Source organism: Bacteroides sp. MSSM.1001136sp1_RTP21357st2_D2_RTP21359_211015 (assembly GCF_040913205.1).
Taxonomy (GTDB): domain Bacteria; phylum Bacteroidota; class Bacteroidia; order Bacteroidales; family Bacteroidaceae; genus Bacteroides; species Bacteroides ovatus.
The window spans coordinates 251819-309489 of record NZ_JBDFVF010000001.1 but is presented as its reverse complement, the minus strand read 5'-3'; the positions used below and the strand labels follow the sequence as shown (position 1 = coordinate 309489).

Below are 57671 nucleotides of genomic sequence, written 5' to 3'. Positions count from 1 at the left end.
TATCTACCATGTTTTTAGGAATCGGCATCGGCTATGTATTGCGTAACTGGAGTATTCTACAGAAGACAGAAAAGACAATTTCTCTTACAATATTCCTGTTGCTCTTTATTCTCGGTGTATCTATCGGTTCTAATAGCCTGATTGTGAACAATCTTGGTAAGTTCGGATGGCAAGCCATTGTTCTTGCTGTGTCCGGTGTATTGGGAAGCCTGATTGCTGCCCGTTTGGTACTACAATTATTTTTCAGGAAAGGAGGCGAACAATGAAAGGAAGTCTGATCGTTATAGTATTCTTTTGTGTAGGCTGTATCATGGGAGCTTTCAATAAGTTCGAGTTCGATACGCACACAGTTTCCATGTACATACTTTATGCATTAATGTTACAAGTAGGAATCAGCATCGGTTCCAATAAGAACCTGAAAGCCATTGTTTCACATTTGCACCCTAAAATGTTGCTGATTCCATTGGGAACAATTATCGGTACGCTGTTATTCTCCGCCCTGGCAAGTTTGCTATTGCGTCAATGGAGCGTGTTCGACTGTATGGCAGTGGGAAGTGGATTTGCCTACTATTCACTCTCTTCCATCCTTATCACCCAGTTCAAAGAACCCTCCATCGGACTGCAACTGGCTACGGAACTGGGAACCATTGCCCTACTGACTAATATTTTCCGTGAGATGATGACACTTCTTGGTACTCCAATCATCAAGAAGTACTTCGGGAAACTCGCTCCTATTTCAGCAGCAGGAGTCAACTCGATGGATGTACTGCTGCCTTCCATCACCAGATATTCAGGAAAAGAAATGATTCCCATCGCCATCCTGCACGGCATTCTGATTGACATCAGCGTTCCCGTTTTCGTTTCTTTCTTCTGTAATCTTTAACCCTGTCCGGGAATAATAACCTTATTTATTAATGCCCGGAAACAGCCAATACAAACTTGATATCAGCATAGGAGACAGCGTCTCCTAATGCTACCTTTATAGCGAATATTCCCATGTATTCATGTTCATCCAAATACTTGCGAATCTTCGCTATATTTTCAGCTTTCACCACCTGCTCCACTTTGATCTTTCCCGAACGGACATAATGCTCCAGATGTCCGGCAATGGTTCCGGATACCAAATCACGAGCCTTGGCTATTTCATCTATATTCATTCCCTGACGGAACATTTCATAGCTAACCAACTTCGTATCTTTCTTCGCCTCCTTCTTTTTCTCCTTCTCCGCCTCTTTCTCCTGTTTCTCTGCCTCTTTCTGCAGCTTCGTCTTTCGTTGCCTTACTGTATCATCGCTATTACCGGAGGAGATTAACATATCCGTTATCTCCGGCCTCTCCAATTGATTCTCCGCCATATACTTGCGGATAATACCCAGAATCTCAAGCCCGTATCTCTCTACTCCTTTCGCTCCAAAATAAGGTATCGCCTCCAAAGCTCTTGGACTATCCGGTAGCAGATTCACAATTCCCATCAATGCTTTCTGTTGCATAATCACATAAGCAGGAACATTCATCTCCCTTGTTTTGGCTGTTCTCCATTCAGACAGGGCACGATAAAGCTCCGGATGCAGAATATCCGTAGGAACTTCCACCTTTACCTTTTCAGCACTGCGTGTACGCTCTTTCCGTTCCTTACGTTCTTTCTTCTCCTTCAAAGCCTTCGAAGAACCGGAGGACGTAGAATCATCTTCAAGGCTCAACATTACTTTAGCCTTCAACTTCAAATAATCCGTGATAGCAAACTTCCCTCTTGTAGACACAGCTTCCAACAAAGACTCTTTAATCCACAACGCATCATCCAGCGCCTGCATACGCTCTGCCAACAGCTTTCTCAACTCTTTATTATCAAGAGGCATATTAGTCTTATCATACAAAGCCCGAACCGGTTCCAACTCCTTATGAAAATATCCGGCACCGGAACGAATCCGTTCCTGCAACTCCTCATTCGCCGCATAATCCTCACTCTCATGTATCAACCGGGTATACTGATTGCGGAAACGTTGAGACACCTCCACAATCTTCTCTTTAACATGGGGAGCCAACGCCTTATATTCAGCCAACTGCTTCGGAAAGAGCTTATACAAATCCTCATCCATAAGACGAAGCAACCGTTTATAAGCCTGATCGATCGAATAGAAATTAAACAAATCACTCAACAAATCAAAGAAATACGCCTTTTGCATATCATTCAACTGCTGGCTGCCCGGCTTATTCTGCTCCACCGCTTTGGTGAAATTATCCACCGTAGCATCACTTATTATGGCTTCCCTGCGCAAAGGAGACTCCAACACCATACCCTCCAGCGTCTTGCAACGACTCAAAGCCACGTAAGTTTGTCCATGTGCAAAGGAATTCCGTGCATCAATAATAGCACGTTCAAACGTCAAACCCTGACTCTTATGTATCGTAATAGCCCACGCCAAACGAATAGGATACTGGCGGAACGTCCCCTCTATCACTTCAGTGATCTCCTTCGTCTCCTCATTCAACACATACTTATAATTCCCCCACTCTTCCGGCAACAACTGAAATTCGGATCTATCCCCTTTACCACGCACCACAATACCCGTTTCATTAACCGCTACCACCTCACCAATCATACCGTTATAATACCGTTTCTCGGACGATGGATCATTCTTCAGGAACATTATCTGTGCTCCCTCCTTAATTGTCAGAAGTTTATCCGCAGGATACGAATATTCAGGAAAATCCCCCTCTATCTCGGCACTAAAATGATACGCCTTGCCGGGCAACGATGCCAGTTCGCAATCATTAACCCTCTGTGCCTGATTATTATGTGTCGTCAGACGAATATATCCCTCTTCTTTCTGCGGCTGAAAGCCGGGCTGATAACGACGGTTCAGTTCATTCAACACTTCATCATCCGCCTTATTCTCCCGAATTTTATTTAATAAAGAAAGGAAGAACGTATCACTCTGACGATATACTTTCTTGAGTTCAATCGTCATATATGCCGTTTCTTTCAATGCATGACTTGCAAAGAAATAAGGAGTCTCATAATGCTTTCTCAACAACTCCCACTCATTGTCTTTCACGACAGGCGCCAGCTGTTGCAAATCTCCAATCATCAACAGTTGCACCCCACCAAAAGGTTTCTCCCTATCGCGATACCTCCGCAGAGTTGCATCCACCGCATCCAACAAATCAGCACGCACCATACTGATCTCATCAATAACCAGCAAATCCATACTACGGATGATATTCCGCTTTTCTTTACTATAACGATAATGTGTCTGGGAAGAATTAAAGGTTGTTTCGGGCACAAAAGGAGCAAAAGACAACTGAAAGAAAGAATGAATCGTTACGCCTCCCGCATTGATAGCTGCAATCCCTGTCGGAGCCAATATGACCATGCGTTTGGGCGTATGTTCTTTCAATCGTCTAAGAAATGTCGTTTTCCCGGTTCCAGCTTTTCCGGTAAGAAATAAATGGGTGCCTGTATTTTCAATGAACTGCCAAGCAAGCTGCAGTTCCGGATTATTTTCCATGCTTTTCCAATTTTCGGTAAAGTTACTGAATATTCTTTTTCTTTCGTCTTGATACGAAAGAAAAAGAACCAAAAAGAAAGAATCAAGGCTGCGTTTTTCCGGCTACTCCGGTGCTTCCTCCGGCTAAAGGGCAGAAACTCGCTACGCTCAAACAGTCTGCCCTTTTTAACGCCGGAGAAACCACCTGCGCTTGACGCCGGAAAAACGAGGCCGGAAGACCTGCGGGTGGAAGCCTTACAATGTGGGAAGCTTTATTATTAAAAAACTCACCATATAAAAAGAGGACATAGAATAAAAGGCTAATAGAATGATAACCGATGTAGCCTATGTAGTATAAAGAGACTTATGAAAGGTTTATACCCCTTATAAAAAAGCTTTGCTATATAAAAGTCGCAGACGTTATACGACTCAATATAGCAAAGCAGAACAATATATAATAAAACTATTAACGATATAACTGCGACTCACCAAAGCAATATCAGACATATCGCACAGCTTCCCCACAAACCTACCCTAGAACATTCAAGCAGCAACACCCACCCCACCAGGTTCCCCGGCCTACTTTTTTCTCCATCAGGCGAGCGCCCGTAACGGAGCGTTAAGAAGGGCAGACTGTTTGAGCGTAGCGAGTTTCTGCCCTTTAGCGAAGTGAAGGAAGAGAGTAGGAGAAAAAAGTCAGCCTTGAATTTTTCTTTGCTTCTTTCTTTTGTTTCAAGACAAAAGAAAGAAGATTAATTACTTCATGGATCCCCCTACAATATCCAGCAATTCGTTTGTAATCGCCTGCTGACGACTCTTATTGTACTGCTTCGTCAAATCCTGGATCAGCTCGTTTGCGTTGTCCGTAGCCACTTGCATAGCCAACGTACGTGCAGCATGTTCCGAAGCATTGGAGTCAACAGCGGCAGTAAAAATCTTCTGGCTCAATACAGTGGGGATTAAGCTCGCGATTAATTCCTCTGCGTTCGGTTCGATGATATAATCATTGGCAATCTCGTTCTCCTGTACCTCCTCTTCATTCTCTCTGTCCTCTTCACTTACGACGTTCGTCAGATTAATGGGGAGATACGTCTCACGAAGAAGAATCTGTACCCCCATTGATTTGAAGTGATGATAGATTATTTCCACCCGGTCCACTTCGCCTGCTACATACAGATCCATCAGTCGGTGAGCCAGTTCGGCAGCCTCCTGATACGTTGGTTTGTCGGAGAGTGTTGGAGAAACCTCCTGCGGTTTGAAACCCATCCGTTTGGCCGCTTCATCCACCTTCTTGCCTACCGGGAATATCAAGATATTATCCTGTCCTAAAGTACGGAATTCCCCGATAGTCTGCATCATCATTTTGATGACATTGGCGTTGAAAGCACCACAAAGAGAAGTGTTCGAAGAAAAAACAACGATTGCTACACGCTTCACTTCACGCTCCTGCACATAAGGAGATTCGATAGGCAGGTCCGCACTTAGGAAGTTAGTCAGAATCTTGTTCAACTTCTTCTGATAAGGCAGCATATTCTCAATGGCTCCTTGTGCCTTGTGTAATTTGGCAGAAGCCACCATCTTCATTGCTGAAGTGATTTTTCGGGTACTCTTGACCGAATTTATTCTGGTTTTTACTTCTTTCAGTGAAGCCATAGTGATAATTAAAAATTAATAATTAAAAATTAAAGGGCGATCTGATTTATAAAAAAGCCAATTAGATAAATCAAAAACCATTCAGATTTATTTTAAAGGCCAATCAGATAAATCAATGACCGATTAGATAAATTGTTTAGTGACCATGGCGGCAGTCTCTTCGATAGCCTTAATCACATTATCATCAATCACACCCGTTTTCAATACATCCAATACATCCTCCTGATGATTCAGTTGCAGCGATTCGATGAAGCTACGTTCAAAGTCCTGCACCTTATCCAGAGGAACATCGTGGAGCAGTCCGTGTGTACCACAGTAGAGAATAGCAATCTGCTGTTCTACGGGCATCGGGCTGTATTGAGGCTGAATCAACAGCTGACCGTTCTTACGTCCCTTGTCAATCGTCAATGCGGTAATCGGGTCCATGTCGCTACTGAACTTGGAGAACGCTTCCAGTTCACGATACTGTGCCTGGTCGATCTTCAATGTTCCCGCCACTTTCTTCATAGCCTTAATCTGCGCGTTACCACCTACACGGGATACAGAGATACCGACGTTGATAGCCGGACGCGTACCCTGGTTGAACAAGTCAGTTTCAAGGAATATCTGTCCGTCGGTGATAGAAATCACGTTCGTCGGGATATAAGCCGATACGTCACCAGCCTGCGTTTCGATGATAGGCAATGCCGTGAGCGAACCACCGCCTTTGACAATTCCCTTCAGACTTTCCGGAAGATCGTTCATTTCGCGAGCCACTTCCTCCTGACTGATAATCTTGGCAGCACGTTCCAACAGACGGGAGTGCAGATAGAAGATATCACCCGGATAAGCCTCACGACCTGATGGACGGCGAAGAATCAGAGAAACCTCACGATAAGCTACCGCCTGCTTGGAAAGGTCATCATAAACCACCAACGCATGACGACCGGTATCACGGAAATACTCGCCAATGGCAGCACCCGCAAAAGGAGCGTAATACTGCAATGCAGCCGGATCACCAGCCGTAGCAGCCACCACAATCGTGTAGTCCAGTGCTCCGTACTCACGAAGCGTATTAACGATAGAAGCAACGGTAGAACCCTTCTGACCGATAGCCACATAAATACAATATACAGGATCACCTGCCAGGAAGTTACTGCGCTGGTTGATAATCGTATCAATAGCGATGGCAGTCTTTCCCGTCTGGCGGTCGCCGATAATCAACTCACGCTGTCCGCGACCGATAGGAATCATGGCGTCTACCGCCTTCAATCCCGTCTGCAACGGTTGGTTCACAGGCTGACGGTAGATTACCCCCGGAGCTTTCCGTTCCAATGGCATATCATACAGTTCGCCACCAACCAGCCCCTTGCCGTCGAGCGGTTCGCCCAGCGGGTCGATCACACGTCCCAGCATGCCCTCTCCTACACGGATGGAGGCGATACGTTTGGTACGCTTCACGACGAATCCCTCTTTGATCTTGTCCGTCGGACCCAACAGCACAGCACCCACGTTGTCCTCTTCGAGGTTCATCACGATTGCTTTGATACCATTGTCAAACTCCAGCAATTCATTGGCTTCGGCATTTCGCAATCCATAAATACGCACTACGCCGTCGCTCACCTGGAGCACCGTACCGATTTCGTCAAGTTGCACATTGGCGTTGATTCCTTCGAGCTGCTTGCGCAATATATCAGATACTTCGCTTACTTTTATATTTTCAGACATTATACAATTCTCCTATTCTTATCAATAAATTGTTGTTTCACTCGCTTCAACTGCGTGGCAACGCTTGCATCCAGTCGGTAGTCGTTGACATCGAAGATAAATCCGCCTTCGATCGAAGGATCTATCACCGTTTCGAGTTCCATCTGGGCGTGCAAGATATGCTCTGCTGCGGAACGAATCCGGTTTTCCGTTTCCTTATTGACGGGAACGGCTGTAATGAGCTTACCCACTCCGATATGCTTCAGCTTCCGGTAGAGATCCAGATACATCAGGCTGATAAATTGCAGATAGCCTTCACGCCTGTTTCGCAGTACCAAAGTGATAAAACGGACAAACTCTCTGGTCGATTTTCCGTCACCGTCGGCAGCCGTGCAGACTAACGCCAACTTTTCCTTCGTTGTGATGACCGGATTATCAAGTGCTTCGCGCAAACCGGGTTGTTCACAAAAACTGTGCGACAGCGTCAGGAACTCCTGATATAACCTGTCCTCCAGACCTTTTTCCTGTGCATATTCAATGATGGCTTTTGCATAACGCATTGAGAGTATTCCGACTTCCATCTTCCTTAGTTCTTATTCGGGGTTAGTACTTCATCCAGCATACGGTCGATCATGCCCATCTGTGCTTCCTTGTCCTCAAGACTCTTGCGGAGCACTTTCTCGGCGATGTCCACAGAAAGCACGGCTACCTGGCGACGGATGTCGCGGATGGCTTCGTCTTTCTCTATCTGGATTTGTTGTTTCACCGCATCCAGTTCTTTTTGTGCGGCAATTTCGGCTTGTTTACGGGCCTCGTGAACAATCTTGTCACGTTCTTCCATTGCTTCCCTCAAGATGCGTCCTTGTTCTTTGTTGGCGGCAGCCACCAATGCGTCGCCTTCCTCTTTCAGTTTAGACAACTGGGCATTAGCCTCTCTCGCCACCTCCAAAGACTGGTCGATATAGGTCTTACGACCCTCCACCATCTTGATGATGACGGGAAAGCCGTATTTCGCCAATATCACGAACACAATCCCGAATGAGAGAAACATCCAGAACAGCAGGCCACTATCAGGTAATAGTAATGACATAATCTTTATTTACGATTTTACGATTTACAATTTACGATTTCGCGGCTGATCATGATTTGAAACATGGTTCACGCCTGCGAAATTCGCTTGTTATATACCTGATTAGAGGAAGAACACCAACAGACAAACTACTACCGCCAACAGAGCCACACCTTCAATCAAGGCGGCGGCGATAATCATGTTCATACGGATGTCCCCTGATGCTTCCGGCTGGCGTGCGATAGCTTCCATTGCCGAACCACCAATCTTACCAATACCCAAACCAGCTCCGATTACTGCAAGACCTGCACCGATAGCTGCACCTAATTTACTAACTCCTACTGCTGCTGCAGTGGCTTGTAACAATACTGATAGTAACATAATTTTCAGTTTTAAAATGGTTTATATTTTCTCTTGTTTATTATTTAATCATTCATTCCGCGCGTTTATTCCGTATTCTTTTTATCAACGTTTTCACCGCGTTTCATTTCAATTTTCTTCAGCTTTCACTTTGGCACCTTCCTGTGCCAGACCGATAAACACTGCCGACAACATCGTAAATACGTAAGCCTGGATGAAAGCAACCAACAACTCAAGCGCATTCATAAAGATGTTGAACAATACAGAAGCCACCGTCAGCGTGCCGTTCAGTGCAGGCCCCATGCTTGCCGAGATAAAGATCAGGCAGGTAAGCACCAGCATCGCCATGTGTCCCGCCAGCATATTGGCAAAAAGACGGATCATCAAAGCAAACGGTTTCGTGAAGATTCCGAAGAACTCGATGAATGGCATCATCGGTATGGGCACTTTCAGCCACCAGGGTACATCAGGCCAGAAAATATCCTTCCAGTAATGTTTAGAACCGAAGATATTCACTGCCAGGAACGTGCAGACTGCAAGCACCATAGTGATAGCGATATTTCCCGTCACGTTCGCACCTCCGGGGAAGAACGGAATCAATCCCATCATGTTATTGATAAAGATGAAAAAGAACGCTGTCAGCAGATACGGTGCAAACTTCCGGTAGTTGGGTCCTACACAACTCTTGATAATGTCATCGTTCACCATCATGATGAACATCTCCATGAATCCGATAAATCCTCCCGGCGCTTTCGCTCCTTGCGGACGTTTTCTGTACCAGTGTGACACGCTCAATACGATGATGAGCAACAACACGCTGTTGAACAGCAAAGCAAATGTCACTTTCGTGATGGAAATATCCCACGGGCGGACCTGTTCGCCTGCCACATTATACTCTACCAGTTTGCCCTCGTACTTACTTCCTTCGGGAGCGATGGAAAGTCCTTCATAAGTCCCTCCATTCTCTTCGAGACGGGAAGAAAGGAACGTGTGCCAACCTGTAGTGCTACTATAAACAATAATAGGTAATGGTATAGTAATGTGCGTGTTACCCCACGTCGTAATATGCCATTCGTAGGAGTCGCCGATATGACCGAACACAATTTCTTTCACATCCACCGTGTTCTCCTGTTCCTCTTTCGGAGTAATCTCGTCCTGCGTCTGTTGTGACACCGCTTCCCCCTCCTGTTCCTGTGCAAGAACCGGCAAGCTGACTGCCGCCATGAGGCAGAACAGAATCAACGGAGCTACTATGTTATGCAACTGTTTCATTTTTCTTCTTATTTTTCTTTTTCCGTTTCTGATTCAACTCAAAAGAGAAGAAGAACCAGGTTTCGAATACCAGATATATCAAATAGAACAAGATAAACGTCAGCAGAAAGGCTCTGGCTTCTTCGCGAACGGCAAGACAATAAATCAATACCAGAATCAGCGAAAGAATCATTTTTATCATCTTCGTTGCCAGATACAACAGTAACATTCTCTGTGGAGCATGCCGACGGCAAGCGTCGAAAGCATAAATGCTAAACAGCCCGAAGAAGTAAAAATAGATCGGAATAAACGGATACCCTCCGAAATAATGCCCCGGCAAAGCGAAGTGTAGAATGACAGCTCCGAGTGCCCCGCTAATTACCGCAAATAAGGTATGCCACCAAATAAAATTCCGTTTAGTTTTACTAATATTCACCATGTTACTGTGTTTTTCTGTAAGATTATAACCTCGTTTTTCTCATTTTTTTAATGCTTAGTCTTTGTGCCGGTGAGGAGTTTCCGTCAGGAAACACAGGCAGAAACCGTACCGTCACTCATTTCGACAAAACCGCCCTGAATATCCATCGTGTGCTCTTCTCCGTCCATCGTCGTGTAACTCAACGTTCCCGCTTTCAACGACGAAACAATGGGCGCATGCCCGGGGAGAATAGAAAACGAACCGATCATTCCCGGCAATGTGACAATCTTCACATTTCCGTCGAATATGCTCTTTTCGGGCGATACTATACTCAAATGCAGTTCTTTCATCATGCTATCTTTTTATTTTTTTGCTGCCTGTTCCAGCAATTTCTTACCTTTCTCTATTGCCTCCTCAATGGTTCCGACATTCAAGAAAGCCTGTTCGGGAAGATAATCCACTTCTCCTTCCAGAATCATCTTGAATCCCTTGATGGTGTCTTCAATACCCACCATCACACCCGGAACGCCCGTAAACTGTTCAGCCACGGCAAACGGTTGTGAAAGGAAACGCTGCACACGGCGGGCGCGGTTCACTACCATCTTGTCTTCTTCCGAGAGTTCTTCCATACCGAGGATGGAGATAATATCTTGTAATTCCTTGTTACGTTGCAGAATTTGTTTCACTTGCTGCGCTACGTCGTAGTGTTCCTGGCCAACAATGTGCGGGTCGAGGATACGTGACGTAGAAGCCAACGGGTCTACCGCCGGATAAATACCCAGCTCCGTAATCTTACGGTCGAGCACGGTAGTTGCGTCCAAGTGGCTGAAAGTTGTTGCAGGAGCCGGATCGGTCAAGTCATCGGCAGGCACATACACCGCCTGTACGGAGGTGATAGAACCTTTGCGGGTAGACGTGATACGTTCCTGCATCGCACCCATTTCCGTAGCCAACGTGGGCTGGTAACCAACAGCGGAGGGCATACGTCCCAAAAGGGCGGACACTTCCGAACCTGCTTGCGTGAAACGGAAGATATTATCAATAAAGAACAGAATATCGCGTTTCTCACCTTCTTTTCCTGCGTCGCGGAAAGATTCCGCCACCGTCAGTCCGGACAATGCCACAGAGGCACGTGCGCCCGGAGGCTCGTTCATCTGACCGAAAATCAGAGACACTTGCGATTTCTCCAGTTCGTTATAATCCACTTTCGAAAGATCCCAGTGACCTTTCTCCATTCCTTCTTTGAATGCTTCGCCGTAACGGATTACACCGGATTCAATCATTTCGCGCAGCAAGTCGTTACCTTCACGGGTACGTTCACCTACTCCGGCAAATACAGAGAATCCATTATGTTTCTTGGCGATATTATTGATAAGTTCCTGAATCAATACAGTCTTTCCTACACCGGCACCGCCGAACAAACCGATTTTACCACCTTTGGCATACGGTTCGAGCAGGTCGATCACTTTGATACCTGTGAAGAGCACCTCTTGCACAGTAGTCAAATCCTCAAACTTAGGGGGGTCGCGATGAATGGAATATGCACCTTTGCGGTCGAGTCCTTTCATACCGTCGATCGAATCACCGACTACGTTCATCAGTCGTCCTTTAATCTGTTCGCCAATCGGCATCGTGATCGGGCCTCCGGTGGGATACACTTTCATGCCTCTCTGAAGTCCGTCAGTACTGTCCATCGCTACGGTACGCACCGTATTTTCGCCGATATGTTGCTGAACTTCTATAACCAGTATTTTGCCGTTTGGCCTCTTTATCTCCAGTGCGTCGTGGATGCTTGGCAGCACCAATTCTGCATCCGTACCCTCAAAGTACACATCGACCACAGGGCCGATCACCTGCGAGATATGTCCGATAATCTGTGACATAAGCAATCTCTTTTATTTATATTATTCTTTTCTCTCCTTTTTGACTTTATAATATGAAAGGAATGCACATTTTTCGCGTTTTACCTATTTCATTATTATAATAAACAGTTGAGTTCAGTTTTTGTTCAACTATTTTCTATATCTCATAAACTTCTGTCCTTAGAAATAGTTAAAGAAACAACTGCGCAAATGTAGAAACAATTCCGTGTCGTTGTGCTTCCTTTTTCATAATTTGTCGTTCGATAACACTTATTAGACCTACAATGACTACAGATTGACCAATTCAGGCAAATTTCTGCTACAAATCAATAGCAAAACAAGTTTGGGGGCAATAATCTATCAATAAACTAAATTAACCCATCGAGTTTCCTATCTCTTTGTTAAAAATCAATGGATTAGCAAAAACAAGAAATAGTGGCAAAAACAACTAGTTTTGTGCTCGAACACAGAAAAGTCCGTATTTTCATGTTTTCCTTAAGAAAGTTTAAAGCCATATTTCCTGTTTTTCTCCTATCTATTCTATTCCTTATATATTCCGCATTTTTGCATTAAGATTCACATCCATCTTTATAAAGTTCCCAATTTGCATAAAAGAGCAATATAATAACGCCACATACAATTATTATCTCATTTTTTTGCTGTAATTTTGCACCACTAATATAAAACACTCAAAATGATGAAGAAAATACTGTTACTCGGTTCTGGCGAACTAGGAAAAGAATTTGTAATTTCAGCTCAACGTAAAGGCCAGCACATCATTGCTTGCGACTCCTATGCAGGAGCACCGGCTATGCAAGTGGCCGATGAATTTGAAGTATTCGACATGCTGAACGGTGAAGAGCTGGAACGCGTGGTGAAGAAACACCGCCCGGACATCATCGTTCCGGAGATTGAAGCCATCCGTACAGAACGCTTATACGACTTCGAGAAAGAAGGTATCCAGGTAGTTCCCAGCGCTCGTGCCGTGAACTTCACGATGAACCGCAAAGCCATTCGCGACCTTGCCGCCCAAGAACTCGGACTGAAAACAGCCAAATACTTCTATGCCACAACTCTGGAAGAACTGAAAGAAGCTGCCGATAAAATCGGTTTCCCTTGTGTCGTTAAACCATTGATGTCTTCTTCCGGCAAAGGACAATCGCTCGTGAAGAGTGCCGACGAACTCGAACATGCCTGGGAATACGGATGCAGCGGCAGTCGTGGCGATATTCGCGAACTTATCATTGAAGAATTTATCAAGTTCGACAGCGAAATCACCCTGCTCACCGTTACCCAAAAGAACGGCCCTACCCTCTTCTGCCCTCCTATCGGACACGTGCAGAAAGGTGGCGACTACCGCGAAAGTTTCCAGCCTGCACACATTGATCCCGCCCATTTGAAAGAAGCGGAAGAGATGGCGGAGAAAGTAACCCGTGCCCTCACAGGTGCAGGACTTTGGGGAGTTGAGTTCTTCCTAAGCCATGATAATGGAGTCTATTTCTCCGAACTCTCTCCTCGTCCGCATGACACAGGTATGGTGACACTGGCGGGCACACAAAACCTGAATGAGTTTGAATTGCATCTGCGTGCCGTACTCGGCCTGCCCATTCCCGGCATCAAACAAGAACGGATAGGCGCAAGCGCTGTGATCCTTTCCCCGATTGCCAGCCAGGAACGTCCTCAATATCGCGGACTAGAAGAAGTGACCAAAGAAGAAGATACTTATCTCCGCATTTTCGGCAAACCGTTTACACGTGTCAACCGCCGTATGGGTGTGGTACTTTGTTATGCTCCGCTTGATTCTGATTTGGATGCGTTGCGCGACAAGGCTAAGAGAATTGCAGAGAAAGTAGAAGTTCATTAATACAAGAAATTCAGAGATAAGATGAATAAAATCCGCCAAGTAAACCTGTCTGATATTCCAGCACTGCAAGAGCTATATCAGCATACAGTTCTGACTGTGAACCGAAAAGATTATACAGCCGAAGAAGTAGCAGATTGGGCTTCGTGCGGAGACGATACGTCACACTGGAATGAGCTTTTCGAAGAACAACATTATGTGGTTGCAGAAAACGAAGAAGGCGTGATTGTAGGCTTTGGCTCTGTAAACGATGACGGATATATGCACACGCTGTTCGTTCACAAGGACTTTCAGCATCAAGGTGTCGCAACATCTTTGTATAAGCATCTCGAAGCATATGCACGAGAAAGAGGTGCGAAAAGATTAACATCAGAAGTTAGCATCACGGCAAAACCATTTTTTGAAAAACAAGGTTTTCAGGTCGATGAAGAGCAAAAGCGGAAAGCTAATCAAATGTGTCTCACCAATTATAAGATGAGCAAGCAGCTCTGTTAATCACATCTAATCATTTCTAAGATGAAAACATAGAAGAAAGCTCATTTGCAGATAAAGAAAGTCTTATTTTATATAAGAAAAACTCCAGCTATGGTGACGGATAAAGTTACATTAGCTGGAGTTTTTCTTTTTAACTTCATGAAATGAAAACGTCATTTCTTACTCAAGAAACGTTTAGCCAAATATTTACGTATTGGTTCATCATACAGCTTCAAACACAGATAAGCAAGAATAATACTCAAAATAAAGACACACAAAGCTACGTGCCAGGTTTCACCTAACGTGTAGAGTTGATTCTCAATCAGCCATGCATAGAACAGATACATCAACGGATAATGTATCACATAAACCGGATAAGATATATCTCCCAAAAACTTACATATCTTTGTCGATTGCTTGTCCGTGGTGGTGCCCGACGCTCCTATCCACAGAATGATAGGGAAAGCCACAATCACGCAAAACGCTTCATAAACACCATTCATGCAAAGCGGCTCCAACCCTTCCAGATAAGGAACAGAGAACAGGGCAATCAGCGCAATAGTACATATCCAAAATGCACCTTTCACCTTCATAGGCTTGAAATTGCGCGACATAAGCATACCCAACGAAAAAGGGAAAAGCATACGCAAGGAACCGCCCAAAAAGTTAACCCCATCCAGCGTCCAGCCCACTCCTATGTTTCCATAAGTGGAGACATTAAAAACAGCAAACGCCGCCAATGCTACGCCCAGCAACACCACAAACACCGTCAGTGCCTTGTTGGACAAGCGGCGAATGAACAACGCATACAGGATATTGCCGATATACTCAAAAAACAATGACCAGCAAGGACCATTCAACGGAAACATCTCACCGTTGCCACGAACTTCGTACCCAACACCCGGCATGGCAGGAATGAAGAAGATCGTACAAAGCAGAGACAACATTATCATGGAGATAGCTACGTGCGTCCCGTCCCATTGCACACTCCCCTGAATACAGAACGTGATAGCACCGAGAACGGCACCCATAATGACCATCGGATGAAGACGTATCAATCGGCGTTTAAAGAAATCTTTCATGGTGAGACTTTTACCCCAACGGTCGTCGTAAGCATAACCGATCACAAAACCCGAAAGGATAAAAAAGAAATCCACGGCTAAATATCCGTGATTCAGAGTTTCAATAGCACTATTACTGGCAAAAGCGAAGCCCTCGAATACGTGATACCATATCACCATAAGAGCCGCCACACCGCGAAGTCCGTCAAGAAGATCATAATGCGCCTTGGTGTCTGAAAAAGCTGAAGCAGAAATGTTCGACATTTGTTTTTCTATTAGTAAGTTAGTATTTTCAGAAGGCAAAGATACGGTTTGCGCTACGAAGTTTCTTTGCTCTAAAGCAAAAAAGCCCTGCTAATCGCTATTTTTTAGCACGTACCCGACTAAGGGTATAGATGGAAATGCCCAGAAAAGCAGCCACATATTTCAGCTTCACTCGGTTTATCAATCCGGGATAGCGACGGTTGAACTGTTCGTAGCGTTCTTTAGGCGAAAGTTGGAGGCGCTCCACAAACATGTGGCTAAGCTCCTTATTCACATTCTGATGCAGGATTCTTCCCCAGTTGGCTATGTCGATATATGTTTCGTAGAGGGCATTCAGCTTGTCGATGTGGATGACGTAGATTTTGCAATCGGAAAGCGTTTCAACGCTTTCTACCGATGGTTGCTGATAGTAGAGCGAATCCATGCCGAACGTGACATCGCCCTCCTGACTGAACCACGTAGTGGTGTCCTCTCCGTTGTGGTGGAATACGGAACGGGCGATGCCCTCTTCAATGAAATATACCAGGCGATCTGTGACGCCTGCCTGAACGATACGGGTATCTTTGGGATAATACCTTAATTCCATATTCGCCTGAAGCGCTTGAAGTGCTTCGTCGGAAACCGGATAGATTTGCCTGATTTTACGAATGATATTTTCCATTTGGGGGTAATGGCGTATTGGGGGTTAATGACGTACTTTAGGATATTTATTATTAAAACGGAAACCAAGACCGAGCATCAGATAATTAGGGGTCTGGAAATCCTGAAGATTGTAGCCGATGTGAAGGAATGAACTCCGGGTGACGTTGATCTTCAACGCAAAGACCTGATACAGTCCGCGCAAATCGCCACGCCCCAGCACATTCGTTCCCAAGCCGACACCGATGGTAAAAAACGGCATCACGTATTCTGCCCGTCCGGAAAGTCCGAGCGCAAGCTGATTCTGAATGCCCGGCACGAGAAATTTACGACGGGAGGAACCACTGCCTGCATCGTACTCCACCAGCGCATCTTCGGTGTACACATTAGCACTACCGTCATAAACACCGTCCAGCGAAACTCCGAAACGCAGCTTATAGTTGAGATTGTACATCGGAGCAAAGTTGAATCCCGCTACGGGATAGCTGCCCGGTGATGCAATCTGCTTCTCGCCTACATAGACGCCTTTGCGACGCCACGAGCCGAACAACACAAGGTCATAACTGACGTGTCGCGGAAAACGGGGAACGTAGGGATGAACCAATGATTTAGTGAGGTCGGCTTCTTCCCGGTTGAAGTTGTACACCAGTCCGATTTTCGCTCCGGTGGTGTTGACACCTGCATTGGGAAACTTGGTGTTGCCGTTGGAGAAATGCGTGAAGTCTCCGCCGATGATAAAGTCGAAATAACGGGAAAGCGACCAGTTAAGGTAGATACCCGCATTGAGGTAGGCATTCACCCGTGAGCCTACGGCTCCGTTGTAGGAGTTGTAATCGTTGTCATAAGGTTTCCATCCGGCAGAAATACCGAAATTCCACTCGTAATTGAGCGAAAGGCGGGGATTGAAACGGGCAATGCGTGCACCTTGAAAGACATAGAACGTCATCGGATCACCCAGTTGCTTTTTGTCGCCAAAGGTGGTGAAAGCCAAGCCGAAACCTTGATAAGCTCCGCCATAGATGCGGTCGGCACAGGTGTTGGGACGAAACTTGAAAGAGTATTTCAGATGAGCGGCAAATGAACTCTGGATGGGTTTCCACCGTTCGTTCTCGCCTTGCAGGAAAGGATTGGTGGGGAACACGTATTGCGGCCGCGCCTCTATCCCCAACCGGTGAATGAAATGGTGGGGAACGTAGGGAGCTACGGTGTCGGCTCCGCATTGCGGGAAGCTGTTGTGCCGGAAGCCATGAATTTCTTCCTGCAATCTCCGCACTTCTTCACGAAGTTGGCGGACGTCCTGCTGGAGCTGTTCTACGTCTTGCCGCATTTCCTTCACCTCTTTCTCTTCCTGCCCTACCTCCTGCGCACTAAGCGAAGTGCCGGGGAAAAGCAAAGCGGAACAGATTACGGCGATTTCCCATCTGGGTATCTTTACTCTCATATAATAGTCTGGTTTGTCTTTTCAGAACGGAAGTTACAAATGGAGCTTCTCAATAAACTGTGCCACATGATAGCCGTCCATCAACCCATGATGGCAGGTTACGGAAACGGGCATCATCAGTCTTTCTCCGTCACGGAAGTACTTTCCGGTGGAGATTTTGGGAACGCTGTCGCCCGAACGCATATTGGTGGGGTGCTTCATGTCGGTGAATGAGAGCCACGGCACTGCCGAATAATGAATGGCATTGGGATGGAAAGTGCCTCCTTTGTTGAGTCCCGTAGTGGCTTGCAAACGTTCCATTTCGGCTTTTGCCCGGCGGATAAAGACAAGTTCGTTCGGATCATATTCAAAGGTGGCAAAAGAAAAGGTATGGTCGTCACGGCCTACGGTGGCTTCGGGCAGAAGGCTGTCATAGCACACCACCTTATCGCCTTCGATGCGATAACGGAATTCTTCTACCGCAGCAGCGGCAGTCGTTATCCGATGGAGGACTAACAGGGAAAAGGATATGCCTTTGGTTTTGGCTTCCTGATATGCGCGCGTACAGTCTACCTGAACGGTCACTCCGAAAAACGGATCGTCAAAAGCACTGAAATGTTCGTAATGTTCTCTTCTGTTCCAAGTAGCAATATCGATGATCTTCTCTATCTGATTCATTCTAAACACTCTTTTTTATTTGAGAAACGCAGATTAACGCAAATTATCGCAGATTTAGCCTATTTCCTTTGCGGTAATCTGCGTTTCTAAATTCAGACTCTTTACTGATGTTGCTCACGCAACAAGTCGTTCACTGTTTTTACCGGGTTGAAAGTGGAAAGTGGCACTTCTACAAAGACGGTATTCCAGTCGCTCATCGCTCCGTTCCACAAGCCGGGAAGTTCGAGAGCTTTCAGGTCTTTGCCGTTCTTCGATTTGTAGGAGATGAAGCCTGTTGCTTTATCTACATACTTCACCAGGTCGAACTTATGTCCTTTATAATCGCGCACGGCGCATACGAGGTCTACCGGATTGAAGTGTGTGCCTTTCTCGAACATTTCTTTCTTTTCCGGATCGTCCATGTCGATCTGTGAGCTTTCGAGGATTTGCAGGGAGATGGTTCCGTCGCTGTTGTAAGCAAGGAACGGGCCGCCACCGGGTTCGCCTACGTTCTTCACCATTCCGCAGACGCGCATCGGGCGGTTGAACTTGTTTTTCAGGTAGATGGCGAGTACGGAATCTTCGAGGTCTTTCGTCTCCGGATTCTTGCAGAAGAGTTTCTTTTGCAGGAATTGAAGCATTTCCATCATCTGGTCGTGGGTGTATTTACCGCTGTCGAGCAGGGTAAGGTATTCGAATACTTGTTCTTGCAAAGTCACGAGCACTCCGGCAATCAGTTTCTTATAAGTAACGGTGTCGGCTTTCAGTCTGTCGGGCACTACGTTGTCGATGTTCTTGATGAAGATAATGTCTGCATCGAGGTCGTTCAGGTTCTCGATCAGTGCGCCGTGGCCACCGGGACGGAACAGCAGTTTGCCGTTGTCACGGAAAGGTTGGTTGTCCATGTCGGCGGCAATCGTGTCGGTACTCGGCTTTTGTTCGGAGAAGGTGATGTAATAGTCTACTCCATAGCGTTTGGAAAATTCGTCTACCTTTTCGGCTACCAGCTTCTTGAAGAGTTCACGGTGTTCGGTAGATACCGTGAAGTGCACGTTTACTTTACCGCTCTTTCCGGCAGCATACAAGGCTCCTTCGGCGAGATGTTCTTCCATCGGCGTGCGTGAACCTTCGGGATACTTATGGAATTTGAGCAGACCTTTCGGTAGTGCGCCGTAATTCAGTCCGGCTGTTTCGAGCAGGGCGGATACCACTGCTTTATAGTTGCCGTCTTCGATCAGTCCGGGAATATCTTTTCCGTCGATACGCTGGCAGGCTACATTCAGGTCATCATAGAAAGCAAAATTCTTGATTCCGTCGAAGAATGTCTGTTCGAACTTGGTAGTCGGTCGGTCATAGTCGGCAGACAGGAACTCGAACAGGTTCTTGAACATACGACTCGCTGCACCGGAGGCGGGCACGAACTTCACAACAGTCTTATCTGTGTTGGTATATGCATCCCAGGCGGCCAAATAAGCCTTCTGTTCTTCTGCATCGGGAGCTAATATTCCCTTTCCGATGGAGGCTGCCGCATCCAGCTTCAAAAAGGGGAAACCCGTCTGGAAGCATGCTAATTGTTCTACAATTTGCTCTTCCGTGATGCCTTTCTTGGCAAGCAACTCTTTGTCCTGTGTCGTTATCATAATATCTAATTTTATTAATTGATGCCCAAAAATACAAAATGTTATTTACTTCTTGCCGAATAACCGGGAAAAAAACTAATTTTACATCGAATTAACAAGATTGAATATGGACGACTTTTTTACATCAGAGGAAAAAAAGGAGCTTTTTTCACTCTACCGGCATTTGTTGCAATCTGCAGGAGATAGCATTTCCTGGAAGGATTGCCTAAAGTTAAAGAGACATCTTATCAAAGCGGCCCAGTGTAACGGTCTGCAACGCAATAACTTCGGGATGAATCCCGTCATCAGAGATTTACAAACGGCAGTGATCGTTGCCGAGGAAATCGGTATGAAAGGTTCGTGCCTGATCGGTATCATGTTGCACGAAATCGTGAAGGGGCATGTATTGTCTATCGACGAGGTGAACGCCGAATATGGGGATGACGTAGCAAGTATCATCAAGGGATTGGTGAAAACGAACGAGCTGTATGCGAAGAGTCCGGCTATCGAGTCGGAAAACTTCCGTAATCTGCTGCTTTCTTTTGCGGAGGATATGCGTGTAATCCTGATTATGATTGCGGATCGTGTGAATGTGATGCGCCAAATCAAGGACACGGGCAACGAGGAGGACCGGCTCAAAGTGGCGAACGAGGCTGCTTACCTGTATGCTCCGCTGGCACATAAGCTGGGATTGTACAAGCTGAAATCGGAACTGGAAGATTTGTCTCTCAAATATACGCAGAAGGAAACGTACTATTTTATCAAGGATAAGCTGAACGAGACGAAGGCGTCCCGCGACAAGTATATCGCTGCTTTTATCGAACCGATCCAGAGGAAGGTGTCGGAAGCAGGATTGAAGTTCGACATCAAGGGGCGTACCAAGTCGATTCATTCGATATGGAACAAGATTCAGAAGCAGAAAACGTCTTTTGAGGGGATTTATGACTTGTTCGCCATCCGTATCATCCTCGATTCGGAGCCGGACCCGGCTAAGGAGAAGCAGGAATGCTGGCAGGTTTATTCGATTGTTACGGATATGTACCAGCCGAACCCGAAGCGTCTGCGCGACTGGCTCTCTATCCCGAAAAGCAATGGTTACGAGTCGTTGCACATCACTGTGATGGGCCCGGAAGGGAAATGGGTGGAAGTGCAGATACGTACCCGCCGCATGGACGAGATCGCGGAACGCGGATTGGCTGCTCACTGGAGATATAAAGGTATCAAGGGTGAAACGGGTCTGGACGAGTGGTTGACTTCTGTGCGGGAGGCGTTGGAGAATGCAGACAACGATTCACTGAAAGTGATGGATCAGTTTAAGATGGATCTCTACGAGGATGAAGTGTTTGTCTTCACGCCCAAGGGGGATTTGTTCAAGCTCGCCAAAGGGGCTACGGTATTGGATTTTGCTTTCCATATCCATAGTAAGTTGGGATGCAAGTGTATCGGCGCGAAAGTGAACGGCAAGAATGTGCAGCTCAAACAGAAACTGAACAGCGGCGACCAAGTGGAGATCATGACTTCAAACACCCAGACGCCGAAGCAGGACTGGCTGAACATCGTGACGACTTCCAAAGCGCGCACCAAGATAAGGCAGGCTCTCAAAGAGATGGTGGCACGCCAGCACGCTTTTGCCAAGGAGACGCTGGAACGGAAATTCAAGAATCGTAAGTTGGAATATGATGAAGCGACCATGATGCGCCTCATCAAGCGTTTGGGCTTCAAGAATGTGACGGAGTTTTATCAGCGGATTGCCGACGGTGGACTGGACGTTAACGAGATTCTGGATAAGTATGTGGAGCAACAGAAGCGGGACAGTGATACGCACGATGAAATTGTGTATCGCAGTGCCGAAGGGTATAACTTGCAGGCTGCGCAACAAGAGGAAACGACGTCTAAGGAAGATGTTCTGGTAATCGATCAGAATCTGAAAGGGTTGGAATTCAAGTTGGCTAAATGTTGTAATCCGATTTACGGGGATGATGTGTTTGGTTTCGTTACGGTAAGCGGTGGTATCAAGATACACCGGGCGGACTGTCCGAATGCCAATCAGATGCGCGAACGTTTCGGTTATCGTATTGTGAAGGCTCGTTGGGCGGGGAAATCGGTAGGTACGCAATATCCTATCACGCTGCGGGTTGTAGGGCATGATGATATTGGTATCGTGACTAATATCACTTCTATTATATCCAAAGAGAATGGTATCACGCTGCGCTCCATCGGTATTGACTCGAACGACGGTTTGTTCTCCGGAACACTGACGGTCATGGTGGGTGATACGGGACGTTTGGAGGCTCTTATCAAGAAATTACGTACTATAAAGGGAGTAAAACAAGTTAGCCGGAATTAATTCCGGCTACTCTCCTATCTTACTTTCTTCTTTATATAATAAGGATAGGTAATCAATGCAAAGAAGAGTAAAGCAATGGATGCTACTATCTGTCCGGTATGTAGCATCTTATCTGTATCCAATTCCATGTAGCAGGCGGTAGCGATTCCCAGGGAAATGCCGATTTCGGTTGCCAGCAGATGGGTGGTGTTGGCTGTTCCGCGTTGGCAATGGTGGGATAGCTTTACGAACATCACCAGAAATTCCGGCAGGATAAAGCCTAAGCCCAGTCCTAAGAGTACGGAGGAAATGCCTATGGAGATGTCTGTATTCAGTAGGGACATGGCTACGATTTCCAATCCGAGTCCTATAATGACCAGTCGCAGTGTTTTCTCTTTCAGGAAAAACAGACGTGCAAAGAACAGGGAAACGATGTATCCGAGGGCTGTTCCTACAAAGAACGGTACGGGGATTCCTGTGTTTCCGAGTACGAAATCGTTTAGGAAAGGGTGTACCATGGGAACCAGCAGTCCCGGAATGAAGGTTATCAGGATCAGATTGATGGCAGGAACCCATCCACGAAGCAATAGGAAGCGGTCGAAGGAATAGAGTTTGGTGACAATCGGCGCACGGAAAGGTACGTAGACTCCTGATAACATGAGGATTCCGACAGCTCCGGTTATGACAGATACAGTGAGCAGGGTTTGGAAGGATTGGCTTTGATAAAGCCATACTCCGAGGATAATGCCTGCGATCATTCCCATACGTGCCATCCAGGAGAAACTGACGTTTCCCGCACTGCGCAGTGTGGAGTTGGTGATGTCGATGGCCAATGTGATGCCGGCTGTTGTGCCTATGCCAAAGGCAAGCCCTTGCACGGTGCCCAACAGAATCAGTTCTGTGAGGTTGGTAACAAAGGCGTATCCGATGGTCGCCACTACCATCAGGGCAGCAGCAAACATACAGACGTACTTACGCTTGTATGCATCTACCAGATAGGCATGGAAAGGACCGATGAGGAACATCCCCAAGGTGAAAAAGAGAAAGATTACTCCTGTCTGTGCAGCCGGCACTCCGAGACGGTCGGCCATCTCTACGGAAAGCACCGGAAATAACACATACAAGGATATAAACAACAGCAAATTAGCTACACATATCCGCATAAAATGAACTGTCCACAATTTAACTGCCATATACTATATTTAATATTGTTCCTTCTCGTTGGGGAAGTAGCAATTCTTCACGTCAGAAACGTAACGGCTGATGGCATCGGTCATCACCGTGTACAAGTCAGCATAACGACGCAAGAAACGCGGACGGAATCCGTTGTTCATGCCAAGCATGTCCTGAATCACCAATACTTGACCGTCTACGTGGCCACCGGCACCGATACCGATAATAGGTATGGTCAGTTCGGATGCTACGCGTTCGGCAAGGGTTGCGGGAATCTTTTCGAGTACAATGGCAAAACAGCCTGCTTCTTCTAATAGATGGGCGTCGCGAATCAGTTTTTCGGCTTCGGCGTCGTCTTTGGCACGCACGGTATAGGTGCCGTATTTATTGATGGATTGAGGCATGAGTCCCAGATGTCCCATTACCGGAATGCCAGCACATACGATGCGTCTCACCGTGTCTATGATTTCTTCACCACCTTCGAGCTTCAAAGCGTCAGCGTGGCTTTCTTTCATGATACGGATGGCAGAAGCAAGTCCTTCCATCTCGTTGCCCTGATAGGATCCGAAAGGCATATCAACCACTACCATCGCACGTTTCACGCCGCGTACCACGGATTTGGCATGATAGATCATTTGGTCGAGTGTGATAGGAAGTGTTGTCACATTACCTGCCATTACATTGGAAGCGGAGTCGCCTACCAGGATTACGTCCATTCCCGCACCGTCTACAATCTGTGCCATTGTGTAATCATAAGCAGTCAGCATAGATATTTTTTCACCTCTCTGTTTCATTTCAACCAGGCGATGAGTAGTCACCTTTCTTGAGTCATCTGATATATAACCAGCCATGTCTTTTTAAATTAAAAATTAATGATTAAAAATTAAAACGACGTCAAGCGCCTTCAAAAATCGCGGCAAAGTTATAACATTTAATTCATAACAGAGAAGGAAATGCAAAAAATCCTTTCAAACACCTCGCTTGGATAGCTGGGGAGGCGGTTGGAAGGATTCTGTGAGGTATAATAAAAGCTCCTTAACAATATAAGGAAGCGATTTATCAAGTGCAATAATGCGTTTCGGATTTATTCTTTCTCTTAACGATGCAGGATCAGGAGCTTGTCGTAGGTCATGCCGGTGAAGTCGTCTATTATATAATGTGCTTTGCCAGTGATGGCTTCACGTGTATTGGTGGTGGCAAGTCCGATCACTGTTGCCCCGGAAGTCATTCCGGCTTGCAGGCCGTGGAAAGAATCTTCAAAGACGTAGGTGTTTTCGGGGGTGGCTTCAAAGATTTCCATCCCGAGCAGGAAGCAGTCGGGAGCCGGTTTGGAACGGGCAAACATCTCTCCGGTCAGGATGCGGTCTACCATTCCTTTAAATTCGGGGTGGGCATTGTAGACGTTAGCCATCTTCTCTTCGTTGGAGCTGGTGACTACGGCTATCTTTGCACCGTTACGGCGAAGATCGGCTATAAAGGCTTCTACTCCGGGGATGTATTCGTAGGACATCTTTTGCCCGTAAACGTAGAGTTCGGCGCTTATTTCAAGCTGGGCTTCGGGTTGGTCCGAGAAATACTTTTCATAGATTTGCAATAATGTCTGTCCCTTAATACGGCGGCCGAAATCTTCTTCATTCAGATATTTCCGTCCCTGCTCGTCCCAGAAGACTGTGTACTGCGTTTCTGTATCCATAATGACACCATCAAAATCGAAGAGTGCCGCAATCGTTTTCGTTGTATTCATATATAAACTTTCTTTTTACCTAAACGTTAAACCTTGTGTATCCGTCGTTGCAAAGTTCCGAATAATCATCGAATCAGGCAAATAATTCGTACCTTTGCAAAGCTAAAAAAAACGTAACATACGTTTTTATCCAACAAAATCTACTAGCGCATGAGCAAGAACGACCCACATATCTTAGGCAAAGAAAGTATCGGCAAATTGCTGTTACAATATTCCATTCCTGCAATTATCGGAATGACGATTACTTCTATCTATAATATTATTGATAGTATCTTCATCGGACATGGTGTAGGCCCAATGGCGATTGCCGGACTAGCCATCAGCTTTCCGCTGATGAATCTGGTGGTGGCTTTCTGTACATTGGTATCGGCGGGCGGTTCTACGCTGGCGTCTATCCGTCTGGGGCAAAAGGACATGAAGGGGGCTACGGAAATCTTGTCACACACGTTGATGCTCTGTATCACTAATTCGTTCTTCTTTGGTATTTTGTCTTTCATCTTCCTGGATGATATATTGGTTTTCTTCGGGGCCAGTAGAGAGACGCTTCCTTATGCGCGGAGCTTTATGCAGGTGATCTTATTGGGTACTCCTATCACTTATACGATGATTGGGTTGAACAACGTGATGCGTGCTACCGGATACCCGAAAAAGGCGATGTTGACTTCGATGGTGACGGTGGTAGCGAACATTATCCTCGCTCCTATCTTTATTTTCCACTTTGAATGGGGAATGAGGGGAGCTGCTACGGCAACGGTGATTTCACAGTTGATCGGTATGGTGTGGGTGGTGAGCCATTTTGTCAAGAAAGACAGTACGGTGCATTTTGAGGGGAATATCTGGAAGATGAAACGGAGGATTGTGGAGAGTATCTTCGCCATCGGTATGTCTCCTTTCCTGATGAATGTGTGTGCGTGTGCCATTGTGATTATCATCAATAACAGTCTGCAAAATTACGGGGGCGATATGGCGATTGGTGCTTATGGGATTATTAACCGTTTGCTGACGCTTTATGTGATGATTGTGTTAGGTCTGACGATGGGTATGCAGCCTATTGTGGGGTATAACTTCGGAGCACAGAAGATAGACCGTGTGAAACAGACATTGCGACTGGGGATTATCTCCGGGGTCGTGATTACCAGTAGCGGGTTTATTATCTGCGAGTTCTTCCCTCATGCCGTATCGGCTCTTTTCACGGATAGCGATGAATTGATTGATTTGGCCGTAGACGGTATCCGGCTGGCTGTATTGATGTTCCCGTTTGTAGGGGCGCAGATTGTGATTGGTAACTTCTTCCAAAGTATCGGGAAGGCTAAAATAAGTATTTTCCTTTCGCTGACGCGACAGTTGCTTTATCTTTTGCCTTGCTTGCTGCTCTTTCCCAACTGGTGGGGATTGGAAGGTATCTGGATTAGTATGCCGGTATCGGATGCATTGGCGTTTATTACGGCGGTTGTCAGTCTGATGATTTACATTAAGAAAGTGTCTAAACAACATCCGGAAACGGTAGCGGAATAAAGCATTAACTGCTTTACTCCGCCTGTTGGTTTTTATTCTTTATTCTGCTTTGATGCTCTTTACGGGGTTTTCATTGGCAACGTGCCAGGCTTTCACTACCACGCAAGCCACGATAACCAATAGTACCAGCAGGGCTATTCCTATAAAAAGTAACAGATCCATATCAATTCGTTCGCTAAACTGTTCCAACCATATTTGGCCTGTAAAATAGGAAGCGGCAGTACCTATCAGCACAGAGATTACGGAGATATTCAGAATGTCGTATATCAATAGTTTCAGGATGCCGGAGGACTCTGCCCCATTCACTTTGCGTATGGCTATTTCCTTGCTGCGGCGTTGAGTTTCTCCATTCACATAGCCAATCAATCCCGTGATGACAATAAGCAGGATGAAGCAGGACGAAATCCAGACTGCGTTACGGAAACGGTATACGCTCTTATAGCCTTCGCGAATCATGCTGTCTACTGAATTGAAATTCAGGGCTACATTCGGGAATGTTTTTGCCACACATTCGTTCAAGCGTTTCAGGTTCTCGTCATAGGGTTCTTTTAGACGAACATTGATGGTGTGATTGGCCGATTCTTTATCGGCAATCAATACGATAGGAGACTGACTGGAATAGAAACTTCTATTACGAATATCATCAAACACTCCCACGATGGTACCTTCTACCCCACTCACTGATTTTCCTACGGCACCATCGGTCCATTTCATCAAACGAACGAGTTCTTTATTTACCAATAGATCGCCTTTTTTCTTGATGGTAGTGCCTTCTGTTATTCTGATTCCCATCACATTCGGATAATCATAGTCGCACATATTGAAATTAAGGGTGGCAATGCGTTTGCCGTCGTTACCAATCAATCCACGTGTCCAATATTCTCCCAGTACGCTGTGTGTGGATGCCGATACCCCGTCCACCATCGGTTGGCGGAGCAACTCGTCTTTTACATGTTCTACTGTTTCGCCGGACATCCAGGTTTCGGCTTCTACCAGTCCCGGAATCTTGATTCCCATATCTCCATTCATCAGGTAAGAATATTGTAACAGGGTAACCAGCAATAGTCCGAGTACAAAGGAGGTACCCGTGAACTGGACAAATAGTAATGAACGTTTCCATCCTCTTTTTCCATCCGTATAGTGCCGGAATACCTGCGTGACGGGAATACGTGAGAACAGTTTTCCCGGTATGCCTCCTGCCAGGAGGAAAAGGACTACTACAGTGAGCAAGGGTATCCAAATGATGTCCCAGGCAAACAGTGAGGCAAGGCTGGTTCCCAACAGGTCTTCGATCAATTCGCCCATGTTGATTATCAACAGGAAGCTAAACAGGACGGATAGTAGAACCAATACTCCGGTTTCTGCCAGAAACATGCCAAAGATGTTTCCGGAACTGGCTCCACTGCATTTATGCACTCCTACGCTTTTTGCACGACGACTGATAGTGGCTATTGAAATCAACATATAATTCATGATGGCTACAAAAAACACTGAAAAGCCGAGGAAGCCGAATATCATCAAACGTTTCTGGGTATCGGCAGAATCCAGATGGCGTTTCGAAAGAGGAACAACGCTGTATTCCAACTTCCAGTCATCCCATTGCAAGGGGCTGTATTTTGCCATTACTTGTTGAGTTTTGCTGTTCACCTTGTCTATATCCGACGCATGACGCAAGCGTGCAAAGGCATAAAAGATATCATTCCCATTCCAACCGTTACCACTCGCATAGCGACCATCGCGGTGGATGGTAATCACAAAGTCACGGGAGAGCATCGAATTTTCGGGTATGTCTTTATAGACGCCGCGAATTGTGAGCTCCAACTGCTTGTCGGCCGAAAGGGTTTTCCCAATAGGGGCTGCGCTACCGAATGTTTCACGGGCAAAATGTTCTGATACAAATATGCTATTCGAGATGATGAGATCTTTCGCGTTCCCTTTTAGTACGGGTATACCCATCGTTTCAAAGAAACAGGTGTCGACCATCATGTAATTTGCTTTTGACAGCAGTTTGTCTTCCTTATAAATATGATAAAACTGGAAAGGAAGTACACAGGTGGCTGATTCTATTTCTTCAGGCATATCCTGCGCCAGGGTAAAAGCTACCGGATCACAGACGGTATAGTCATAATTCATTCCGTCATCACCCTGCACTTCGCCGGTCGTCATATTCTGTGCCGCTATTCTCGCCATTATCAGATTCTCCGCTTCCGGGTAACATTTCTCATAGCTCATCTCAAAAGCTATTTGCGAGAAAAGCAAGATGCCAACTGTTAGTCCTAAAGAAAGGGAGAGCACTCTTACGATATTCAAAGTACGCTCATGCAGTAATGTACGTATGCTATAATAGATTTGTCTCATACTTGCTTCTGATCTGGTTTATGCTATCACACTGGCTACCACGCTGCCGTCGAACAAATGAACTGTACGATGGGCAAAGGATGCGTCATGTTGTGAGTGTGTCACCATGATGATGGTTGTTCCTTCTTTATTCAGTTCGGTCAACAGGTTCATCACTTCTGCCCCATTCTTTGAATCGAGGTTACCGGTCGGCTCATCGGCGAGAATCAGTTTCGGATTGGTCACTACGGCACGGGCAATGGCGACACGTTGTTGCTGACCACCGGAAAGTTGTTGCGGAAAGTGTTTGGCACGATGGCTGATGTTCATCCGTTTCAGAATGTCTTCTACCATGCGGCGGCGTTCGGATGCTTTAAAGCCCAGGTATGTCAGAGGAAGTTCTACATTCTCGTAAACATTCAGCTCGTCGATCAGGTTAAAGCTCTGGAATACGAATCCGAGTTTGCCCTTACGCACATGGGTACGTTCTTTCTCTTTCAATCCGCCCACTTCTTCACCCATCAAGCGGTAGGAACCTTCGGTGGGGTTATCGAGCAAACCCAGAATATTCAACAAAGTGGATTTACCACAACCGGAGGGGCCCATAATGGCTACAAACTCTCCCTCTTTTACTTCAAGGTTTACGTGATTCAAGGCAACTGTCTCTACTTCGGAAGTACGGAATACTTTACTGATGTTGTTTATTTCAATCATACTCTTTTTATTTATGTTTTTAATTATTCACTTTTAAGGCTATTCACCGGATTTTCATTGGCAATCCGCCACGATTTCCAAAGTACGCAGACTACGATAACGAGAAGATTTACAATCGCTATCAGTACATACGCCGCCCAACTGACAGGCACGTGCTCGGCAAACATATCCATCCACATATCATTGACGTACCATGATGCCGCCACACCGATCACAACGGCTGCAACGGCTACATAAAGCACATCTTTCACCAGCATTTCCAGAATGCCGGAGGCTTCGGCACCATTGACTTTACGTATGGCAATCTCTTTGGAACGGCGGCGGACTTCATCGGTTGTGTAGCCTATCAATCCCATCATCATCACAAAGAACATGGTAACCGCCGCCAGTATGGTAGCATTGCTGAAAACGCGGATGGAGTTATAACTCTCTTTTATCATCTGCTCCATCGAACGGAAATCGACCGTTTTATCGGGGAAAGCGTCTGCCGATACTTTATTCAGTTTCTGAAGGTTCTCTGCAAAAGGTTCTTTCAGCCGGACATGAACACAGTTTCCGAAATTCTTGGTACTCATCAGGATGAAGGGTGCTTGCGGGTTGGTGAAATTACCGATCCGGAAGTCTTTAATCACTCCCACTACTTTACATACGTAGCCTGAATTATAGACAGTACGGTTCAATAGCTCTGTTCCCCAGTGCATCCATTCGCCGTATGTTTCATTGATGGCTACTTCGTTTTCATTCCGTGGCATACGCCCCTCCTTCATCACCATACCCATCATCTTTGGATAGTCTTCCATCATTTCGCAAAAACGGGAGGAGAAAAGTGATTGTCCACTTTCATCCTGAATCATCGTTCCACTATAACTATAGACGGGATGGGAATCGGCACTGGACACGGACTCTACATAAGGCAGGCCACGGAAGAAAGTCAGGGCATAGTCCTGGTTTTCTTTATTGCCGAAATCAGTATTGGCTACGACAACGCGCTTCGGATTGTATCCCAGGTCTTTGTTCAAGACATAGTAGTATTGCAGCATCACCACATACATCAATCCGCAGATGAAAGCTACGCCAGCAAACTGCACGAATAATAGCGGGCATTTCCAGCCTTTCTTTCCTTCTGTGTAGCGGCGGAAGACTTGTGAAACGGGGATTCTGGCAAAGATGCGTCCGGGCAGTGCTCCTCCTATCAGGAACAGGATAGCTACCGTCAGCAGGGGTACCCAAAGACGGTCTAAAGAGAACAGGGCTCCGAGTTCAACGGCGGTTGTGTCTTCTATAAAGTCGCGGAAGTTCAGTAAGATTAATCCCATCAATAGCAAGGCGAAGAGAATAATGATAGCTGTTTCCAATAGGAACATTCCCAGAATTTTGCCGCTGCCTGCACCGCTACACTTATGTACGCCGATGGCTTTGGCGCGGTATGAGAGTGAAGAAATGGAGATCAGTACGTAGTTCAAAGTAGCGATGAAAAGGATGATTATTCCCAAGATAGACATGATGTTCCGCATCCGCTTCACGTCCGGTTCTTCCCTGTATACATCACGGATCGGCTTTACAAAAGCGGTATAACCTACCACTTTCTGGTCTTCCGCAGGACGATATTTCTTTATCAGGTCATTCAACCGTGCATTCACCACGGATTTGTCTGCTCCGGGACGAAAACGGATAAATGCGATCCAGCTATCGCCTCCTCTCCAGGAGTAGTTTCCCCATCCACGGCTCCATACGGTAGGCAGAGAAATCACTGCATCCGGTCTGACGGTAGCATTTTCAGGTATGTCGGCGTACGTGCCTTTCACTGTCAGTTCTATTTCTTTATTATAGGAGATTACTTTGCCTATCGGGTTTTCTTGGTCGAACATCTTACGCGCCAACCGGTCACTAAGAAAGACAACATCTTTCTGCATCAGTTCTTTTTCCGGAACACCGCTCAAAACATCGATACCCATAGTTTGAAAGAATAGTGAATCGGCTGTCACTTTGTTAGCTTCAAAACGGACACTTCCATAATAAAGAGGGGCACTCATCCAGACACAATAGCTGGTGGCTGCTTCCACTTCTTTAGGAAAGTTCTCCTGTATGGCACCCGCCACCGGTCCGCAGTTCATTTCCTGCGGCTCAAAGGTTTGGCCATTGGCGGAAAAGACGGAGAAGATCTGATACAGGTTATCATAATCTTTGAAGCATTTGTCAAAGCTCTGTTCGAAAGCCACGCGGGCAAACAACAGGATGCTCATCGTCAGCCCCAACGCCAAAGAGAGGATTTTGATAACGTTGGAACCATGCCCCCGCAATAAAGTACGGATCACATAATAGATTTGTTTCATATTATATTTTATTTCTGTTTTTTCTATTTTCAAGAATGCAGAAAGCATGCCAAAAAAGAATAACAATTCATTATCAAGTGTTTATCATTTCAACCTTTCTGAATATTGTCTAAAAATTAGACAGTACCGTCTAATTTTTAGACAACCGGGAGACTATTCCATTTCTCCTTTAAATTGTTCCAACAGTCTCTATTATCCATGGGGAGATTGTCCATCCCGATAGAAAACTTTATCTTTGCATCTAGTTTTCTAAACTATTAAAGTAATGATGAAGAGGAAGAATTTATATGCACTGTTTTCGTGCCTGTTCCTTTCGGGATGCGGTATGATAGACTATCATCCGTATGACGTCCGCATCAGCGGAGAAACAGAGGTCAACGCCCACAATATGGAAAGAATAGAAGCAAATTGCCAGGGTAAAACTACGATACGGTTCGTGACAATGGGCGACTCACAACGATGGTATGACGAAACGGAAGATTTTGTAAAAGCAATCAATCAACGAAATGATATTGACTTCGTTATCCACGGAGGGGATATGAGTGACTTCGGACTGACTAAGGAATTTCTTTGGCAAAGGGATATCATGAACGGACTTCATGTGCCTTATGTGGCTCTGATCGGAAATCATGACTGTCTGGGAACGGGAGCGGAAACCTACAAGGCTGTATTCGGCCCCACAAACTTCTCTTTCATCGCAGGAGATGTGAAGTTTGTCTGCCTGAATACCAACGCTTTGGAGTATGATTACTCCGAACCTGTACCGGACTTTACCTTTATGGAAAATGAGATAACGAACAGGCGGGATGAGTTTGAAAAAACGGTCATTTGTATGCACGCGCGTCCCTATACGGATGTGTTCAATGATAATGTGGCAAAAGTATTCCAACACTATGTCAAACAGTATGCAGGAATACAGTTCTGCACGGCCGCCCATACCCATCACCATCAGGACGATATGATTTTTGATGATGGAATACATTATGTTACCAGTGATTGTATGGATTACCGTACTTATCTGGTATTTACAATAACTCCGGAAAAATACGAATATGAGCTGGTTAAATACTAATTATATCTTACGCGCGGGAGTACTGTCCGTGCTTCTCCTGCTTCCCGGTCTGATGTCTGCTACCTGCAAGAGGGATACAATCATCAACAACTACAAGGATGATTCGCTCCGTTTTATCATCAAGGATGATTCAATTATCACCTTTCGTAACGGGGAGTCTTCATTCACCATTATCAAAGCGGACTCCGTGTTGCCTGCCACACCGAAGCACACCAAACATACCCGCTACGATAATCGGGTTCACCGTTTCCGCAGAAACTGGGAACGGATTATCCCGACTCATTCCAAAATACAATATGCCGGAAATATGGGATTGCTCTCTTTCGGTACAGGATGGGATTATGGAAAACGTAATCAGTGGGAAACGGATGTATTGCTCGGATTCATTCCGAAATATTCTTCGAAGAAAGCAAAAGTGACCATGACGCTCAAGCAGAACTATATGCCCTGGAGCATTAATATTGGAAAAGGATTCTCGACAGAGCCTCTTGCCTGTGGTCTTTATGTGAATACCGTATTTGGAAATCAGTTCTGGGTGAACGAACCGGAACGTTATCCGAAAGGGTATTATGGTTTCTCAAGCAAAGTGCGTTTCCATGTCTTTATGGGACAACGCCTGACCTATGACATTGACCCGCAACGTAGATTTATGGCCAAGTCTGTAACCTTTTTCTATGAAATAAGTACGTGTGACCTTTATGTGATTAGTGCGGTAAACAATAGTTATCTCCGTCCACGTGACTACCTTAGTTTATCATTCGGATTGAAGTTCCAGTGGTTATGATTGGAGATACAAGGGGGATAAAATCAATTTTGAATTACGATTCTTGAATTATCACATCCTTTTTTCGTAAGTTTGCGCTTTACAAACTTGAACGAAAATGAGTAAATCTGGAACAATCATCATTGTAGACGACAATAAAGGGGTGCTGACTGCCATACAAATCCTTTTAAAAAGTTATTTCTCAAAGGTCGTTGCACTCTCCTCGCCTGTCACCCTGACGAGCGTCCTACGGGAGGAAATACCGGAAGTGGTATTGCTGGACATGAATTTCACATCGGGCATCAATACCGGCAATGAGGGATTATTCTGGTTACATGAAATAAAAAAAGTACGTCCGGATCTTCCGGTCGTACTTTTTACGGCTTATGCCGATATTGAACTGGCTATCCGGGGTATTAAAGAGGGAGCAACGGACTTTATCGTCAAACCCTGGGACAACCAGAAACTGGTGGAAACACTGCAAATCGCAGCAACCTCTACGCACAACGACAGGAAAACGGCAAGTAAAGAAAAGCCTGTTCACTCGCCTATGTACTGGGGAGAAAGCAAGGTTATGCAACAACTACGGGCTTTGATTGAAAAGGTTGCCGTCACCGATGCCAACCTCTTGATAACGGGTGAAAACGGAACGGGAAAAGAGATGCTGGCACGGGAAATCCATGTGCTTTCCAACCGCAAATATAAAGAAATGATTGCTGTGGATATGGGAACCATCACCGAATCTTTATTCGAGAGTGAGCTTTTCGGACATGTAAAAGGGTCGTTCACTGATGCACACACCGACCGGACAGGTAAGTTCGAGGCTGCCGAAAAGAGTACGCTGTTTCTCGACGAAATAGGAAACTTGCCCTACCATCTGCAAGCAAAGCTACTAACCGCCATCCAACGGCGAAGCATTGTGAAAGTGGGAAGTAACACGCCAATTCCTATTGATATCCGACTGATATGTGCCACGAACCGGAACCTGCAGGAGATGGTAGCGAAAGGCGAATTCCGGGAAGACTTGCTCTACCGCATCAATACCATTCATGTGGAAATTCCTCCCCTGCGCGAACGGAAAGAGGATATTATCCCATTGGCCGAACGATTTATGGTTCACTTCTGCAAGCAATATGACAAGTCGTTGATGAAGTTCACTCCCGAAGCAAAGGATAAATTGACTGCGCATCCCTGGTATGGTAATATCCGCGAATTGGAGCACGTCATCGAAAAGGCGGTTATCATCAATGACAGTCCGCTGATTCCTGCTGAATTATTCCAATTATCCGTACCACGGATAGCCATTCAGGAACAGAGTATCTCCACCCTGGAAGAAATGGAAGTGCAGATGATACGGAAAGCGCTCGATGCCTGTGCGGGAAATCTATCGGCAGTGGCCGCTCAACTGGGAATAACCCGGCAGACGCTCTATAACAAGATGAAAAAATTCGGATTATGAGCTCACAGATCCAACAACTGGGGATTCGGTACTGGTTCAGAGTTTTGCTGACTGTACTTTTCTGTATATCGACTGTCTGGTTCGGTATTCATCAATCATACGGTTGGCTGGGCGTCAGTCTTTGTCTGCTGGTACTTAGCATCATCTGGCAAATCCGCCTGTACCAGCTTCACACCAAGCAGGTGCTTTTCATGATTAACGCGCTTGAAAATAATGATAACACTTTTCATTTTCCCGAAGAAAACGGTACTCCCGAAAGCCAAAAGATCAACCGGGCACTCAACCGGGTGGGACATATCTTATATAATGTAAAAGCGGAAACCGCACAACAAGAGAAATATTACGAGCTGATTCTGGATTTTGTCAGTATAGGATTGCTGGTACTCAATGACAATGGGGCTGTTTATCAGAAGAACAAGGAGGCACTCCGTCTTTTGGGGCTGAATATATTCACGCATATCCATCAGTTGAGTAAAGTAGACACTACGCTCATGGAGAAAATAGAGAACTGCCGTCCCGGAGACAAACTGCAAGTGATATTTCACAACGAACGGGGAACCGTTAATCTATCCATACGTGTATCGGAAATCAATGTGCGCAAAGAGCATCTGCGTATTCTGGCTCTGAACGACATCAATACCGAACTCGATGAAAAGGAAATAGATTCATGGATTCGCCTGACACGGGTTCTGACGCATGAAATCATGAATTCGGTCACTCCTATCACTTCTCTTTGTGACACTCTTCTTTCCATGTCCGAGGATAAAGACGAAGAGATCAGTCACGGGTTGCAGACCATCAGCACCACAGGAAAAGGGTTGCTCTCTTTTGTAGAATCTTACCGGCAGTTTACACGCATACCTGCACCGGAACCGTCATTGTTCTACGTGAAAGCGTTCATAGAAAGGATGATTGAACTTGCCCGCCATCAGAATCCGTGTGACACCATTTGTTTCCACACGGAGATTTCTCCTGCGGACTTAATTCTGTATGCGGATGAAAACCTCATCGCCCAGGTGGTTATCAATCTTCTGAAGAATGCCATCCAGGCAATCGGCAGCCAGCCGGATGGTAGAATCGAGCTTCGGGCTTATTGCAATGATATGGAAGAAATATGGATCGAGATCAAAAACAACGGTCCTGAAATCCCGTCGGAAATAGCAGAACATATCTTTATTCCTTTCTTCACCACCAAAGAAAATGGTAGCGGAATCGGACTTAGTATTTCACGACAGATCATGCGTCTTTCGGGCGGGAGTCTCACTTTGCTGCGGGAGAAAGAAACAACGTTTATTTTAAAATTCAAATAACTATTGATATATGATACCTGCACTCGTCAACAATCCCTTATTCCGGGAGATCACTCCGGAAAGACTTTTTGCCGATCTGGAAGAGATCAGTTTCCATACACGTTCTTATAAGAAAGGAGAAATCCTGGCTCAACAGGGAGCTGTGTGTAATCGCCTCGTCATCCTGACCAAAGGAAGCGTGCGTGGAGAGATGATTGATTATTCGGGGCGTCTTATCAAAGTGGAGGACATCGCCGCTCCAAGAGCGATTGCCCCTCTGTTTCTGTTCGGTGAGGAAAACCGTTATCCGGTGGAAGTGACTGCCAATGAACCGACAGAGGTTATCGAACTTCCTAAATCAAGTGTATTGAGTTTATTCCGCAAAAACGAGCAGTTTTTGGAAAACTATATGAATCTTTCTGCCAATTATGCACGAACCTTATCGGATAAGCTTTTCTTTATGTCGTTCAAAACGATTCGTCAGAAACTTGCTTCGTACCTGCTCCGATTATATAAACAGCAGCAACAAACGCATATCACCCTCGACCGTTCACAACAGGAATTGAGTGATTATTTCGGGGTATCCCGTCCTTCCCTCGCCCGCGAACTGGCGCACATGCAGGAAGATGGATTATTGATAGCCGATCGCAAGCATATCACTATTTTACAGAAAGAAGAACTGGTACGGCTTATCCAATAATAGGAACTGTTTTAAGGATTTATGAATTGAATAATGAGTGTTTTAGATAAAAAATATTCATTGTTGTAACATTGGTTACAGAATCAGCTGAAACCTTTCCTCTACTTTTGCGTTCAATAAATAAAATATTGGACTAATTAAAAACGTAAAAGTTATGAGTATGTTCTGTTATCAATGTCAAGAAACCGCAATGGGTACCGGCTGTACCTTGAAAGGTGTGTGCGGTAAAACGTCTGAAGTGGCTAACCTGCAAGATTTACTACTCTTCGTAGTACGTGGAATTGCTGTCTACAACGAACATCTGCGTAAAGATGGACATCCTTCCGAACAAGCAGACAAATTTATCTATGATGCTTTGTTCATTACCATCACCAACGCCAATTTTGATAAAGTGGCTATCACTGAAAAAATAAAAGAAGGACTGAAACTGAAAAAAGAACTTGCCAACAAGGTAAAGATCGAAAATGCTCCCGACGAATGTCTTTGGAATGGAAGCGAAGATGAGTTTGAAGAGAAATCAAAAACTGTCGGTGTGCTTCGCACTTCCAACGAGGATATCCGCTCACTGAAAGAACTTGTACACTATGGCCTGAAAGGAATGGCTGCCTACGTAGAGCATGCGCATAACCTGGGCTACGAGTCACCGGAAATATTTGCTTTCATGCAACATGCCTTGTCTGAACTGACCCGCAATGATATTACAGTGGAAGAACTGGTTCAGCTGACTTTGGAAACAGGAAAGCATGGAGTATCGGCAATGGCACAGCTGGATAAGGCGAACACCAGCAGCTACGGAAATCCGGAAATTTCACAAGTGAGTCTCGGTGTACGCAATAATCCGGGTATATTAATCAGCGGACATGACTTGAAAGACCTGGAAGAGTTATTGGAACAAACAGAGGGTACAGGAGTAGATGTATATACTCACAGCGAAATGTTGCCTGCACATTATTATCCTCAACTAAAGAAGTACAAGCATCTGGCAGGAAACTACGGAAACGCCTGGTGGAAGCAGAAAGAGGAATTTGAAAGTTTCAACGGTCCTATCTTGTTCACAAGTAACTGTATCGTTCCGCCACGTGCAAATGCCAGCTACAAGGATCGTATTTACATCACAGGAGCCTGCGGCTTAGAAGGGGCACATTACATCCCCGAACGCAAAGACGGAAAACCGAAAGATTTTTCTGCACTAATTGCTCATGCTAAGCAATGTCAGCCACCGGTAGCCATTGAAAACGGAACAATTATCGGAGGATTCGCGCATGCACAGGTGACAGCCCTGGCAGATAAAGTGGTGGACGCCGTGAAAAGCGGAGCTATCCGTAAATTCTTTGTAATGGCAGGATGCGACGGACGTATGAAGAGCCGTGAATACTATACGGAATTTGCTCAAAAATTACCTGGTGACACCGTGATTCTTACTGCCGGTTGTGCCAAGTACAGATATAATAAACTGGCTTTAGGTGATATCAACGGCATTCCGAGAGTGTTGGATGCAGGACAATGTAACGACAGTTACTCATTGGCCGTCATCGCTTTAAAACTGAAAGAAATCTTCGGATTGGATGATGTGAATCAGTTGCCTATCGTATACAACATCGCTTGGTACGAACAAAAGGCGGTCATTGTTTTATTGGCATTACTGGCTTTGGGAGTGAAACACATTCATTTGGGTCCTACACTTCCCGCTTTCCTTTCACCGAATGTCAGGAACGTATTGATCGAACAATTCGGGATCGGAGGTATCAGTACAGTGGATGAAGATATTGTGAAGTTTCTATCATAAATGATAAGGAAACAGAAGGGTATTTTACAAGCAGATTCTCTTCTACAAAATAGTGACGGTATTTGATAAGGATAGTGACGGTATACAACAACCATACCGTCACTATTTCCATCATATACCGTCACTATCTTTTTTTCTATATTAGGAGGACTCCTGCTTAATCAGGAGTCCTGCGTTTACTCCCGCATAGTGGATGTTTTTTTGAATAGAATTTCAATCCTCTCTGGGTAATATTAAATTGAGAACTACTCCCACCAAAGCTGCCAGTCCAATGCCGGACAATGAAAAATCGCCCCAATTAAAAGCAGCGCCACCAATGCCGACAGTCAGTGTCAAAGATACAATGATTATATTTCTGGTACGGCTCAAATCAATGCAATTATTCACAAGATTACCAATACCCGCGCAAGCAATCGTTCCGAAAAGCAATAACATGATGCCGCCCAGTACCGCACTTGGAATGGATCTTAATAATGCACTGATTTTACCGATAACGGAGAATAAGATAGCGGAAATGGCAGCTATTCGGATCACTTGCGGATTAGTAATCTTTGTCAGTGACATGGCTCCTGTCACTTCCGAATAGGTAGTCACAGGAGGCCCACCCAGCAATCCGGCACAGAAACACGCCAGACCATCCCCTAATAAAGTACGGTGCAACCCCGGATCTTTCACGAAATCTTTTCCGGTGACCGTATTAACGACATAAATATCACCAATATGTTCTATCACCGGAGCAATGGCTACCGGAATCATAAACAACACAGGTTCCCATGAGAACTTAGGAAAGACAAACTGCGGCAATCCAATCCAGGCAGCATCCCTGACACCGGACAAATCCAAATCGTAGAAAAGCCATGCAGCCAGATACCCTACTACAATTCCACAGAAGATAGGAATCAGTTTCAAAAGCCCTTTGGCTTTCATTGAAACAACGACTGCGGTAACCAACGAAAGCAGTGCCAGTACCCAGTTCTCTTTTGCCATATTCACTCCTGTTCCCGCCAGTGACAAACCTATCAGAATGATAACAGGACCTATGACAACGGGAGGAAAGAGCTGTTCAATCACCCTCACTCCCTGCCATTTGACAAGCGCACTCATTACAAAGTAAACTAATGCTACTCCAACCATGCCGGATAAGGTGCCGGGCAACCCATAAAGTTCTGTCGCTTTAATGATAGGCGCAATAAACGCGAAACTACTCCCCAGAAAAACAGGAACCTTTCCACGCGTAACCGCATGAAAGATAAGCGTACCAATACCTGCTGTAAACAGAGCTGTAGAAGGGTCAAGCCCTACCAATAACGGCACGAGTACCGTAGCACCGAAAGCTACAAACAAGAATTGTACCCCCACCACCCCTTTCCTCAAAGGTGTAAGATTATTTGAATCCATAAGTATAATGTAGATTATTCTTTGCAAAATTAGTCTTTTTAGACAATTTAACTCCCTTTTTTCACAAAAATACATCCAAAAAGAGTTTTTATTTGTTGTTAATAATGTGTAACTTCGCACGGTGAGAATTAATACGACAATTTTATAACTTTATAATATATTGCCTATGATATTTACAGCAGAAAACACCCTACTTATCGGTTCTATCTTACTTTTCGTCAGCATCGTTGTTGGAAAAACCGGATACCGCTTTGGAGTACCTACCTTATTATTGTTCCTCGTAGTAGGAATGTTGTTTGGAAGTGACGGCCTCGGCCTGCAGTTCCACGACGCGAAAGACGCCCAATTTATCGGTATGGTGGCCCTTAGTATTATCCTTTTCTCGGGAGGTATGGATACGAAATTCAGAGAAATCAAACCTATTCTAGGTCCCGGTATCGTGCTTTCCACTGTCGGAGTACTACTTACAGCTCTTTTCACCGGACTCTTTATCTGGTGGATATCAGGTATGAGCTGGTCAAATATTTATTTACCTATCACTACTTCCCTGCTTTTGGCCTCCACCATGTCGTCTACGGATTCGGCTTCGGTGTTCGCCATTCTCCGTTCACAGAAGATGAACTTGAAACACAACCTTCGTCCCATGCTGGAACTGGAGAGCGGAAGTAATGACCCGATGGCCTATATGCTTACCATTGTCCTGATACAGTTTATTCAATCGTCAGGTATGGAAGTCGGAGCTATCGTAGGCTCTTTCGTCATCCAGTTTATCGTCGGCGCGGCTGCCGGATATGTACTTGGAAAGCTAGCTATCCGGATGTTGAATAAGCTCAATATTGATAATCAAGCCTTGTATCCCATCTTATTACTGGCATTTGTGTTTTTCACTTTCTCCATCACCGACTTACTGAAAGGTAACGGATACCTTGCCGTATATATCGCCGGTATCATGGTGGGAAACAATAAAATCATGCACCGTAAGGATATCTACACCTTTATGGACGGACTGACCTGGTTGTCGCAAATCATCATGTTCCTTTGCCTGGGATTGCTTGTCAACCCGCACGAAATGCTCGAAGTAGCTGCCGTGGCATTATTGATTGGTGTTTTCATGATTATTATCGGGCGCCCGTTAAGCGTGTTCCTTTGTCTGCTTCCATTCCGGAAAATCACGATGAAATCACGTATTTTCGTATCCTGGGTAGGATTACGCGGTGCAGTTCCTATCATCTTTGCTACCTATCCGGTAGTGGCAGGCGTAGAAGGTTCGAACCTCATTTTCAACATTGTTTTCTTTATTACCATCGTCTCATTGGTCGTACAGGGAACAACCATTTCTTTCGTCGCCCGGATTTTGAATCTTTCCAAACCGCTGGAAAAAACCGGTAACGACTTCGGAGTGGAACTTCCGGAAGAAATAGACTCTGACCTTAGTGACATGACTATCACTAAAAGTATGCTGGAAGAAGCAGACACATTGAAAGATATGAATCTTCCGAAAGGCACACTGGTAATGATTGTGAAGCGTGGAGATGAGTTCCTGATTCCCAACGGAACGCTGAAACTGCATGAAGGAGATAAACTGTTACTTATTTCCGAAAAATCCAAAGAAGAAGATACTGATTCAGAATAACATCAGAAAAGAGTTATTCAGTACACTATAACTGATTCGTTTCCACGCATGGAACCTCTTGCCTTGGCAAGACATTCGTTTCATCTTCATGCGTGGAGACGAAATGTTTTATATAGGCCAATGAACTAGTTCTAAGGAAGAAACACGAATGACCTTTATCCGGCTGATAAAATTGTTCGCTCCCCCTCCGTTAATTAACCGTAAAACTTGAATTTAAAATTCGGTTTACATCTACGAAGTATTAATTTTGCGCAGTTTTAAACTAAATGTGCAAAAATCGAATGGAACAAGAACATCAGTTCATTGATTATATTGAGCAAAGCATCATCAAAAACTGGGACAAAGATGCCTTAACTGACTATAAAGGAATTACCCTCCAATATAAGGATGTAGCGCGTAAAATCGCTAAATTTCACATCGTCTTGGAGAGTGCCGGCATCCAGCCGGGAGATAAAATAGCCGTTTGCGGACGTAACAGTGCTCACTGGGCAGTTACTTTCCTGGCGACTATCACTTACGGAGCTGTTATTGTTCCCATTTTGCATGAATTCAAGGCAGATAATATTCATAATATCGTCAACCATTCCGAAGCCAAATTACTTTTCGTCGGCGACCAGGCATGGGAGAACCTGAATGAAGATGCCATGCCTTTGTTAGAGGGCATCGCTTCGCTGGCTGATTTCTCGGCATTAGTGTCCCGGAACGAAAAACTCACTTACGCTTTTGAACATCGGAACGCTATTTACGGTCAACAGTATCCCAAGAACTTTCGACCGGAACATATTTGTTACCGGAAAGATCGTCCGGAAGAACTGGCTATCATCAACTATACTTCCGGTACCACGGGTTACTCTAAAGGAGTGATGCTCCCCTATCGCAGTCTTTGGTCAAACGTGGCTTATTGCTTCGAAATGCTTCCCGTTAAACCGGGAGACCATATCGTTTCCATGTTGCCTATGGGACACGTGTTCGGTATGGTATATGATTTCCTTTACGGATTCTCTGCAGGTGCACACATCTATTTCCTGACGCGTATGCCGTCTCCGAAAATCATTTCCCAATCTTTCTCCGAAATTAAACCCAAAGTGATTTCTTGTGTACCGTTGATTGTGGAAAAGATTATCAAGAAAGATATTCTTCCTAAAGTAGACAGCAAAATCGGCAAGTTATTGCTGAAAGTGCCTATTGTGAACGATAAAATCAAATCGCTGGCACGACAGGCTGCCATGGAAATCTTCGGTGGAAACTTTGACGAGATTATTATCGGAGGTGCTCCTTTCAATGCGGAAGTAGAGGCTTTCCTTAAAAAGATAGGGTTCCCCTACACCATCGCTTACGGTATGACGGAATGTGGTCCGATTATTTGTTCCAGCCGTTGGGAAACACTGAAACTTGCTTCCTGCGGAAAGGCAACCAGCCGAATGGAAGTCCGTATTGACTCACCGGACCCGAAAACACATGCTGGAGAAATCGTATGCAGAGGAATGAATATGATGCTGGGATATTATAAAAATCCGGAAGCTACGGCGCAAATTATTGATGCTAACGGTTGGCTGCATACCGGTGACCTCGGTACGTTGGATGAAGAGGGTTATGTGACAGTCCGCGGACGTAGTAAGAACCTGCTTCTCACCTCTAGCGGACAGAATATCTATCCCGAAGAAATTGAAAGCAAGCTGAACAACATGCCGTATGTTTCGGAGTCACTGATCGTCTTACAGCACGAAAAGCTGGTAGCACTGATCTACCCGGATTTCGACGATGCTTTCGCTCATGGATTGCAGCAGACGGATATTCAGAAAGTAATGGAACAAAACCGTATCGAATTGAATCAACAGCTTCCTAACTATTCTCAAATAAGCAAAATAAAGATCCATTTCGAGGAATTTGAAAAGACTGCGAAAAAGTCAATCAAACGCTTTATGTATCAGGAAGCAAAGGGATAATTATCCCGGATAAGCACGATAAGTATCCATGCAATAATTCTCATAGTATTAGCACGGATTATATAAACTGATAATGAGAACATGCTTAATAATAAAAACGGTGGACAGTGTTGAGGCTGTTCACCGTTTTTCCTAACCTCTAACTAACTTTATTTATACTACCTGTTTTTCTATCTTCCTACCTAAAAACGAATCCTATTTCCATTATTAACAGTCTAACTTTATAATCAATCGATCTTTTTAAAGTGCCATAAATGAAATAGCCTGTCCGCCTCCGGCAGCCATTCGTATGTTCAACGTATTTTCAGAAGTAACCGTTTGTTCCGTTATCTGGTAATCCGTAGGATTTGATTTCCAATCCGCATTCTCTCCATCCGCATAGATGACAGCTTTATACTGTTTGCCCAGTTCCAGGAAATCCAGTTTTATTTCCAGTGTACGGGGTTTCTCGTTCGTTGCTGCTCCCAAGAAATAGTTGCCTTTTGCTTTACGCACGATGGCTACGAATTCCCCCGGTTCTCCTGCCAATGCTTTCGATTCGTCACAATCCGGATCGAAATCGCGGAAGAACTGGAAAGCCGGATGGCCTTCATAATTTTCAATCATATCAGATGCCATCTGCAAGGGAGAATACAAAATCACCCAGTTAGCAAGCTGTTTCGCCAATGTTGTATTCACACGGCTGTTTCCTTTATCCTGATCGTTCCATTTCTGGCGACGGGGAGAATCTTTGGTGTTCAGAAACAAAATATCAAACGTACCCGGTGTATAATCCAGCGGACCGGACAGCATACGGGTGAACGGCAACATGACATGATGAGACGGAGGATTTCCTTCGCTCCATGCATTCCATTCCATCCCTCTCACTCCTTCACGTGTCATCATATTAGGCCATGTACGACGGATACCGGTATCTTTAATAGGTTCGTGCGCATCCAGCGTCATTTTATGACGGGCAGCTGTTTCCACCACTTTCTGATAGTGGTTGACTCCATATTGGCTGTGATGAAGATAACCATTCGGGAAAGCTCCCACATATCCTGTCTTCAGGACACGGATACCGTAGTCTGTGTACCATTGCATAGCATGATCCATCTGGCGCTCATAGTTGGGAATATTCCCTCCGGTCTCGTGATGGCCGATAACTTCAACTCCTTTTTCCTTTGCATAACGAACCACTTCATCAATGTCAAAGTCAGCATACGGTTTCGTAAAGTCAAAGTTTTGCATACCACCCCAGCTTTCCCAGCCTTCATTCCAACCTTCAAACAAAACGCCTTCAATCTGATTGGCAGCGGCAAAATCAATGTATTTCTTGGCATTGACAGTAGTGGCTCCATGACGTTCATCCATCTTCCAGGTTTCTACGCCGAGATGCATCCCCCACCATACACCTACATATTTCATCGGACGAATCCAATCGGTCGTTTCTATTTTACTTGGTTCATTCAGATTTAAAATCATAGCCGAATTAATCAGACTAACGGCATCCGGAACAATCTGAATAGTACGCCAGGAAGTAGTGAAATGATTACCTTTACGCACTTTCACACCATCAGGCCATGGAGCAAGTTCAGCTTTCAACGTATAGTTTCCTGCCTGCTTCAAAGTCATTTCCGAGAAATCGTACAATGCCGCTTCATGAATACTTCCGTAGACGCCATCGGCAGTTTTAAAGGTGAAAGGAGTATTGGCTATCTCCACCTCGGAAATGGGACGTTGCGCATAAAGCAATTCATAAGTTTCGGCACTGGCAGGAATAGACCATGATGTACCGTCCTGACGAAAACGGAAAGTTGTCAGTTCATCCGTAATCAATAGGGAATCCGCTGCGGGCACATTATATTCATAACGAAACCCTACCCCATCATCAAACACACGGAAACGGAGAGTTAACTCCACCTGATCTTTATTGACCAGATTTACCGCCATCTCATTATAATGATTTCTATTGGTTTTATTTTCACCCCATGGTTGCGTCCATGTTTCATCTTTACTGTCGAAAGTCGTGTTTTTTATCTGAAATCCTTCGCCCAGGTCGATACCGTTTTTCTCTGTAAATCCCAATGTCGAATTTTCAATCAACAATGAGTCACCTACTAAAATGTTATACAATGGTTTACCGTTGTCATCTACTGTTAAAGCCATTTTGATATGACCGTCCGGCGATTTCACTTCTGTTTTCGGACTGCTACACCCGTAACATCCCAGCACACACAGAAAAGCTCCAATGACATAATTTATTTTCATAGCATATCTATTGTTTGTATATAGTACAACTCAAAAAGAAGAAACACTTAAATGTAGGGCGGATTTCTTTCTCCGGATGCCAGGAAAAAAGTATCTTTGCACATAAACAATCTGAATTATGGCAAAGATACTATTGGTTGAAGATGAAATTAACATCGCCTCTTTCATCGAACGGGGACTCAAAGAATTCGGGCATTCGGTAACCGTCTGCCATGACGGGGATACGGGTTGGAAAATCCTTCAGGACAAACCTTTCGACCTTTTAATACTGGACATTATCATGCCTAAAATAAATGGTATGGAGCTTTGCCGACTTTATCGCCAAATGTTCGGGTATCAAATCCCGGTAATCATGCTGACAGCTTTAGGAACAACCGAAGACATCGTCAAAGGACTGGATGCGGGAGCAGATGATTATCTCGTCAAACCTTTTAGTTTCCAAGAACTGGAAGCACGCATCAAAGCCCTGTTGAGACGCAACAAAGAAGTCCCTTCCAATCTATTGACATGCGATAACCTGGTATTGGACTGCAATACTCGAAAAGCCAAAAGGGGGGACATAGACATCGACCTTACCGTTAAAGAATACCGCCTGCTCGAATATTTCATGACTCATCAAGGGGTTGCCCTCTCACGTATTACCCTGCTCAAAGATGTATGGGACAAGAATTTTGATACCAATACCAATATCGTAGATGTTTACGTAAACTATCTCCGGGTAAAGATTGACCGTGACTTTGATAAAAAGCTGATTCATACAGTCGTAGGACTAGGATATATCATGAATACTTAAACTCCCAAGCACACCGGCTATGAAAATAGGTTCTAAAATAGCTCTCTTCTATACATTAATCAGTGTACTGACCACTGTCATCATCATTGCTGTATTCTATATTTTCAGTACGCAGTACATCAATAAACTTTATGCTTCTTACCTGCGTGAAAAAGCCTACCTGACCGCACAGAAGCATTGGGAAAAAGATGAAGTAGACGAACAGAGCTACCAGATTATCCAACGCAAATATGACGAACTCCTGCCCGAAGCCCATGAGATTCTTTTAAATATGGACAGTCTCTCCGAAGTGCGTGATACGCTGAATAAATACCTCACGCAACACCAGCAGGCTCTTCTGCTGGCAGGACAGGACAGCATCCCTTTCTCCTTCAAATATAAGGATCAACTGGGAGCCGCCCTTTATTATCCGGATAATGAAGGCAACTTTATCGTACTCGTCATGTCCCGGAATGCCTACGGAACAGAAATCAAGGAACACTTATTGTTGCTTTCCATATTTCTCATCTTAGCCAGTTCCGTCCTGATCTTTTTTATCGGAAAAATATATTCCGGCCGTATTCTGGTTCCCCTGCAACACATACTAAAGGAATTGAAAAGAATACGCGCCAACAGTCTGAACCGCCGATTAAAGACTACTGGCAATAATGACGAACTGGAGGACATGATAAAGACATTAAATAGTATGCTCGACCGTTTGGACAGTGCATTCAAGGCAGAAAAATCCTTTGTCAGTCACGCTTCACATGAGTTGAACAATCCGATTACTGCCATTCAGGGAGAATGTGAAATCAGTCTGCTGAAAGAAAGAAGCACGGGAGAATACATTGAATCCCTCCAACGAATTTCTTCGGAAAGCAAACGGTTATCCAGCCTGATCCGGCATCTTCTTTTTCTTTCACGACAAGAAGAAGAACTCCTGAAAAACAATATTGAAGAGATTATTCTGGCTGATATATTAAAAGAGTTGACAGCTTCCGATGAAAGAATCCATCTTCATTTGGAAGAGACAGACCGGCAGATGACTGTAAAAGCCAATCCGTATCTGTTGAAGATAGCATTAAAAAATATAATAGATAACGCCTGCAAATACTCTGATAAAGAAGTAAATGTGACTCTCTACCGGGAGCAACAACAAGTCATTCTTGATATAGAAGACCGGGGAATCGGTATTCCACAAGAAGAAATAGAACACATATTCCAGTCTTTCTATCGGGGCAGTAATACCCGGGACTATGCCGGACAAGGCATCGGACTTAGCCTGACCCTGAAAATCATTTCTGCTTATCATGCAAAGCTGGATATATCTTCAGAAATAGAAAAAGGAACAAAAGTACGGGTGATTTTTTAATCACCCTTCTTTTATCCCTTTCTCTCTCTACCTACTGAAAACTACAAATTTAATCTATGAACGTTTTTTCCACAGAATAGAAATGAACTAAATACGTCTTTGCAATAACTTTCCGTTTTTATCATATAACATTCGTTCATATACCATTTCTACGATAAGAGGAAAAACAAACAAGGCAAAGAAAGTCGCTCCTATCAATCCGCCGATAATGACAATCGCCAACGGACGTTGTGATTCCGAACCAATTCCATGACTCATGGCAGCGGGCATCAAACCGATAGCTGCCATTGCCGCTGTCATAATCACAGGGCGGATACGCGAGCGCACTCCTTCCTTAGTGGCTTTCTCCAAGGGCGAGCCGAGTTTTAGATTCGCCTTTATATCGGAAATCATAATCACCCCGTTCTGAATACAAATACCAAACAAGGCAATAAAACCGATACCGGCAGAAATGGAGAAGTTGAACTGCGTTATCAGAAGAGCCACAATACCACCCACGGCAGCGAACGGTACATTCAGCAATACCAGTCCCGCATCCCGCGCATTAGAGAATAGAATAAACAGGATGATAAAAATGATAGCAATACTGATAGGGACAACCTGTGCCAGACGTTTCGTTGCACGTTGCTGGTTCTCAAAATCGCCCGTCCATTTCAGTGAATAACCTGCCGGCAAATGTACGGAAGCATTCACCTTTTTCTGCGCCTCGGCAACTGCCGTACCCATATCACGACCTCTCACCGAGAATTTCACTGCACAGAAACGAGCGTGATTATCACGGAATATCAATAACGGTCCCGTAATCGTCGTTATATCTGCCAATTCTTTGATAGGTACCATCGTTCCATCCATCGCCGGAACCAATATCTTACCTATCTCCTCTTCATTCTGACGGAATTGTTCGCTGTATCTTACCATGATATTAAACTTCCGCTCATCCTCATACAACAGTGAAGCCGATTTTCCGCCAATAGCCATTTCGATAATTGATTGCACATCTTCCTTAGCAACCCCATAACGCGCCAATTGGCGTTCATTCAACTCTATACGAAGCTCCGGCTGACCGATGTTCCGAATCACACCCAAGTCTTCAATCCCTTGAACCGTACCCAGGATTTTCTCTATCTGAACCGCATATTTCTCCGACTCATACAAATCTTTACCAAACACTTTCACCGCAATAGATCCTTTCACACCGGAAGCTGCTTCCTCCACATTATCGGTAATCGGTTGTGAGAAATTGAAGTCAATACCGGGATAAATGGATAAATCATCCTGCATCTTATCAATCAGTTCCAGTTTTGTCAACTTACTCTCCCATTCCTTTTCGGGATAAATATCAACGTGGAACTCGATATTATAGAATCCGGTAGCATCTGTACCGTCATTCGGTCGTCCGGTTTGCGACAGCACTTGCCGCACTTCCGGAAACGTTAATAGTTTCTTTCTCATTTTATTGGCAAGAGTCACCGATTCATCCAACGAAATGCTCTGTGGCAAGGTAGCACGAATATAGATAGATCCCTCATTCAACTGCGGAAGGAACTCCGTACCCAGGAAAGAGAAAAGCCATAATCCGACACCTGCTATTACGGTTGCCATTCCGATAGTCAGCTTCCTGTGCGCATAGAATAAATCAAAAAGAGCCGAACACTTTGCATTGATAAAATGGACAAAACGGTTATTTTTCTCACGAACATTCTTTTTCAGTAACATGGAAGACATCACCGGAACCAATGTCAATGTAAAGATCAAAGCTCCCAACAGTGCAAAGCCCAACGTGTATGCCAAAGGAGAGAACATCTTTCCTTCTACCTTCTGGAAAGAGAAGATAGGAATCAATGCAGTGATGATAATCAATTTGGAGAAGAAAACCGCTTTTGCCTTGTCTTTTGCCGTGTGACGGATCAAGCCCATTTTAGACATCACATTAAAAGCCGGCATCCCCACTTCCCTCGCTTTCTTGTCCAAAGCCACAAACACTCCTTCCACCATCACCACGGCCCCATCAATAATAATACCGAAGTCTATGGCTCCCATAGAAAGCAGATTGGCGGACATTCCCATCACCCGTAAACAGATAAATGCGAACAAAAGGGCTAATGGGATAACGACAGCAACAATCACGGTAGTCCGCCAATCTGCCATAAAGATCAATACAATAAACGTAACCAATAATATTCCTTCAATCAGGTTATGCGTCACAGTCTTTACCGCCAGATTCACCAAGTCCTCCCGGTCATAGAATGCCACTATCTTCACATCTTTCGGAAGCACATTCTGATTCAAGTCTTCTATTTTATCTTTCAGGTTTGCAATCACCTCACCCGGATTCTCTCCTTTCCGCATGACTACAATCCCCTGTACAACATCATTTTCATCCATTCGGCCCACTTGTCCCAAACGAGGCAGACAGGATTCGTGTACATCGGCAAGATTCTTCACCAGAATCGGAGTGCCATTGATGTTTTTCACTACGATATTTCTCAATTCATCCAGATCGTTAATCAAACCGATTCCACGAACCACATAAGCTTGCGAACTTTTAGTGATAACATCTCCTCCTACATTGATATTACTTTTAGCTATCGCATCATACAGTTCCAAAGAGGTAATGCCATAATTAATCAACTGGTGAGGATTCACACTTACCTCAAACGTCTTCACCTCTCCGCCGAAGCTCACAATATCCGCTACGCCGGATACTGAACGGAGATTACGTTCAATCACCCAATCCTGAATCGTTTTCAGTTCCCGCACACTGCGCTTGTCACTACGAAGCGTATAACGGAATATTTCTCCCGTCGGTCCATACAGAGGTTGTACTTCCGGAGTTACCCCGTCCGGAAGGTCGGCATCATTCAATAAATTATATACCTGTTGACGTGCTGTGAAATCATCGACACGATCTTCAAACATTACATTGATGACAGAAAGCCCGAAAAGAGTGGTGGAACGAATATCCGTTTTCTTCTGAACGGGATTCATCGCAATCTCAACAGGAATGGTGATAAACTTCTCTACCTCTTCGGCACTACGCCCCGGCCATTGCGTGATAATCGTCACTTTCGTATTCGTCACATCCGGGAAAGCATCTATCGGAGTATGTTTAAAGGAAACAGCTCCGGCTATAACGGCAATCGCTGTACAGAAGAAAATAAAGAATTTATTCTTCAGCGAGAAAGCCACTATATTATCTATGAATTTGTGCATACTATTTTCTGTTTTTAATCTGCATTCAACGCATTATATACCAACAATACATTATTATTCAGCACTCTGTCTCCCTCGGAAAGTCCGGAACGGATATAGCACTCCTTGCTCAACTGCTTGTACACATCCACCTCTTTCACCTGCAAACGCTGATCCGGCTCCACCACGACCACATAATTCTTTCCTCCTTCAAATACCAGTGCATGAGCATCAATACGAGGCATGGAAATTCCATCCGCTTTACATTTCACACTTACATTCGTAAACATCCCCGGTTTCAACAAATATTCTTCATTCTTCAATTTGATGCGGACATTCATCGTTTTACTTTCATTATTCAACAAATGATACACCTTATCAATCGTACCGGCAAACATCTTATCCGGATAAGCCAACGTAGAAATGCGTACGGAGGCACCTTCGGAAACCTTACTGATATCGCTTTCATACACATCCGCCATCACCCATACGTCTGACAACCCCGAAATCGTGAACAGTTCTTCACTCTGATCCGGACGCAACTGCATATCCCTGCTGATTTGTTTCTCCACAATAAACCCCGAAACGGGAGATTTCAGCTGATAATAAGCATTTCCGGAGAAATTATAAATAGAGAAAACATCCTTTATTCTTCTTTCTTCGGCTTCGGCACTTATCAACTCCTGCTTCGCCTGAAGTACATCTTTATCCGAAGCCATCCCGGAAGCATACATATCCTGCGTAGCATCCATATTTCTGCGTGCCAGCAATAATTGTTGTTCCGCCTCCTTCAATTGCTTTTCATAATCTGCCACTTCTCCACTGCGGATGACTGCCAACACATCTCCCTTACGAACAAAGTCTCCTATTTCAGCCTTCAGTTCCGTTACCGTACCTCCAAACATCGGATATACATGTGCCACCTGATTCTCATTAAAAGTGACCCGCCCGTTTAATGCCAGTTCGTCAATCACCTCTTGAACGTGAACCGTATCGACAGATACAATCCTCAATAAGCTATCTGTCAGGCATAAGACAGCCGGTTCAACATTCGTTTGTTCTCCTTTACCGGAGCATGCTCCCAATACGGTAGTAAGCAATATGCAAGGAAGGAATTTATTCCAGTTCATAGTCTTTGATAATTTATGAATATTAGTAGTTCAATATAGTTTGTCCGATAGTTGCATTCAGGTTTTCCATCGCCAGGAAAACATCTTTCTTTATTTCATGTAACTGAATACAAGTTTCTTTATAGCTGTCATAGTAATCGATAAACTCCAACAAGCTGATATTTCGTTTCTTAAAGTTCTCATTCACTCCTGCTATCAGTTTTTCGAAGTTACGTTCCAGTTCCATATTGGTAGATTGATAAAGCTGAACTGCTTTATCCAGTGAAGCATAAGCAGTATAAAGCTCCATATCTGCACGGTTAGCCGCATTTTCCTGTTCCGCTCCTGCCTGCTGGATACTAAAACGGGCAGCTTTCACATTTCCCTGGTTGCGGTTGAAAATAGGTACTGACAAGCTCACTCCTATTGCAAAATAGTTATTGATAAAGTTTCCGGCACGGTCATAACTACCATTCACCGAAAATTCCGGAAATGCCATTGATTTCTGCAATTTCAGATTTGCACGGGAAGCACTGACCGTACTCCGGGCAATCTTGAGATCCGGCCGTTCATTCACCATCGCTTTCAAGTCGGCGAACGATAGTTGAGACAAATCCAATTGCTTCAACACCTCTTCATCCAGTGATAACTCAACCATCGTGTCTCCCGGAAGATTTAACAAGACATTAAGTTCCCCTCTAAGGGTTAACAACTCGTTTTCCCGTTCATTCTTCTCTTTCTTCAAAGAGAACAACATAGATTCCAGACGGGACATTTCCATCAATGAAATATTTCCTTTCTCCTGTTGCAGTTTCATTCCGGCAAGTAACTCTTGCAGAGAATTCACTTCCTTCTCATAAATGGATATGGATTTCGAGAGAAAATAGACTTGTACAAACTTCTCATTCAGCTCCTGACGAAGTGTTCTCATCACCTCTTCAAACTGATATTCTGCTATTTCTTTGTTGATTTTCTCCAGTTTCACCTGCTTATTCCGTTGTCCGGCAAGACGAATTACCTGTTCAATTCCCACAACCATTTCACCCTCCTTACCAAAATCAAAATACTTTCCGTTCAGGCGGTTATAAACATTCTGTTCTAACGAGATTACCGGATTCTCAAATAATTTGGCTTGCAGCACTTGTGCCTGTGCCATATCAATGTTATACCGTTCGGCTATCAGTGATAAGTTACGTTCCAGAAAACGTTGTTCCGCCTCTTTCAGCGTTAATGTTCCTGTGGTAGCCTGTTGCGCGCATATTCCTCCTGTCAGCAGAAGAAAAAAAGAAATTAGAAATACTCTGTTCATTACTATATTTATCTTTATGACCTTATTGTAGTTGTCGCGGCAAAATTACAATTCTGTAGCCGGAGAGACGGGAAAAAGTCATTATAAGCCTCTCATATCAGATTAGAATTTGATTAGAAAACAGCCATAGAAGGAAGAATTGTAAACACAACAGGAAAAATGGCTATCCTTCTTTTATCCCAACTCCCCTATCTTTGCAGTAGAGAAAATGAAATGAACCATTAAAAATAGAATATATGAAAATAATAGATTTAACCAAAGATAGTTTTGTAGAGAAGGTAGCTGATTATCAATCTTATCCTGATAACTGGAACTTCAAAGGGAATAAACCTTGCCTGGTCGATTTTCATGCCCCGTGGTGCGTCTATTGCAAAGCGTTATCGCCTATATTAGACCAACTAGCTAAAGAATACGAAGGGAAATTAGATATTTATAAAGTAGATGTCGATCAGGAACCGGAATTGGAAAGTGCATTTAAAATCCGCACCATTCCCAACCTGTTACTTTGCCCGCTGAACGGCAAACCGACAATGAAATTAGGCACTATGAATAAAAACCAATTGAAAGAACTGATAGAAACCAGTTTACTTTCAGAATAAAAATACATTAAAAGTCCGGGATACTTCTGATGATGATAAACTGCCGGACTTTTGATATCATACAGAACATTGGCTTTTATAATAGGGAGTGTGTCAAAACGCAGATTAACGCAAATTATCGCAGATTATTTCATTTATATTGATATATTAATCAATGACTTATAAAATTATTTCTGCGATAATTTGTGTTAATCTGCGTTTTATTATTCATTATGACCCTCCTCTTTGGAGATTATTTCAACTATTCTTTATGCAACAGAATATCAGTTCCCGGAACAATCTTTCCCATCGACCATACACATCGTACATTCAACTCCTTATCAAGAATCACAATATCGGCATCCTTTCCCTTTGCCAACGCCCCTTTCCGGTCACTCACTCCAATTAAACGGGCAGGAGTTTCAGAAGCCATACGCACAGCATCTTCCAAAGGAATATTGGCTTTCTTCACCATGGTGCGAACCAATACATCCATCGTAGCCAAACTACCGGCCAACGCAGAATGATCCGCCATCTTGCATACGCCATCCTCTATGATATAACGAGGATCAATCGGTTCATTCCCTTCATAAGCGGCATACGCCAAAGCATCGGTAACAAGACAGGTATTCTCCACGCCTTTCAACTTATAAACTAGTTTCAGGATAGTGGCAGGCAAGTGAATACCATCCGCAATCACTTCCACGGTCATTCCATCCGTCAGATACACACTTTCCACTGTACCCTCATATTTATATTCACGGCGTTTATGGAAACCCGGCATCGCATTATAGAAATGAGCGGCGTGAGAAAATCCTACTGCAAATGCAGCTTTAATTTCATCATATTCGGCTTCGGTATGTGTAACAGCAGTCATAATTCCTTTCGAACGGGTATACTTTGCAAAATCATGTGCACCGGGTAGTTCGGGACTAATATCCCAACGTCTGATGCAAGACGTACGCGCCAATAAAGGAATATATTCATTTTCATCCGGAGTTTTCAGAAAACCGTCATACTGTGTTCCCGCCATCTTCGGATTCAAGTAAGGACCTTCGATATGCAGGCCAAGAACAGGAGAATCCTTCTCTTTCATCAGGTTTTCACAGACATCAACTGCCTGGTAGATTCTTTCGAACGAGGTAGATGATAATGTAGGAAATATCCCGGTAGCACCATGTTTCAGATGTGCAGTAGTTGCCGTGCGGAATGCTTCTTCCGTTGCTTCCGTATAATCATGTCCGCCACCTCCATGTGCATGCATACTTACAAATCCGGGCACAATCGTCATCCCTCTGGCATCAATAACCGTTGCACCGATAACCGCCAAATCACTGTTGGTCACCTCTAATATTTTTCCATCACAAATCAATACGGAACCATCTTTCAACCAGCCTTGCGGGGTCAATATTCTTCCATTTATTATTTGAGTCAACATAGTTTTCGTTATTTATTAGATTTAAAACAGTTTATTGGTGCCTTCTACCAGTTCTCCCATCGCCCATACAGCTCTCACATTCAAGTCTCTGTCTAAAGCAATTATATCGGCATCCTTGCCACGCTCCAGCGTTCCTTTACGGTCGAGTACTCCCATAATCCGGGCAGGAGTTTCGGAGGCCATTCTCACGGCATCCTCCAAAGGTATTTCCGCCTTCTGCACCATGGTACGAATCAGTCGATCCATCGTTGCAATACTTCCCGCCAGTGCTGAATGGTCTGCCAGCTTACATACTCCGTCCTCGATAATCACACGCGGATCAAAAGCCACCTGACTATCACTGGCGGCACAAGCCAATGCATCCGTTATCAGACAAGTGCGTTCCACTCCTTTTATCTTGTAAACAAGGCGCAAGATTGTTGGAGGCACATGAATACCGTCTGCCACCACTTCCACTGTCATATCATCAATCAGATAAATACTTTCTACCGTACCTTCATACTTGTACTCTTTCCGTTTATGGAATCCCGGCATTGCATTATAAAAATGAGTGGCATGCGTATATCCCGCCTCATAGGCTGTCTGTATATCCTCAAATTCTGCCTGGGTATGTCCTACCGAAGCCAACACCCCTTTCGCTGTGATATATTTACCAAATTGCATGGCTCCGGGAAGTTCCGGTGCGGCATCCCAACGTTTGATACAATGAGTTTCTTCCAGCAACGGAATATATTCTTCGGGATCGGGATCTTTGATATTTTCGGGAATCTGTCCACCTGCCATCGCCATATTGAAATAATGTCCTTCCAGATGAAGCCCGAGCACAGGGCTATTAGGCTCCGCCATCATTTTCTCTGTAGTTTCCGCGGCTGCACGGATCATTGGAATGGTAGAAGAAGAAAGAGTAGGAAAAATACTGGTAGTGCCATGCTGCATATGAGCTTTGATTGCTGTCCGGAAAGCCTCTTCGGTGCCTTCCATAAAGTCTCTTCCACCGCCACCGTGAACATGGATTTCTACACCTCCCGGAACAATATACATTCCTTTGGCATCAATCAGTTTGGCTCCGATAATTGCAAGGTCACAATTGGTTACTTCCAGAATTTTATTGTCACGAATAAGAACTGACCCATCCTTCAACCAGCCTTGCGGGGTGAGGATGCGTGCATTAATAATCTGTGTTAACATATCACAAATAGTTAAATTAATTAAAGGTCTGTGTGAATCAATGACGCTCTTTTTTGGGGGGAGTACATTGATTTTTTCGTTTGCAAAATTACGCTTTTCCGTTCAATCTATCGATACAATCGTCCGGTAAACTTCCAATATTATACAAAAAAAGGTTGCCAATCTTATCGACTGACAACCTCATCTTATATGGAGCGGAAAACGAGACTCGAACTCGCGACCCTAACCTTGGCAAGGTTATGCTCTACCAACTGAGCTATTTCCGCAAACTAAATTTCGTCATTCAGAAATCTGAAAGATTGGTGCCCAGAACAGGACTCGAACCTGCATGCCTCTCGACACACGCACCTGAAACGTGCGCGTCTACCAATTCCGCCACCTGGGCAAAACTTAGTTCCATTATTTCAAAGAAACAAGAGCGGAAAACGAGACTCGAACTCGCGACCCTAACCTTGGCAAGGTTATGCTCTACCAACTGAGCTATTTCCGCATT

45 protein-coding genes and 3 tRNA genes (1 of these 48 cut by a window edge) are annotated in these 57671 nt (G+C 44.7%); 17 read left to right on the top strand and 31 right to left on the bottom strand.

The genetic code is table 11. From position 1 onward, the window contains the following. Nucleotides 1–266: the 3' portion of a LysO family transporter gene (locus AB5217_RS01295; protein WP_004303461.1), read on the top strand. Its footprint begins 13 nt before the window's first position; only the last 266 of its 279 coding nucleotides appear in the window; its start codon lies off the left edge, out of view; its stop codon occupies nucleotides 264–266. Further along, nucleotides 263–883: a lysine exporter LysO family protein gene (locus AB5217_RS01290; protein ID WP_004325796.1), complete on the top strand. Its 621-nt coding sequence runs from the start codon at nucleotides 263–265 to the stop codon at nucleotides 881–883. Before AB5217_RS01295 ends, AB5217_RS01290 begins: the two co-directional genes overlap by 4 nt. Before the next feature lie 28 nt (nucleotides 884–911). On the opposite strand, the gene AB5217_RS01285 is transcribed toward AB5217_RS01290, so the two are convergent. The 10 genes from AB5217_RS01285 to atpD form a co-directional block, all read right to left on the bottom strand. After that, on the bottom strand, nucleotides 912–3509 hold the full coding sequence (locus AB5217_RS01285) for a helix-turn-helix domain-containing protein (protein WP_004325795.1): 2598 nt from the start codon (nucleotides 3507–3509) through the stop codon (nucleotides 912–914). A 735-nt stretch (nucleotides 3510–4244) separates the two neighbouring features. After that, nucleotides 4245–5141 (bottom strand): F0F1 ATP synthase subunit gamma, encoded by an 897-nt coding sequence (locus AB5217_RS01280; RefSeq protein ID WP_004325794.1) that lies wholly within the window; start codon nucleotides 5139–5141, stop codon nucleotides 4245–4247. 123 nt (nucleotides 5142–5264) lie between these two features. Beyond that, nucleotides 5265–6848 carry a F0F1 ATP synthase subunit alpha gene (gene atpA, locus AB5217_RS01275; protein WP_004295761.1) on the bottom strand — a complete coding sequence of 528 codons (1584 nt, stop codon included), beginning with the start codon at nucleotides 6846–6848 and terminating at the stop codon, nucleotides 5265–5267. After that, complete coding sequence (locus tag AB5217_RS01270) at nucleotides 6848–7408, bottom strand: F0F1 ATP synthase subunit delta (RefSeq protein WP_004295760.1); 561 nt, start codon at nucleotides 7406–7408, stop codon at nucleotides 6848–6850. Before AB5217_RS01270 ends, atpA begins: the two co-directional genes overlap by 1 nt. Before the next feature lie 5 nt (nucleotides 7409–7413). Then, a complete protein-coding gene (gene atpF, locus AB5217_RS01265; RefSeq protein ID WP_004295759.1) occupies nucleotides 7414–7917 on the bottom strand; it encodes a F0F1 ATP synthase subunit B in 504 nt (167 codons plus the stop codon). Between the two features lie 102 nt (nucleotides 7918–8019). Further along, on the bottom strand, nucleotides 8020–8277 hold the full coding sequence (atpE, locus tag AB5217_RS01260; protein WP_004295758.1) for an ATP synthase F0 subunit C: 258 nt from the start codon (nucleotides 8275–8277) through the stop codon (nucleotides 8020–8022). 108 nt (nucleotides 8278–8385) lie between these two features. Then, nucleotides 8386–9528 carry a F0F1 ATP synthase subunit A gene (atpB, locus tag AB5217_RS01255; protein WP_070782819.1) on the bottom strand — a complete coding sequence of 381 codons (1143 nt, stop codon included), beginning with the start codon at nucleotides 9526–9528 and terminating at the stop codon, nucleotides 8386–8388. Next, nucleotides 9512–9946 carry a hypothetical protein gene (locus AB5217_RS01250; protein WP_004303466.1) on the bottom strand — a complete coding sequence of 145 codons (435 nt, stop codon included), beginning with the start codon at nucleotides 9944–9946 and terminating at the stop codon, nucleotides 9512–9514. The genes atpB and AB5217_RS01250 overlap by 17 nt, the downstream gene beginning before the upstream one ends. A gap of 83 nt (nucleotides 9947–10029) precedes the next feature. Next, complete coding sequence (gene atpC / locus AB5217_RS01245; RefSeq protein WP_004303467.1) at nucleotides 10030–10275, bottom strand: ATP synthase F1 subunit epsilon; 246 nt, start codon at nucleotides 10273–10275, stop codon at nucleotides 10030–10032. Nucleotides 10276–10287: 12 nt separating this feature from the next. Continuing rightward, nucleotides 10288–11808 carry a F0F1 ATP synthase subunit beta gene (gene atpD, locus AB5217_RS01240; RefSeq protein WP_032854745.1) on the bottom strand — a complete coding sequence of 507 codons (1521 nt, stop codon included), beginning with the start codon at nucleotides 11806–11808 and terminating at the stop codon, nucleotides 10288–10290. A 676-nt stretch (nucleotides 11809–12484) separates the two neighbouring features. Between atpD and purT the strand changes: the two genes are divergently transcribed. Then, the gene (gene purT, locus AB5217_RS01235; protein WP_032843589.1) at nucleotides 12485–13651 is read left to right on the top strand and encodes a formate-dependent phosphoribosylglycinamide formyltransferase; all 1167 of its coding nucleotides are present in this window, start codon (nucleotides 12485–12487) and stop codon (nucleotides 13649–13651) included. A 21-nt stretch (nucleotides 13652–13672) separates the two neighbouring features. Then, a complete protein-coding gene (locus tag AB5217_RS01230) occupies nucleotides 13673–14143 on the top strand; it encodes a GNAT family N-acetyltransferase (RefSeq protein ID WP_004295751.1) in 471 nt (156 codons plus the stop codon). Between the two features lie 152 nt (nucleotides 14144–14295). Here AB5217_RS01230 and AB5217_RS01225 read toward each other — a convergent pair whose 3' ends face one another. The 5 genes from AB5217_RS01225 to AB5217_RS01205 all read right to left on the bottom strand — a co-directional run bounded on the left by AB5217_RS01225 (nucleotide 14296) and on the right by AB5217_RS01205 (nucleotide 19803). Beyond that, on the bottom strand, nucleotides 14296–15447 hold the full coding sequence (locus AB5217_RS01225; protein WP_004303469.1) for an acyltransferase family protein: 1152 nt from the start codon (nucleotides 15445–15447) through the stop codon (nucleotides 14296–14298). A gap of 97 nt (nucleotides 15448–15544) precedes the next feature. Continuing rightward, complete coding sequence (locus tag AB5217_RS01220; protein WP_004295749.1) at nucleotides 15545–16108, bottom strand: Crp/Fnr family transcriptional regulator; 564 nt, start codon at nucleotides 16106–16108, stop codon at nucleotides 15545–15547. 24 nt (nucleotides 16109–16132) lie between these two features. Further along, nucleotides 16133–17527: an acyloxyacyl hydrolase gene (locus AB5217_RS01215; RefSeq protein WP_004295748.1), complete on the bottom strand. Its 1395-nt coding sequence runs from the start codon at nucleotides 17525–17527 to the stop codon at nucleotides 16133–16135. Between the two features lie 33 nt (nucleotides 17528–17560). Beyond that, complete coding sequence (locus tag AB5217_RS01210; RefSeq protein WP_032843549.1) at nucleotides 17561–18184, bottom strand: chloramphenicol acetyltransferase; 624 nt, start codon at nucleotides 18182–18184, stop codon at nucleotides 17561–17563. A gap of 101 nt (nucleotides 18185–18285) precedes the next feature. Beyond that, entirely contained in the window at nucleotides 18286–19803 is a 1518-nt protein-coding gene (locus AB5217_RS01205; RefSeq protein WP_032843550.1) for a DUF4301 family protein, read from the bottom strand. 106 nt (nucleotides 19804–19909) lie between these two features. Between AB5217_RS01205 and AB5217_RS01200 the strand changes: the two genes are divergently transcribed. Next, nucleotides 19910–22129 carry a RelA/SpoT family protein gene (locus AB5217_RS01200; protein ID WP_004308819.1) on the top strand — a complete coding sequence of 740 codons (2220 nt, stop codon included), beginning with the start codon at nucleotides 19910–19912 and terminating at the stop codon, nucleotides 22127–22129. A 14-nt stretch (nucleotides 22130–22143) separates the two neighbouring features. On the opposite strand, the gene AB5217_RS01195 is transcribed toward AB5217_RS01200, so the two are convergent. The 3 genes from AB5217_RS01195 to AB5217_RS01185 form a co-directional block, all read right to left on the bottom strand. Continuing rightward, nucleotides 22144–23301 (bottom strand): MFS transporter, encoded by a 1158-nt coding sequence (locus AB5217_RS01195; RefSeq protein ID WP_004308817.1) that lies wholly within the window; start codon nucleotides 23299–23301, stop codon nucleotides 22144–22146. A gap of 9 nt (nucleotides 23302–23310) precedes the next feature. Continuing rightward, on the bottom strand, nucleotides 23311–24132 hold the full coding sequence (panB, locus tag AB5217_RS01190; RefSeq protein ID WP_004295743.1) for a 3-methyl-2-oxobutanoate hydroxymethyltransferase: 822 nt from the start codon (nucleotides 24130–24132) through the stop codon (nucleotides 23311–23313). 245 nt (nucleotides 24133–24377) lie between these two features. Continuing rightward, complete coding sequence (locus tag AB5217_RS01185; RefSeq protein ID WP_368112661.1) at nucleotides 24378–25025, bottom strand: HAD family hydrolase; 648 nt, start codon at nucleotides 25023–25025, stop codon at nucleotides 24378–24380. Nucleotides 25026–25175: 150 nt separating this feature from the next. On the opposite strand from AB5217_RS01185, the gene AB5217_RS01180 reads away from it, so the two are divergent. Then, the gene (locus AB5217_RS01180; protein WP_032843553.1) at nucleotides 25176–26540 is read left to right on the top strand and encodes an MATE family efflux transporter; all 1365 of its coding nucleotides are present in this window, start codon (nucleotides 25176–25178) and stop codon (nucleotides 26538–26540) included. Nucleotides 26541–26579: 39 nt separating this feature from the next. On the opposite strand, the gene AB5217_RS01175 is transcribed toward AB5217_RS01180, so the two are convergent. From AB5217_RS01175 to AB5217_RS01165, 3 genes are read right to left on the bottom strand one after another with little or no spacing between them, the layout of a single operon-like run. Then, nucleotides 26580–28898 (bottom strand): ABC transporter permease, encoded by a 2319-nt coding sequence (locus AB5217_RS01175; protein WP_032843556.1) that lies wholly within the window; start codon nucleotides 28896–28898, stop codon nucleotides 26580–26582. Nucleotides 28899–28916: 18 nt separating this feature from the next. Continuing rightward, nucleotides 28917–29591, bottom strand: a complete 675-nt coding sequence (locus AB5217_RS01170) for an ABC transporter ATP-binding protein (RefSeq protein ID WP_004303508.1) — start codon at nucleotides 29589–29591, stop codon at nucleotides 28917–28919. A 23-nt stretch (nucleotides 29592–29614) separates the two neighbouring features. Further along, nucleotides 29615–31924, bottom strand: a complete 2310-nt coding sequence (locus AB5217_RS01165) for an ABC transporter permease (protein ID WP_032843590.1) — start codon at nucleotides 31922–31924, stop codon at nucleotides 29615–29617. A 268-nt stretch (nucleotides 31925–32192) separates the two neighbouring features. Here AB5217_RS01165 and AB5217_RS01160 point away from each other — a divergent pair, with 268 nt between their 5' ends. The 6 genes from AB5217_RS01160 to hcp all read left to right on the top strand — a co-directional run bounded on the left by AB5217_RS01160 (nucleotide 32193) and on the right by hcp (nucleotide 38993). Continuing rightward, the gene (locus tag AB5217_RS01160; RefSeq protein WP_032843592.1) at nucleotides 32193–32996 is read left to right on the top strand and encodes a metallophosphoesterase family protein; all 804 of its coding nucleotides are present in this window, start codon (nucleotides 32193–32195) and stop codon (nucleotides 32994–32996) included. After that, nucleotides 32977–33780, top strand: a complete 804-nt coding sequence (locus AB5217_RS01155; RefSeq protein ID WP_004295735.1) for a hypothetical protein — start codon at nucleotides 32977–32979, stop codon at nucleotides 33778–33780. The genes AB5217_RS01160 and AB5217_RS01155 overlap by 20 nt, the downstream gene beginning before the upstream one ends. A gap of 97 nt (nucleotides 33781–33877) precedes the next feature. Then, entirely contained in the window at nucleotides 33878–35218 is a 1341-nt protein-coding gene (locus AB5217_RS01150; protein ID WP_070783032.1) for a sigma-54-dependent transcriptional regulator, read from the top strand. Then, nucleotides 35215–36528: a sensor histidine kinase gene (locus AB5217_RS01145; protein WP_368112662.1), complete on the top strand. Its 1314-nt coding sequence runs from the start codon at nucleotides 35215–35217 to the stop codon at nucleotides 36526–36528. The genes AB5217_RS01150 and AB5217_RS01145 overlap by 4 nt, the downstream gene beginning before the upstream one ends. Nucleotides 36529–36538: 10 nt before the next feature. After that, the gene (locus AB5217_RS01140; RefSeq protein WP_032843561.1) at nucleotides 36539–37207 is read left to right on the top strand and encodes a Crp/Fnr family transcriptional regulator; all 669 of its coding nucleotides are present in this window, start codon (nucleotides 36539–36541) and stop codon (nucleotides 37205–37207) included. 154 nt (nucleotides 37208–37361) lie between these two features. Beyond that, complete coding sequence (gene hcp, locus AB5217_RS01135; RefSeq protein ID WP_032843562.1) at nucleotides 37362–38993, top strand: hydroxylamine reductase; 1632 nt, start codon at nucleotides 37362–37364, stop codon at nucleotides 38991–38993. A 213-nt stretch (nucleotides 38994–39206) separates the two neighbouring features. Here the strand turns inward: hcp and AB5217_RS01130 are convergent, their stop codons facing one another. Continuing rightward, nucleotides 39207–40391, bottom strand: coding sequence for a uracil-xanthine permease family protein (locus AB5217_RS01130; RefSeq protein ID WP_042994390.1), 1185 nt, complete (start codon nucleotides 40389–40391; stop codon nucleotides 39207–39209). A gap of 166 nt (nucleotides 40392–40557) precedes the next feature. Between AB5217_RS01130 and AB5217_RS01125 the strand changes: the two genes are divergently transcribed. Both AB5217_RS01125 and AB5217_RS01120 read left to right on the top strand, forming a co-directional pair. Beyond that, nucleotides 40558–42024 carry a potassium/proton antiporter gene (locus tag AB5217_RS01125; protein ID WP_032843565.1) on the top strand — a complete coding sequence of 489 codons (1467 nt, stop codon included), beginning with the start codon at nucleotides 40558–40560 and terminating at the stop codon, nucleotides 42022–42024. A gap of 281 nt (nucleotides 42025–42305) precedes the next feature. Continuing rightward, a complete protein-coding gene (locus tag AB5217_RS01120) occupies nucleotides 42306–43970 on the top strand; it encodes a long-chain fatty acid--CoA ligase (protein ID WP_004295728.1) in 1665 nt (554 codons plus the stop codon). 240 nt (nucleotides 43971–44210) lie between these two features. Here the strand turns inward: AB5217_RS01120 and AB5217_RS01115 are convergent, their stop codons facing one another. Continuing rightward, nucleotides 44211–46220: a glycoside hydrolase family 97 protein gene (locus tag AB5217_RS01115; RefSeq protein ID WP_368112663.1), complete on the bottom strand. Its 2010-nt coding sequence runs from the start codon at nucleotides 46218–46220 to the stop codon at nucleotides 44211–44213. 118 nt (nucleotides 46221–46338) lie between these two features. Between AB5217_RS01115 and AB5217_RS01110 the strand changes: the two genes are divergently transcribed. Both AB5217_RS01110 and AB5217_RS01105 read left to right on the top strand, forming a co-directional pair. Continuing rightward, a complete protein-coding gene (locus tag AB5217_RS01110) occupies nucleotides 46339–47013 on the top strand; it encodes a response regulator transcription factor (RefSeq protein WP_032843569.1) in 675 nt (224 codons plus the stop codon). A gap of 19 nt (nucleotides 47014–47032) precedes the next feature. Then, the gene (locus tag AB5217_RS01105) at nucleotides 47033–48364 is read left to right on the top strand and encodes a sensor histidine kinase (protein WP_004318085.1); all 1332 of its coding nucleotides are present in this window, start codon (nucleotides 47033–47035) and stop codon (nucleotides 48362–48364) included. An 87-nt stretch (nucleotides 48365–48451) separates the two neighbouring features. Here AB5217_RS01105 and AB5217_RS01100 read toward each other — a convergent pair whose 3' ends face one another. The 3 genes from AB5217_RS01100 to AB5217_RS01090 are packed head-to-tail and all read right to left on the bottom strand — an operon-like array spanning nucleotide 48452 to nucleotide 53974. Continuing rightward, a complete protein-coding gene (locus AB5217_RS01100; RefSeq protein ID WP_032843572.1) occupies nucleotides 48452–51577 on the bottom strand; it encodes an efflux RND transporter permease subunit in 3126 nt (1041 codons plus the stop codon). Between the two features lie 14 nt (nucleotides 51578–51591). Further along, nucleotides 51592–52686 carry an efflux RND transporter periplasmic adaptor subunit gene (locus AB5217_RS01095; protein WP_032843575.1) on the bottom strand — a complete coding sequence of 365 codons (1095 nt, stop codon included), beginning with the start codon at nucleotides 52684–52686 and terminating at the stop codon, nucleotides 51592–51594. Between the two features lie 22 nt (nucleotides 52687–52708). Further along, the gene (locus AB5217_RS01090) at nucleotides 52709–53974 is read right to left on the bottom strand and encodes a TolC family protein (RefSeq protein WP_032843577.1); all 1266 of its coding nucleotides are present in this window, start codon (nucleotides 53972–53974) and stop codon (nucleotides 52709–52711) included. Between the two features lie 236 nt (nucleotides 53975–54210). Here AB5217_RS01090 and AB5217_RS01085 point away from each other — a divergent pair, with 236 nt between their 5' ends. After that, entirely contained in the window at nucleotides 54211–54573 is a 363-nt protein-coding gene (locus tag AB5217_RS01085; RefSeq protein ID WP_004295721.1) for a thioredoxin family protein, read from the top strand. Nucleotides 54574–54814: 241 nt separating this feature from the next. Here AB5217_RS01085 and nagA (AB5217_RS01080) read toward each other — a convergent pair whose 3' ends face one another. The 5 genes from nagA (AB5217_RS01080) to AB5217_RS01060 form a co-directional block, all read right to left on the bottom strand. Then, nucleotides 54815–55990: an N-acetylglucosamine-6-phosphate deacetylase gene (nagA, locus tag AB5217_RS01080; RefSeq protein ID WP_004303528.1), complete on the bottom strand. Its 1176-nt coding sequence runs from the start codon at nucleotides 55988–55990 to the stop codon at nucleotides 54815–54817. Between the two features lie 21 nt (nucleotides 55991–56011). Continuing rightward, nucleotides 56012–57178, bottom strand: a complete 1167-nt coding sequence (nagA, locus tag AB5217_RS01075) for an N-acetylglucosamine-6-phosphate deacetylase (RefSeq protein ID WP_004295719.1) — start codon at nucleotides 57176–57178, stop codon at nucleotides 56012–56014. A 190-nt stretch (nucleotides 57179–57368) separates the two neighbouring features. After that, a tRNA-Gly gene (locus tag AB5217_RS01070) sits at nucleotides 57369–57444 on the bottom strand. 34 nt (nucleotides 57445–57478) lie between these two features. After that, nucleotides 57479–57563: transfer RNA gene (locus tag AB5217_RS01065), tRNA-Leu, on the bottom strand. A gap of 32 nt (nucleotides 57564–57595) precedes the next feature. Continuing rightward, nucleotides 57596–57668 (bottom strand) — tRNA-Gly (locus AB5217_RS01060). Nucleotides 57669–57671 lie beyond the last annotated feature (3 nt).

Bases quoted from the DNA above. Each gene is read 5' to 3' on its own strand.
- AB5217_RS01290 (WP_004325796.1), top strand. From the start codon at position 263: ATGAAAGGAAGTCTGATCGTTATAGTATTCTTTTGTGTAGGCTGTATC.
- AB5217_RS01285 (WP_004325795.1), bottom strand. From the start codon at position 3,509: ATGGAAAATAATCCGGAACTGCAGCTTGCTTGGCAGTTCATTGAAAAT.
- AB5217_RS01280 (WP_004325794.1), bottom strand. From the start codon at position 5,141: ATGGCTTCACTGAAAGAAGTAAAAACCAGAATAAATTCGGTCAAGAGT.
- atpA (WP_004295761.1), bottom strand. From the start codon at position 6,848: ATGTCTGAAAATATAAAAGTAAGCGAAGTATCTGATATATTGCGCAAG.
- AB5217_RS01270 (WP_004295760.1), bottom strand. From the start codon at position 7,408: ATGGAAGTCGGAATACTCTCAATGCGTTATGCAAAAGCCATCATTGAA.
- atpF (WP_004295759.1), bottom strand. From the start codon at position 7,917: ATGTCATTACTATTACCTGATAGTGGCCTGCTGTTCTGGATGTTTCTC.
- atpE (WP_004295758.1), bottom strand. From the start codon at position 8,277: ATGTTACTATCAGTATTGTTACAAGCCACTGCAGCAGCAGTAGGAGTT.
- atpB (WP_070782819.1), bottom strand. From the start codon at position 9,528: ATGAAACAGTTGCATAACATAGTAGCTCCGTTGATTCTGTTCTGCCTC.
- AB5217_RS01250 (WP_004303466.1), bottom strand. From the start codon at position 9,946: ATGGTGAATATTAGTAAAACTAAACGGAATTTTATTTGGTGGCATACC.
- atpC (WP_004303467.1), bottom strand. From the start codon at position 10,275: ATGAAAGAACTGCATTTGAGTATAGTATCGCCCGAAAAGAGCATATTC.
- atpD (WP_032854745.1), bottom strand. From the start codon at position 11,808: ATGTCACAGATTATCGGACATATCTCGCAGGTGATCGGCCCTGTGGTC.
- purT (WP_032843589.1), top strand. From the start codon at position 12,485: ATGAAGAAAATACTGTTACTCGGTTCTGGCGAACTAGGAAAAGAATTT.
- AB5217_RS01230 (WP_004295751.1), top strand. From the start codon at position 13,673: ATGAATAAAATCCGCCAAGTAAACCTGTCTGATATTCCAGCACTGCAA.
- AB5217_RS01225 (WP_004303469.1), bottom strand. From the start codon at position 15,447: ATGTCGAACATTTCTGCTTCAGCTTTTTCAGACACCAAGGCGCATTAT.
- AB5217_RS01220 (WP_004295749.1), bottom strand. From the start codon at position 16,108: ATGGAAAATATCATTCGTAAAATCAGGCAAATCTATCCGGTTTCCGAC.
- AB5217_RS01215 (WP_004295748.1), bottom strand. From the start codon at position 17,527: ATGAGAGTAAAGATACCCAGATGGGAAATCGCCGTAATCTGTTCCGCT.
- AB5217_RS01210 (WP_032843549.1), bottom strand. From the start codon at position 18,184: ATGAATCAGATAGAGAAGATCATCGATATTGCTACTTGGAACAGAAGA.
- AB5217_RS01205 (WP_032843550.1), bottom strand. From the start codon at position 19,803: ATGATAACGACACAGGACAAAGAGTTGCTTGCCAAGAAAGGCATCACG.
- AB5217_RS01200 (WP_004308819.1), top strand. From the start codon at position 19,910: ATGGACGACTTTTTTACATCAGAGGAAAAAAAGGAGCTTTTTTCACTC.
- AB5217_RS01195 (WP_004308817.1), bottom strand. From the start codon at position 23,301: ATGGCAGTTAAATTGTGGACAGTTCATTTTATGCGGATATGTGTAGCT.
- panB (WP_004295743.1), bottom strand. From the start codon at position 24,132: ATGGCTGGTTATATATCAGATGACTCAAGAAAGGTGACTACTCATCGC.
- AB5217_RS01185 (WP_368112661.1), bottom strand. From the start codon at position 25,025: ATGAATACAACGAAAACGATTGCGGCACTCTTCGATTTTGATGGTGTC.
- AB5217_RS01180 (WP_032843553.1), top strand. From the start codon at position 25,176: ATGAGCAAGAACGACCCACATATCTTAGGCAAAGAAAGTATCGGCAAA.
- AB5217_RS01175 (WP_032843556.1), bottom strand. From the start codon at position 28,898: ATGAGACAAATCTATTATAGCATACGTACATTACTGCATGAGCGTACT.
- AB5217_RS01170 (WP_004303508.1), bottom strand. From the start codon at position 29,591: ATGATTGAAATAAACAACATCAGTAAAGTATTCCGTACTTCCGAAGTA.
- AB5217_RS01165 (WP_032843590.1), bottom strand. From the start codon at position 31,924: ATGAAACAAATCTATTATGTGATCCGTACTTTATTGCGGGGGCATGGT.
- AB5217_RS01160 (WP_032843592.1), top strand. From the start codon at position 32,193: ATGAAGAGGAAGAATTTATATGCACTGTTTTCGTGCCTGTTCCTTTCG.
- AB5217_RS01155 (WP_004295735.1), top strand. From the start codon at position 32,977: ATGAGCTGGTTAAATACTAATTATATCTTACGCGCGGGAGTACTGTCC.
- AB5217_RS01150 (WP_070783032.1), top strand. From the start codon at position 33,878: ATGAGTAAATCTGGAACAATCATCATTGTAGACGACAATAAAGGGGTG.
- AB5217_RS01145 (WP_368112662.1), top strand. From the start codon at position 35,215: ATGAGCTCACAGATCCAACAACTGGGGATTCGGTACTGGTTCAGAGTT.
- AB5217_RS01140 (WP_032843561.1), top strand. From the start codon at position 36,539: ATGATACCTGCACTCGTCAACAATCCCTTATTCCGGGAGATCACTCCG.
- hcp (WP_032843562.1), top strand. From the start codon at position 37,362: ATGAGTATGTTCTGTTATCAATGTCAAGAAACCGCAATGGGTACCGGC.
- AB5217_RS01130 (WP_042994390.1), bottom strand. From the start codon at position 40,391: ATGGATTCAAATAATCTTACACCTTTGAGGAAAGGGGTGGTGGGGGTA.
- AB5217_RS01125 (WP_032843565.1), top strand. From the start codon at position 40,558: ATGATATTTACAGCAGAAAACACCCTACTTATCGGTTCTATCTTACTT.
- AB5217_RS01120 (WP_004295728.1), top strand. From the start codon at position 42,306: ATGGAACAAGAACATCAGTTCATTGATTATATTGAGCAAAGCATCATC.
- AB5217_RS01115 (WP_368112663.1), bottom strand. From the start codon at position 46,220: ATGAAAATAAATTATGTCATTGGAGCTTTTCTGTGTGTGCTGGGATGT.
- AB5217_RS01110 (WP_032843569.1), top strand. From the start codon at position 46,339: ATGGCAAAGATACTATTGGTTGAAGATGAAATTAACATCGCCTCTTTC.
- AB5217_RS01105 (WP_004318085.1), top strand. From the start codon at position 47,033: ATGAAAATAGGTTCTAAAATAGCTCTCTTCTATACATTAATCAGTGTA.
- AB5217_RS01100 (WP_032843572.1), bottom strand. From the start codon at position 51,577: ATGCACAAATTCATAGATAATATAGTGGCTTTCTCGCTGAAGAATAAA.
- AB5217_RS01095 (WP_032843575.1), bottom strand. From the start codon at position 52,686: ATGAACTGGAATAAATTCCTTCCTTGCATATTGCTTACTACCGTATTG.
- AB5217_RS01090 (WP_032843577.1), bottom strand. From the start codon at position 53,974: ATGAACAGAGTATTTCTAATTTCTTTTTTTCTTCTGCTGACAGGAGGA.
- AB5217_RS01085 (WP_004295721.1), top strand. From the start codon at position 54,211: ATGAAAATAATAGATTTAACCAAAGATAGTTTTGTAGAGAAGGTAGCT.
- nagA (WP_004303528.1), bottom strand. From the start codon at position 55,990: ATGTTGACTCAAATAATAAATGGAAGAATATTGACCCCGCAAGGCTGG.
- nagA (WP_004295719.1), bottom strand. From the start codon at position 57,178: ATGTTAACACAGATTATTAATGCACGCATCCTCACCCCGCAAGGCTGG.